41 protein-coding genes and 1 tRNA gene (2 of these 42 cut by a window edge) are annotated in these 57,671 nt (G+C 69.0%); 15 read left to right on the top strand and 27 right to left on the bottom strand.

The window, feature by feature from the left end; all coding sequences use genetic code 11:
- The 6 genes from OZ403_RS22370 to OZ403_RS22395 all read right to left on the bottom strand — a co-directional run.
- Positions 1-2,978, bottom strand: partial view of a type I polyketide synthase gene (locus OZ403_RS22370; protein ID WP_268781681.1) — the 5' portion only. The gene continues 2,584 nt to the left of window position 1, outside the view; only the first 2,978 of its 5,562 coding nucleotides appear in the window; it begins with the start codon at positions 2,976-2,978; its stop codon lies beyond the left edge, outside the window.
- Between the two features lie 10 nt (positions 2,979-2,988).
- Positions 2,989-11,910 carry a non-ribosomal peptide synthetase/type I polyketide synthase gene (locus OZ403_RS22375; protein ID WP_268781682.1) on the bottom strand — a complete coding sequence of 2,974 codons (8,922 nt, stop codon included), beginning with the start codon at positions 11,908-11,910 and terminating at the stop codon, positions 2,989-2,991.
- The gene (locus OZ403_RS22380; RefSeq protein ID WP_268781683.1) at positions 11,907-16,172 is read right to left on the bottom strand and encodes a type I polyketide synthase; all 4,266 of its coding nucleotides are present in this window, start codon (positions 16,170-16,172) and stop codon (positions 11,907-11,909) included. Before OZ403_RS22380 ends, OZ403_RS22375 begins: the two co-directional genes overlap by 4 nt.
- Positions 16,172-18,334: a beta-ketoacyl synthase N-terminal-like domain-containing protein gene (locus OZ403_RS22385; RefSeq protein ID WP_442929604.1), complete on the bottom strand. Its 2,163-nt coding sequence runs from the start codon at positions 18,332-18,334 to the stop codon at positions 16,172-16,174. The genes OZ403_RS22380 and OZ403_RS22385 overlap by 1 nt, the downstream gene beginning before the upstream one ends.
- A gap of 126 nt (positions 18,335-18,460) precedes the next feature.
- Positions 18,461-21,004, bottom strand: a complete 2,544-nt coding sequence (locus tag OZ403_RS22390) for an NAD(P)/FAD-dependent oxidoreductase (RefSeq protein WP_268781685.1) — start codon at positions 21,002-21,004, stop codon at positions 18,461-18,463.
- 52 nt (positions 21,005-21,056) lie between these two features.
- Positions 21,057-22,373, bottom strand: coding sequence for an alkaline phosphatase family protein (locus tag OZ403_RS22395; protein WP_237081394.1), 1,317 nt, complete (start codon positions 22,371-22,373; stop codon positions 21,057-21,059).
- 668 nt (positions 22,374-23,041) lie between these two features.
- Between OZ403_RS22395 and OZ403_RS22400 the strand changes: the two genes are divergently transcribed.
- From OZ403_RS22400 to OZ403_RS22420, 5 genes are all read left to right on the top strand, one after another.
- Positions 23,042-24,181, top strand: a complete 1,140-nt coding sequence (locus OZ403_RS22400; RefSeq protein ID WP_268781686.1) for an acyl-CoA dehydrogenase family protein — start codon at positions 23,042-23,044, stop codon at positions 24,179-24,181.
- The gene (locus tag OZ403_RS22405) at positions 24,178-25,692 is read left to right on the top strand and encodes an amino acid adenylation domain-containing protein (protein WP_140792820.1); all 1,515 of its coding nucleotides are present in this window, start codon (positions 24,178-24,180) and stop codon (positions 25,690-25,692) included. Before OZ403_RS22400 ends, OZ403_RS22405 begins: the two co-directional genes overlap by 4 nt.
- Positions 25,693-25,835: 143 nt before the next feature.
- Complete coding sequence (locus OZ403_RS22410; protein ID WP_268781687.1) at positions 25,836-29,525, top strand: hypothetical protein; 3,690 nt, start codon at positions 25,836-25,838, stop codon at positions 29,523-29,525.
- Entirely contained in the window at positions 29,522-30,061 is a 540-nt protein-coding gene (locus tag OZ403_RS22415; RefSeq protein ID WP_140792824.1) for a DUF1318 domain-containing protein, read from the top strand. Before OZ403_RS22410 ends, OZ403_RS22415 begins: the two co-directional genes overlap by 4 nt.
- Positions 30,055-33,519 (top strand): hypothetical protein, encoded by a 3,465-nt coding sequence (locus tag OZ403_RS22420; RefSeq protein ID WP_268781688.1) that lies wholly within the window; start codon positions 30,055-30,057, stop codon positions 33,517-33,519. The genes OZ403_RS22415 and OZ403_RS22420 overlap by 7 nt, the downstream gene beginning before the upstream one ends.
- Positions 33,520-33,579: 60 nt before the next feature.
- On the opposite strand, the gene OZ403_RS22425 is transcribed toward OZ403_RS22420, so the two are convergent.
- The 10 genes from OZ403_RS22425 to OZ403_RS22470 all read right to left on the bottom strand — a co-directional run bounded on the left by OZ403_RS22425 (position 33,580) and on the right by OZ403_RS22470 (position 41,676).
- Positions 33,580-34,389, bottom strand: coding sequence for a sigma-70 family RNA polymerase sigma factor (locus OZ403_RS22425; protein ID WP_140855528.1), 810 nt, complete (start codon positions 34,387-34,389; stop codon positions 33,580-33,582).
- Between the two features lie 83 nt (positions 34,390-34,472).
- Positions 34,473-35,549 (bottom strand): hypothetical protein, encoded by a 1,077-nt coding sequence (locus OZ403_RS22430; protein ID WP_140855530.1) that lies wholly within the window; start codon positions 35,547-35,549, stop codon positions 34,473-34,475.
- A 16-nt stretch (positions 35,550-35,565) separates the two neighbouring features.
- Positions 35,566-36,027, bottom strand: a complete 462-nt coding sequence (locus tag OZ403_RS22435) for a DsrE family protein (RefSeq protein WP_237077321.1) — start codon at positions 36,025-36,027, stop codon at positions 35,566-35,568.
- A gap of 28 nt (positions 36,028-36,055) precedes the next feature.
- Positions 36,056-37,132 (bottom strand): YeiH family protein, encoded by a 1,077-nt coding sequence (locus OZ403_RS22440; protein ID WP_268781689.1) that lies wholly within the window; start codon positions 37,130-37,132, stop codon positions 36,056-36,058.
- Positions 37,129-38,727 carry a bifunctional metallophosphatase/5'-nucleotidase gene (locus OZ403_RS22445; protein WP_268781690.1) on the bottom strand — a complete coding sequence of 533 codons (1,599 nt, stop codon included), beginning with the start codon at positions 38,725-38,727 and terminating at the stop codon, positions 37,129-37,131. The genes OZ403_RS22440 and OZ403_RS22445 overlap by 4 nt, the downstream gene beginning before the upstream one ends.
- A gap of 100 nt (positions 38,728-38,827) precedes the next feature.
- Entirely contained in the window at positions 38,828-39,181 is a 354-nt protein-coding gene (locus OZ403_RS22450; protein WP_268781691.1) for a rhodanese-like domain-containing protein, read from the bottom strand.
- A gap of 212 nt (positions 39,182-39,393) precedes the next feature.
- On the bottom strand, positions 39,394-40,155 hold the full coding sequence (locus OZ403_RS22455) for an anti-sigma factor family protein (RefSeq protein WP_268781692.1): 762 nt from the start codon (positions 40,153-40,155) through the stop codon (positions 39,394-39,396).
- Positions 40,142-40,669: an RNA polymerase sigma factor gene (locus tag OZ403_RS22460; protein ID WP_268781693.1), complete on the bottom strand. Its 528-nt coding sequence runs from the start codon at positions 40,667-40,669 to the stop codon at positions 40,142-40,144. Before OZ403_RS22460 ends, OZ403_RS22455 begins: the two co-directional genes overlap by 14 nt.
- A gap of 93 nt (positions 40,670-40,762) precedes the next feature.
- Positions 40,763-41,239 (bottom strand): DUF6691 family protein, encoded by a 477-nt coding sequence (locus tag OZ403_RS22465; protein WP_268781694.1) that lies wholly within the window; start codon positions 41,237-41,239, stop codon positions 40,763-40,765.
- 11 nt (positions 41,240-41,250) lie between these two features.
- Positions 41,251-41,676, bottom strand: a complete 426-nt coding sequence (locus OZ403_RS22470) for a YeeE/YedE family protein (protein WP_268781695.1) — start codon at positions 41,674-41,676, stop codon at positions 41,251-41,253.
- Positions 41,677-41,772: 96 nt separating this feature from the next.
- On the opposite strand from OZ403_RS22470, the gene OZ403_RS22475 reads away from it, so the two are divergent.
- The 6 genes from OZ403_RS22475 to OZ403_RS22500 all read left to right on the top strand — a co-directional run bounded on the left by OZ403_RS22475 (position 41,773) and on the right by OZ403_RS22500 (position 44,960).
- On the top strand, positions 41,773-42,474 hold the full coding sequence (locus OZ403_RS22475) for an MBL fold metallo-hydrolase (RefSeq protein ID WP_140792847.1): 702 nt from the start codon (positions 41,773-41,775) through the stop codon (positions 42,472-42,474).
- Positions 42,475-42,505: 31 nt separating this feature from the next.
- Complete coding sequence (locus OZ403_RS22480) at positions 42,506-42,832, top strand: rhodanese-like domain-containing protein (RefSeq protein ID WP_140792849.1); 327 nt, start codon at positions 42,506-42,508, stop codon at positions 42,830-42,832.
- Between the two features lie 26 nt (positions 42,833-42,858).
- Positions 42,859-43,653, top strand: a complete 795-nt coding sequence (locus tag OZ403_RS22485; RefSeq protein ID WP_268781696.1) for a sulfite exporter TauE/SafE family protein — start codon at positions 42,859-42,861, stop codon at positions 43,651-43,653.
- A 28-nt stretch (positions 43,654-43,681) separates the two neighbouring features.
- On the top strand, positions 43,682-44,305 hold the full coding sequence (locus OZ403_RS22490; RefSeq protein WP_268781697.1) for a class I SAM-dependent methyltransferase: 624 nt from the start codon (positions 43,682-43,684) through the stop codon (positions 44,303-44,305).
- A 171-nt stretch (positions 44,306-44,476) separates the two neighbouring features.
- A complete protein-coding gene (locus tag OZ403_RS22495; protein WP_268781698.1) occupies positions 44,477-44,653 on the top strand; it encodes a hypothetical protein in 177 nt (58 codons plus the stop codon).
- Between the two features lie 10 nt (positions 44,654-44,663).
- Entirely contained in the window at positions 44,664-44,960 is a 297-nt protein-coding gene (locus OZ403_RS22500) for a hypothetical protein (protein ID WP_268781699.1), read from the top strand.
- 105 nt (positions 44,961-45,065) lie between these two features.
- Here OZ403_RS22500 and OZ403_RS22505 read toward each other — a convergent pair whose 3' ends face one another.
- Together OZ403_RS22505 and OZ403_RS22510 are read right to left on the bottom strand one after the other, a co-directional pair.
- Entirely contained in the window at positions 45,066-45,653 is a 588-nt protein-coding gene (locus tag OZ403_RS22505) for an imm11 family protein (protein ID WP_268781700.1), read from the bottom strand.
- A gap of 9 nt (positions 45,654-45,662) precedes the next feature.
- Complete coding sequence (locus tag OZ403_RS22510) at positions 45,663-46,955, bottom strand: AHH domain-containing protein (RefSeq protein WP_268781701.1); 1,293 nt, start codon at positions 46,953-46,955, stop codon at positions 45,663-45,665.
- 254 nt (positions 46,956-47,209) lie between these two features.
- Here OZ403_RS22510 and OZ403_RS22515 point away from each other — a divergent pair, with 254 nt between their 5' ends.
- On the top strand, positions 47,210-47,710 hold the full coding sequence (locus OZ403_RS22515; RefSeq protein ID WP_268781702.1) for a hypothetical protein: 501 nt from the start codon (positions 47,210-47,212) through the stop codon (positions 47,708-47,710).
- A 121-nt stretch (positions 47,711-47,831) separates the two neighbouring features.
- On the opposite strand, the gene OZ403_RS22520 is transcribed toward OZ403_RS22515, so the two are convergent.
- Positions 47,832-47,906, bottom strand: a tRNA-Thr gene (locus OZ403_RS22520).
- A 336-nt stretch (positions 47,907-48,242) separates the two neighbouring features.
- On the opposite strand from OZ403_RS22520, the gene OZ403_RS22525 reads away from it, so the two are divergent.
- On the top strand, positions 48,243-49,793 hold the full coding sequence (locus tag OZ403_RS22525; RefSeq protein WP_328285459.1) for a Glu/Leu/Phe/Val family dehydrogenase: 1,551 nt from the start codon (positions 48,243-48,245) through the stop codon (positions 49,791-49,793).
- A gap of 100 nt (positions 49,794-49,893) precedes the next feature.
- Here OZ403_RS22525 and OZ403_RS22530 read toward each other — a convergent pair whose 3' ends face one another.
- Positions 49,894-50,253: a PilZ domain-containing protein gene (locus OZ403_RS22530; protein ID WP_002638616.1), complete on the bottom strand. Its 360-nt coding sequence runs from the start codon at positions 50,251-50,253 to the stop codon at positions 49,894-49,896.
- A 167-nt stretch (positions 50,254-50,420) separates the two neighbouring features.
- On the opposite strand from OZ403_RS22530, the gene OZ403_RS22535 reads away from it, so the two are divergent.
- Positions 50,421-51,056, top strand: a complete 636-nt coding sequence (locus OZ403_RS22535) for a DUF6066 family protein (protein ID WP_140792867.1) — start codon at positions 50,421-50,423, stop codon at positions 51,054-51,056.
- A 12-nt stretch (positions 51,057-51,068) separates the two neighbouring features.
- Here OZ403_RS22535 and OZ403_RS22540 read toward each other — a convergent pair whose 3' ends face one another.
- From OZ403_RS22540 to OZ403_RS22570, 7 genes are all read right to left on the bottom strand, one after another.
- Positions 51,069-52,529 carry a trypsin-like peptidase domain-containing protein gene (locus OZ403_RS22540; RefSeq protein ID WP_174258860.1) on the bottom strand — a complete coding sequence of 487 codons (1,461 nt, stop codon included), beginning with the start codon at positions 52,527-52,529 and terminating at the stop codon, positions 51,069-51,071.
- A 68-nt stretch (positions 52,530-52,597) separates the two neighbouring features.
- Positions 52,598-52,972: a nucleotide exchange factor GrpE gene (locus tag OZ403_RS22545; RefSeq protein ID WP_268781704.1), complete on the bottom strand. Its 375-nt coding sequence runs from the start codon at positions 52,970-52,972 to the stop codon at positions 52,598-52,600.
- Positions 52,956-53,228, bottom strand: a complete 273-nt coding sequence (locus OZ403_RS22550; RefSeq protein ID WP_268781705.1) for a hypothetical protein — start codon at positions 53,226-53,228, stop codon at positions 52,956-52,958. Before OZ403_RS22550 ends, OZ403_RS22545 begins: the two co-directional genes overlap by 17 nt.
- Before the next feature lie 105 nt (positions 53,229-53,333).
- Positions 53,334-53,579, bottom strand: a complete 246-nt coding sequence (locus OZ403_RS22555; protein WP_140792871.1) for an RNA polymerase sigma factor region1.1 domain-containing protein — start codon at positions 53,577-53,579, stop codon at positions 53,334-53,336.
- Positions 53,580-53,691: 112 nt separating this feature from the next.
- Positions 53,692-55,713, bottom strand: coding sequence for an ATP-dependent zinc metalloprotease FtsH (ftsH, locus tag OZ403_RS22560; RefSeq protein ID WP_140792873.1), 2,022 nt, complete (start codon positions 55,711-55,713; stop codon positions 53,692-53,694).
- 175 nt (positions 55,714-55,888) lie between these two features.
- Positions 55,889-56,815 carry a hypothetical protein gene (locus tag OZ403_RS22565; protein WP_268781706.1) on the bottom strand — a complete coding sequence of 309 codons (927 nt, stop codon included), beginning with the start codon at positions 56,813-56,815 and terminating at the stop codon, positions 55,889-55,891.
- Between the two features lies 1 nt (position 56,816).
- On the bottom strand, positions 56,817-57,224 hold the full coding sequence (locus tag OZ403_RS22570; RefSeq protein WP_140792877.1) for a (deoxy)nucleoside triphosphate pyrophosphohydrolase: 408 nt from the start codon (positions 57,222-57,224) through the stop codon (positions 56,817-56,819).
- A 267-nt stretch (positions 57,225-57,491) separates the two neighbouring features.
- On the opposite strand from OZ403_RS22570, the gene OZ403_RS22575 reads away from it, so the two are divergent.
- Positions 57,492-57,671, top strand: partial view of a helix-turn-helix domain-containing protein gene (locus tag OZ403_RS22575; protein WP_013940940.1) — the 5' portion only. The gene runs 57 nt beyond the window's last position; 180 of the gene's 237 nt are visible here — the first part of the coding sequence; it begins with the start codon at positions 57,492-57,494; its stop codon lies beyond the right edge, outside the window.

Here is a 57,671-nt window from a genome sequence, read left to right on the forward strand (position 1 = left end):
TCCTCCAGCCGCAGCGACTCCGTTCCGAGCACCTGCGCCGCCGCCGAGGCCAGCATCTCCACGTAGGCAGCGGCGGGAACCACCGCCTTGCCATACACCCGATGGTCCGCCACGAATGGCACGGTTCCCGCCGACAGCTCACTGGAGAAGACGGTCGTCCCCTCCTTCAAAGCGGCGGACTCCAGACGCGTCCCCAGCAATGGGTGAGTCGACGCACGGCGCGACGTGCGCGTCCACGGCGCGGGCACGTCCAGCCAATACCGCTGCCGCTCGAAGGGGTAGGTCGGCAGGGCCTTGCGAGTCCGCCCATAGCCCGCATCGAAGCGCTCCCAGTCCAGCCTGGCGCCGCGCACATACAGCTCGGACATCGCCCGGAGCAGGCCGGCCCAGTCGGAGCGGCGCGGGTGAAGCGTCTCCAGCCACAGCGCCTCCTCACCCGCCACCACGTCCCGCGCGAGGTTGGCCAGCGAGGGCTTGGGGCCCACCTCCACGAATACACGCACCCCGCGCTGGAGGAGCGTCCGGATGCCCTCCTCGAAGCGTACGGGCTGGAGGACATGGCGGGACCAGTAGGCCGGCTGGGTGATGGCCTCGCCTGCTTCGCGTCCGTCGAGGTTCGAGATGAGGGGAAGGCGCGGCTTCTGGAAGGCGGCGCGGCTCGCGGCCCGCTCGAACTCCGCCAGCATGGGCTGCATCAGCGGAGAGTGGAACGCGTGTGACACCTTCAGCCGCCGGCTCTCGATGCCCGCCTCCACGAGCGCCTGGTGCACGGTGTCAATGACCGTGTTGTCCCCCGAGATGACGGTGTTCCGCGGCCCATTGATGGCCGCCAGCGTGACCCGGGGATGCCCGGCGATGAGCGGCAGCACGCGCGCCGGCTCAGCGAACACGGCCAGCATCGCGCCGCGCTCGGGCAGCGCCTGCATCAGCCGCGCGCGCTCAGCCACCAGGGGCAAGCCGACCTCGGGCTCCAGGACGCCCGCGAACATGGCCGCCGCGTACTCACCCACGCTGTGGCCCAGGACCGCGTCGGCGCGCAGTCCCCACGCTCGCAGCAGGTGCGCCAAAGCCAGCTCCAGCGCCACCAGCGCGGGCTGGGTGTATCGCGTCTCGTCCAGCGCCCCTTCCGTGTCCTGGAAGAGCACCTCGGTGAGCGGCCGCTCCAGGTGCGGCTTCAGGATGTTCTCGAAGCGCAGGAGTTCCCGGCGGAACTCGGGCTGCGTGTCGAACAGCTCCCGGCCCATGCCCGCGTACTGGGAACCCTGGCCCGTGAAGAGGAACGCGACGCGCGGTGCCTCGCCGTCGCGGCGGCCTTCCACGCAGGTCTCGGGGACGGTGGGCGCTCCACGGCTGAACGCACGCAGCGCCTCGGTCAATTCCTCGGAGGTCGAAGCCGTGAAGGCCGCGCGCTCTTCCATGGCGCTGCGGCCGGTGTTCGCCGTATGGCAGACATCCGCGAGTCCTTCCGCGGGGCACAGCGGCAGCTCCTCCGCGATGGACCCGGCCAACCTGCGAAGACTGGCGTTCGAGCGCGCGGAGAGCGCCAGGACGTGACGCGGGCGTTCCACCTCCCGGACCGGAGACTTCGGCCGTGGCGCGGACTCCAGGACGACGTGCGCGTTCGTCCCCGAGAAGCCAAACGAGCTCACCGCCGCGAAGCGCGACTCCGCCCCCTGCCACGGACGGCGCGCGGTCGGCACTTCGATGGCCAACTGCTTCCAATCCACATGCGGCGTGGGAGTGCGCAGGTGGAGATGCGGCGGGACCTCCTCGTTCGCCAGGCACAGTGCGGATTTGATCAACCCCGCGATGCCGGACGCACCTTCGAGGTGCCCCATGTTCGTCTTCACCGAGCCGGCCATCAGCGGCTGCTGCCGTCCCGTCCTGGCGCAGTAGACGGACGCGAGTGCCTCCAGCTCGATGGGGTCGCCCAGCGACGTCCCCGTCCCGTGGGCCTCGACGTAGCCCACCTTCGCGGGCTCCACCTGTCCGTCCCGCAGGGCATCCCGGATGACGCGCTGCTGGGCAAGCCCGTTGGGCACCGTGAGCCCGCTGGTCCGCCCATCCTGGTTCACCGCCGAGCCGCGAATCACCGCGACGATGGGGTCCCCATCCGCGATCGCGTCCGACAGGCGCCGCAGGAAGACGAGCCCACAGCCCTCCCCTCGGCCGATGCCGTTCGCCGAGGCGTCGAAGGTCTTGCACCGGCCATCGGGCGACAGCATGTGCGTGCGCGACTCAATCAGCGTCGCGACGGGAGAGAGGACCAGGTTCACCCCGCCCGCCAGCGCGAAGTCGCTCTCCCGCTGACGCAGGCTGCGGATGGCCAGGTGCACCGCGACCAGCGACGAGGAGCACGCGGTATCGACCGTGAGGCTGGGCCCTTCGAGTCCGAAGGAGTACGACAGACGTCCCGCGGCGACGCTCGCGCCATTCCCCGCGCCGGTGTGGGCGTCGATGAGCTCCGGAGACTGGGTGGCAATCTGCGTGTAGTCCTGCCCCATCATCCCGACGAACACGCCAGTCCGCGTCCCGCTCAGGCTCGTCGGATTCCGGCCGGCGCGCTCCACGGCCTCCCAGGCGACCTCCAGTAACAGCCGGTGCTGCGGGTCCATCCGCGCCGCCTCACGCGGGGAGATGCCGAAGAAGCGCGGTTCGAACTGGTCGATGTCCCGCAGGAAGCTCCCGTGGCGCGTGTAGATGCCACCGGGATGATCCGGGTCGGGATGGAAGAAGCCGTCCGCGCTCCATCTGTCGGATGGAATCTCGGTGACGGTGTCCACGCCCTCGGAGAGCAGGCGCCAGTATTCAGCAGGGCTGGTGACGCCCCCCGGTAACCGGCAGCCAATGCCGACAATGGCAATGGCCCCGTGCCGCTCCTGCTCATGGGCATCGAGCTTCGACTGCGTCTCCTGCAACTTCAGGAGCGCGCGCTTCATCAGCTCGCCGTAGCTCGTATCGCTTCCTTGCGCTGACATCGATCCGTCCCTAGTTCATCTTCGACAGCTGCTCGGAGAGCAGGTGCGCGAGGTTGGCTTCAGCCAGCCCTTCCAGCGGGCTCTCGACCGAGGCGTCTGACTTCGACGTGGCGCGCGCTTCCTCCGTGAACTCCAAGGGGATGAACGCGTCCATGAGCTGCATCGCGAGCTTCTCTGCCGTCGGGTAGTTGAAGACGAGCGTCGCCGGCAGCGACACGCCGAGCCCGCTCTGGAGCCGGTTCTTGAGCTGGAGCGCCGCCAGCGAGTCGATGCCCAGCTCGTGGAACCCACGCGCCGGGTCGATGGACTCGCCGGAGCCCACGCCTCGCATCCACGCCACCTGCTCGCGCACGTAGTCCATCAGCAACTGCCGACGATTCTCGATGGCCGCCGCCGAGAGCGTGTCCAGGAACGACGCGCGCTCCACAGTGCGCTCGCCCCCTGCCCGCTCGCGCAACTCCGCGACGTAGGGCGTGGACCGGCCGCTTCCGAAGACAGCCCAGTCGATGGCGGCCACGCCTACCTGAGGAACACGCGACGTGAGGAGCAGCTCCAGCGCGCGCAGACCCTGCGCCTTCGGAATGACGCCGAAGCCCGGCGTCCGAGCCTCCTCGCTCACCGACACCTGGGCGCCCGCGTCACCGGCCCAGATGCCCCAGTTGATGCTCAGGGCAGGAAGACCCAGGGCACGGCGGTGGTGCGCCAGCGCATCCTCGAAGGCGTTCGCCGCGCAGTGATTCGACTGTCCCGCCGAGCCGACGAGCGACGCGACGGAGGAGAACATCACGAAGTAGTCCAGCGGCAGGCCCGCGGTCAGACGATGCAGGTTCCAGGCGCCACGCAACTTCGGCCGCAGCACGGTCTCGAAGCGCTCCCAGCGCTGCTGCCGCAGCACGCCGTCATCCAGCACACCGGCCGAGTGGAACACGCCGCCCAGAGGGGCCATGTCCCGTGCCACCTCGTTCAGCAGCGCGGCCAGCGGCTCCGCATCCGCGATGTCGACTTGCCGGTACTCGACACGGACACCCTGCTGGCGCAGGTGCTCCAGACGTTCCGCCGCGTGCGGCCCCGGAGCGCCCCGGCCTGTCAGCACCAGGTTGCGTGCCCCCCGGCTCGCCAGCAACTCCGCCGTCAGCAAGCCCAGGCGTCCGAGCCCGCCCGCCACGAGATAGCTGCGGTCCGCCCGGAAGGCCTCGACGCGCTCCGCGGACGGCTCGACCAGCTTCCGCGACTCGACCCTCCGGAGTCGCGCGACGTAGCGGCCATCGCGATAGGCCACCTGGTCCTCCGCCACCTCCGCGCGACGGCGAATCTCCTGAGCGAGCAACTCCACCTGGGCGCTCGATTCTCCCTGGGCATCGAGGTCGACACACCGGCAGTCCAACTCCGACGCCTCGATGGCCAGAGGCCGCGCCATGCCCCACAGCAACGACTGGGCGAGCCCGGGCAACGGGGCGCCCGGCTTCACGGGCTGCGCGCCACGCGACACCAGCCACACCGTGCCGGAGTACCCACGGTCCAGCAGGAACTGGAGCAGGCCCAGCGCGCCACCACCCGTCACCCGAGCCGCCTGCCCCAGCGCATCCGCATCCAGCGTCTCCGCCTCCGCGGTGTGGGAGTCCCACATCAGGATGACGTCGGACAGTGCCGCCGGAAGCGGCAGTTCGCGCAAGGCCTCCACGAGCGCTTCGGGCGAGTCAGGGACTTCAAAGGTGGTCTCATCGATACGGCGCGGCTGTGTGCCACGGATGGCGACGAAGCAGGCGCGGCCATCGCGCGTCAGCACCTGTGCGAGCTGCTGCCCCGTGCCGTCGCGCTCCGAGAGAATAAGGCACGCGCCGCTCGCGGGCACCAGCGTCTCCGGACGACTCCCCTCCAATGCGAGCGGCTCCCACCGCCGCTCGTAGAGCCACTCATCCAGCGAGGTGGAGAGCGCGGCACGCAGCGCCTCCTGGCTCGTGCGCTGAAGCTCCAGGCCGCGTACCCAGGCGCGCAGCGCTCCATCTCTTCCGAAGATGCGGACATCCGCACGCAGCCGCTTCCCAGCCTCATCCACCGGCCGCACCACGGCATGGCTCCACACGCCGTCTTCGATGCTGCCCAGCACGTGAAGCCGCTCGATGTGCACCGGCACGTACAGCTCGGTGCCATCCATGTCCGGATAGGCGCCGCCCACCACCTGAAGGCAGGCATCCATCAGGGCGGGATGCGCGAGGTAGCCACCGCCGCTCCCGAGGCCCGCCGGGCGCTCGATGCGCGCCAGGACCTGCTCGCCTTCCCGGCGCAGCTCGGTGATGCCCTGGAACTCCGGCCCGAAGTCGACGCCCGCGTTCCGTGCCCGCTGGTAGTAGTCCTCGACGGGAAGCGGGGTCTGCAGGTCCTTCAACACGCTGTCGAGGTCGTGCGCCTCGGTGCCCGATGCATCATCACCGAGGACGGCGAGCATTCCCGTCGCATGCAGGCTCCACGCGCGCTCCGAGCCCTCAACCGTCCGGCTGAAGATGCGCACAGCGGCCTTGCCCTCTCCGTCGCGGCGCACGGCGCACTGCACCTTCCGCTCGGCATCCTTCGGGAAGGTCATCGCGTTGAGGATGGCCAGGTCCGTGAGCTCCAACGCGGTCGTGCCCAACAGCCGGGCCCCGGCGGCCAGCGCCATCTCGACGTAGCCCGTCGCGGGCAGTGTGGGCGTTCCGAAGACGCGGTGCTGACCCAGGAACGCCTGCGAGGCAGGCCCCAGCGTAGCCTCGAACAACAGCTCACCGGCATCCAGGACGGCCAGGGGAACGCGCTCGCCAATCAGCGGGTGCTCGGCGCGGGAAACGCTCCGCCCGTTGGGACGCTGGAGGCCCGCGCCCTCCTCCCAGTAGCGTTGACGCTGGAAGGCATAGGTGGGGACTTCCACCTTGCGCCGTGGGTAGCCGGCATCCACTGCCGCCCAATCCACCGGAACGCCGCGCACGTACAGTGCCGCCAGACTCTCCAGCATCTGCCGCCAGCCGCCGTCATCGGCGCGCAGGCTCGGCAGCCAGGTGCCCACGCCCTCGGGCACCGAGCGCGCCGCCATGCCGAGCAGGGTCGCCTTCGGGCCGACCTCGACGAAGACGCTCATGCCGTCGCGGTACAACGCCTCCACGCCCCGGCCGAACTGCACCGGGTTGCGAAGCTGGCTGCACCAGTAGTCCGGCGTGCAGAGCCCGTCGGTGATGAGCTCGCCCGTCATCCCGGAGACCATCGGAATCGACGGCGGCGAATAACGCAGCGTCGCGGCGACGGCCCGGAACTCCGGGAGGATGGCCTCCATCATCACCGAGTGGGCCGCGCGCGGGATGTTCAGCCGCTTGACCTTGTAGCCCTTCGCGTCCAGCGCCCGGCCTATCTCCACAATCTCCGCGGGGATGCCGGAGATGACGATGTTGTCCGGCCCGTTGACGGCCGCGATGGAGCTGGCCCAACCACCCTGGGCGAGGAACTGGCGCAGCTCCGGCTCCGCGGCGGAGACCGCGATGTTGCTTCCCTCCGGAAGCTGCTGAATCAACCGGCCGCGGTGAACGGCCAGCTTCAGGCCATCCTCCACGCTGAACACGCCCGCGATGCAGGCCGCCGCCAGCTCGCCCGTGCTGTGTCCCAGCACTACGTCCGGCTGGATGCCCCACGACATCCACAGCTCGGCCAGCGCGTACTCCAACACGAAGACCACCGGCTGGGCGTAGTCGAGCTGGTCGATGGGCGATGGCGTCCCCGGCTCCGCGTAGAGGACGGAGATCAGCGAACGGTCCCAATACTCACGGAGCATCTGGTCGAACGAGTCGATGCGCCGGCGGAAGCCCGGGTGCGTCTGGTACAGCTCACGCGCGGCTCCGACGTACTGCGAGCCCTGACCGGAGAACAGGAACGCGACCTTCACCGCCTGCTTCGCGTCAGCCTCTCCCTGAACGAACCCCGGGTGCTCTTCCTTCCGCTCCGCAGCGCTCAGGACGGCGGCCACCTGCGCGGCGTCCGCGCCCACCACCGCGATCCGGTGGTCGAAGGCAACACGGCCGGTGTTCGCGGAGAAGCACACGTCCGCGAGCGATGCGCCCGGCGCCTCGAGCACCGCCCGGTAGCGGCCCACGAGCTGCCGCAGGGCCTCCGGGCTCCGCGCCGAGAGCGCCAGGAGGTGCCGCGAGCGGTCCACTTGCTGCGCGTCCGGCGCTGGCGTCGTCTGCGGCGGCGCCTCTTCGAGGACCATGTGGGCGTTGGTGCCGCCGATGCCGAACGAACTGAGCCCCGCCCGCAGGACGCCCTGCGTCGCGGTCCACGGCCGGGCCTTGTCCACCACGTAGAAAGGCGTCTTGTGGAGCTCCAGCCGCGGGTTCGGCGACTGGTAGTGGAGCGTGGGCGGCAACGTGCGGTGCTGAAGTGCCAGCACGACCTTGATGAGCCCAGCGATGCCCGCCGCGCTGTCGAGGTGGCCGATGTTGCCCTTCACCGAGCCCAGGCCGCACGACTGCGTCTGGACCTGTCCCCCAAACGCCTCCGTCAGCGCGGAGACTTCAATGGGGTCGCCAATGGACGTTCCGGTGCCATGGGCTTCGACATAGGAGATGGTCCGCGGGTCCACCTTCGCGTGCTGATGCGCACGGCGCACTACGTCCGTCTGGCCCTCGACGCCGGGCGCCATGAAGCCCACCTTGCGGTGCCCGTCGTTGTTGATGGCGGAGCCCTTGATGACGGCGAGCACCCGGTCTCCATCCGCCAGCGCCTGGCTCAGGCGCTTGAGGACCACGATGCCAGCGCCGCTTCCCGGAATGGTTCCGTTGGCCCCGGCGTCGAAGGGACGGCAGTGGCCATCGCGCGAGAAGACGCTGCCTTCCTCGTACAAGTAGCCCACGCGGTGGGGGACCTTGATGGCCACGCCGCCCGCGAGCGCGAGGTCGCAGCTGCCCTCATTCAGCGCCGCGCACGCCGCGGACACCGCGACCAGGGACGTGGAGCACGCCGTCTGGACGTTGATGCTGGGCCCGCGCAGGTCGAGCTTGTAGGACACCTGCGTGGCCAGGAAGTCCTTGTCCTGGGCCATCAGGTCCTGGAAGAAGCCGATGGGCCGCGTCAGGTCCGGATAGGGATAGCGGTAGTGGCTGACGCTCTTCCCGGCATACACGCCCACGAGCCCGTTACGCTCCGACGGCGGATAGCCCGCGTCCTCCAGCGCCTCCCAGGCGCACTCCAGGAACACCCGCTGCTGCGGATCCAACGCGCGCGCCTCGCGGGGCGTCAGCGAGAAGAACTCCGCGTCGAAGGCGTCAAAGTCCTCCATCACCGCCGACGAGCGGACGTACCCGGGATTCTGGAACGCCTCCGGACTGACACCCGCGGCCAGCAGCTCGTCATCGGTGAAGGTGCCCACCGACTCCACGCCCTGCATCAGGTTCTGCCAGAACTGCTCGGGCGTCGACGCCCCGGGGAAGCGGCAGCTCAAGCCGATGATGGCGATGTCCCGCGCATCCTGCGTCCGCGGCGTCTCCTCGCGCGGCGCGAGTGCCACCTCGGGCTTCGCCTCACCGCCCGCCGCCGCGAGCCTGGCCGCGAGCACCTTGACGGTGGGCCTGCCGAACAGGTCCGTGACGGGAACCGTTAGCCCCAGCTTTTCCTTGAGCTCGAGGTGGAGCTTTATGAGGTGTACCGAGTTGGCGCCCAGCTCGAAGAAGTTCCGGTCCGGGTGGACGTCGGGAACACCCAGCACTTCCGCCACGGCCTTCGCGATGGACTGCTGAAGCGCCTGGGCCTCACGGCCTGGACGGACGGCGGCAGCGGGCTTGCTCTCCTCGCGCTGCGTGGGCCGGGCGACGTGGTCCGGATGAGGCAGCGCCTTGCGGTCCACCTTCGCGTTGCGGGTCAGCGGCAGCGCCTCCAACACGACGTAGGTCGATGGGACCAGGTGTTCGGGCAGCTTGCGCGACAGGAACTCGCGGACGTGCCGGGTCTCCACACCGCGCTTCGTGTCCGAGGGGACGACGTAGGCGACCAGGCGCTTTTCGTGGTGCTCGCCGACCGCCCCGACCACCGCCGCGCTGATGCTCGGCTCCTGGAGCAACGCGGCCTCGATTTCACCCGGCTCGATGCGCTGTCCACGGATGGAGAGCTGGAAGTCGACGCGGCCGAGGAACTCGATGGTGCCATCCGGCAGGTACCGGCCGAGGTCACCGGTGCGGTAGAGGCGCTCCCCCGTCCGTGGATGCACGGTGAACTTCTTCGAGCCCGCACCCTCGCCCACGTAGCCCAGCGCCACACCCACGCCCGCGCAGCACAGCTCGCCGGGCACCCAGATGGGGCGCTCGTCCAGGTGCTCGTCCAGCACGTAGTACTTCGTGTTCGAGATGGGCTTGCCGTACGGGATGCTGCGGCGCCGCTCGTCGGCTTCGACGACTGGATGGGAGATGTTCCACAGGGACGTCTCCGTCGGGCCGCCGACGCTCATCAGCTTCACGTCGCCGAACTTCGCCCGCAGCCGCGCGGGCATGGTGACGGGGAGCCAATCTCCTCCGAGCATCACCAGACGCAGCGGGCAGGTCAGCCGGGCGTTGCTGCCTTCGAGATACGTCAGCAGCATCTCCATCATCGCCGGCACGGTGCTCCAGATGGAGACGCCATGACGGGACATCAGCTCGGCCCAGTGGGAGGGGTCCCTGCGCGAGGAGGCGTCCGGCATGACCAAGGCCGCGCCCGCGCTCAGGGTGCCGAAGACGTCGTAGACGGAGAAGTCGTGGTGGAGCGCGCTGAGCGCGATGACGCGGTCATCCGGCCCGACGCCGAACTTCCGGTTCGTCCACTCCACGCCGTTGACCATCCCCGCGTGGGTGAGCATGGCCCCGTTGGGCTGTCCCGTGGAGCCGGAGGTGTAGAGGATGTGCGCCAGGTCCTCGGGCTTCTGCACGGGCGCCAGCGGCGCTTCGCTGTACTCGCTGAAGGCGTCCGGCGTGACGACGAGCACCTGCACCCCTTCGGGCCAGGACTCCTGGGCGAACTTCGGCTGCGTCACCGCCAGCTCGGCCCCGCCGTTCCGCATCATGAAGACGCGCCGCTCGTGCGGCAGCCCCGCGTCGATGGGCAGGTACGCCGCTCCCGAGCTGAGAACGCCCAGCGCGGCCACGACCTGCTCCCACCCCTTCTCCATCACAATCGCGACGATGCGGTTGGGCGCGGCGCCACGCTCGCGCAGCGCATGTCCGAGCCGGCTGGAGCGCCGGGCGAGCTCGCCATAGCTCAGGCTGACGCTCGACGAGGCCAGCGCCAGGGCGTCCGGGCGCGCCGCGGCGTGGCGGTAGAAGCCGGTGTGGAGCAACTCCCCGCTCCTCGGGCGCGCCGTGTCGTTGACGCGGGCCAGCAGCTCCACCTGCCGGACCGGACGGGTGTCCAGCCCCGGCTGGTCCCACGCCGCGTCGTCCTCCGCCAGGCGCCGCAGCAGCGCGCAGAAGCTGGAGAACATGTCTTCAATCATGCCGGACGGGAACAGCTCCTCCGCCACGTCCCAGTTCAGGAAGACGCCGCCCCGCTGGTAGACAATCTGCAGGTCGATCCACACCTGGGGCGTCTGCGTCAGCGCCTCGATGAGCTCGCCGAACTCCTCCGCCAGGAAGTCGACCCAGTGCGAGTCCTTGCTCTTGGAGTGAGACGCGAAGCTCGTCATCACCACGGGCATGATGGCGCCCGCGATACGCCCCTGGGCCCGGAACAGCTCGCGCAGCAGCTCGACGCCGCTGACCTCTCGGTGCTCCAGCGCCAGGAAGAGCTGATCCCGGATGGCCAGCGCCCGCTCCGTGAATGTGCGCTCCGGCCGGTGGTCCACCTCGATCAGCGTGAAGCTGGCGAAGGTGCCGACAATCTCATTGACCTGGGGATGAAGGGGCAGCCGGTTGAAGTGCGGGACGTTGAGCGTGAAGCGAGGGCTGCGGCTCCAGCGCGCCATGACCTCCGCGTACGCCGCCAGCAGCAGCTCCGGCTCCGTCAGCTTGCGCGCGCGGGCTCGCTGCTTGAGCGGCTGCCAGATATCCGGCCCCAGCCGTTCGAACACGCGCCCGAAGCGGGGACGCCGGAGTGAACCCGGGTCCTTGTCGAGCGGGAGGTCCGGCGCGGGCGGGAGGTTCGGAAGGCGGGAGCGCCAGTACTCGAGCGAACGCGCATAACGAGCACCGCGCGCATGCTGCACCGCCAGCGCGTAGTCACGGAAGGACAGGTCCAGTTGGGGAAGCGCGGGCGCCCCACCCAGGTGTTTGTAGAGGTGGACGAGCTCCCGGTAGAGAATCTGGAAGCTGTAACCATCGATGAAGGTCCCATCGATGCTCATGAAGAGGCGCGAACGGCCCCCATCGAGCTGGCACACTCGGAGCTCGAACAACGGCCACTGGTCAAGCGCCAGCACCTGCTGCGACAGGCGCTCGCGGATGGCCTGGAAGCGAGCCTCCGTCTCTTCCAGTTCGCGTCCGCGCAGGTCCTCCACGGGCAGGACGTAGCGCGGCACGTCGGGGAGGATGCGCTGCTGGAAGCCCGGGAGCGCCACCACCCGAAGCATCTCGTGGCGGGCGATGAGCAGGTTCCAGGCGTCCTCGAAGCGGGCCAGGTCGAGCGCGTGGCAGTCGATCTCGTTGTACGCGTGCATCGCCGCGTTCATCTCGAGCTCGGCCTGCCGGCCCACGCTGTAGGCCTGCTGGATCTCCGTCATCGGGAACGGCTCGTGCCGCTCCTCGGGCCGGGGCGTGATTTGCGGCAGCGTCTCCGCCTGGGGCACGCGCTGCTCCGACAGCAAGGTCAGCAGCGCCGCCTTGTTCGCCACGAGCTGCTCGCGCAGCGCTCCCGGAATCTCGCCTGTGGGCGAGTCGACCGCCAGGCGGTCCCCCTCCACCGACAGCTTGATGCCATGCCCGGCCAGGGCCTGAAGAAGCTCATTCAATGTCATAGCAGGACCCGCTTCGAATCATTGCGCTCCGAGGAGGCAGCGCCGAGCACACTGGCCACAGCGAGCTTTTCGAGAAGCTCAGCCGTCACCTGCTCGATGGAACGTTCATCGACGAAACTCTTGAGAGGCATGCTCACGTCGAGTTCGCCCAGCACCATGTCCCGCAACTCGAGCGCCATGATGGAGTCGAACCCCAGCGCGTCGAACGAGTCCGTGGACGAGAGCTTCGCCGTCGGAATCTTTCCGACCTCGCTGACCATCTCCTTGAGACGCGCCTCCAGGACGCCACGGCGCGCGGAGCCTTCCAGCGCGAGCAACACCTCGCGCAGCTTGCGAGGCGCCTCCACGACGTCAGGAACGTCATCGGAGACAGAAGCGGGCCGGAACAGCGACGACGCCACGATGGAGGGATGGCTGGCGGTCCATCGCGTCACATCGAAGCGCGCGATGCCCCGGGTGACGCGGTTCTCCGCGAGCACCAGCGCCATGGACGCCAGGGCTTCGTCCACGGACATGGGCGACATGCCCCGCTCCGCCAGCCGGTCGCCACGCCGAGCATCCGCGACGGCCATGCCGACCTCGCCCCAGCTCCCCCAGTTGAGACTGATGGCCGGCAGACCCCGTGCGCGACGGAAGTGCGCCAGCGCATCGAGGAATGCATTGGCCGCGGCGTAGCTGGCCTGCCCCGGCGAGCCGATCAACGACGCCGTCGACGAGAACAGGACGAAGTGCTCGAGGGTGGTGTCGGTGGCCAGCGCATGGAGGTTCCAGGCACCGTCGACCTTGGGGCCCATGACCGTTTCGAAGTCCTGGAGCTCCCACTGCAACAACGAACTGTCCGCCAGCACACCCGCGCTGTGGAAGATGCCCCCCAGCGGCGCTCCGCCTCGGCGGACGGCAGCCAGCATCTCCGCCACCGACTCCGGGCGGCTCACATCGACGCGGAAGGTCTCCACCCGCGCGCCCGCCGCACGCAACGGCGCCAGGGCCTGCCGGGCCTCGTCGGTCTCGCCCTTTCTTCCACACAGGGCAAGGTGCCGCGCGCCGCGCTCCACCAGCCAGGAGGCGAGCCGCAGTCCGATTCCACCGAGCCCACCGGTAATCAGATACGTGCGGTCATGCCGGGGACGAAACGCTCCCGCGCCTTCCGGAATCGTTTGTGTCTGCGTGAGCGAGGGCACCAGCCGCCGCTCGCCGCGCAGCACGACCTCGTCGTCGTCAGCGGCAGCAGGGACCTTGCGCGCCAACTCTGTCACCAGCGCACCGAAGGCCGCGGGTTCGATGTCGATGCGCTTGCAAGCAAGCTCCGGGTGCTCGTAGGCGACGACGCGTCCCAGGCCCCACAGTGGCGCGCCAGCGATCGCCGCCGGTCCAGCCGCTTCGCCAGCGGCTTGCGCGCCCTGGGTGACGAGGAACAACCGGGGCAGCGTGGGCACCGACTGCCGCGCCAGGGTCTGCACGAGCGACGCCGCCGCGTGGACCTCTCGCTGAACCGATGTGTGCAGCCCTTCCAGTGATTCGGGGTGCTCCGAACCCGACAGGTAGATGACGCCTCGAGGCGCCAGGCTCTCAGACAGCCACTCCCGCAGCACCGACGCCTGCTCGGGGGCCACGTTGGCCACGCGCACCGAGCCCCCGGCGGTGGACAGGGCCTGCCGAAGCGATTCCGCGGCAGCCTGCTGCATGCTCACGATGAGCCAGCGCCCCTCCGCGTCCACGGGCTCCTGCCCCACCGTCCGCGCATGCCACGTGAGTTCGCAGAAGAGGTCCCGGGGGGATGCATCCCGGACGGTCTGCACGCTGCTCGGCGCTGGAGCGACCTCTCCGTCCCACCAGTAGCGCTCACGCTGCCACGGGTACGTCGGAACCACCGTCTTGCGCGCCCCCGTGAAGAGCGCCTCGAAACGAATGGAGCCTCCGGAGGAGTACCCTCCCGCGACGACGCCCAGGACACCCGTCCAGGCCTCATCACCGGGCCTGCTCGCACGCAGGATGACGGCCTTGCTCCCACGGCTTCGTGCAGCGGCCTCCAACGCCTCCCCAACGGAAGCCTCACAAGAGACCTGGATGAAAGCCGAGGCGTTCCGCGCACACAGGTGCGCCACGGACGACGCCAGGTCGCTCACCGCAGCGCGCTGTCTCTCCCAGTACGCGTCCGGCACCGTGGCGCCCGCTTCGACCCAGGTGTCATCGACGGTGGAGAAGAACGGGCACTTCACGGGTTGAGGACGCACGGGCTGCGCTGGAGCCAGTTGCAAGGCGAGCCGCACGGCGTCTTCCACGCCGAGTGCTCCCGCGACCACTCCTGCCGAGAGCGCTCCCACGCCGGCTCCCGAAACAGCGGCGGGGGTCAGACCGCACGCGCGCCAGAGCTCCGCCAGCGCGAGCTGCAGCACGAGGAGAACGGCCACCGGGTGGCCTTCGCCCGCGTGCCCTCCCGCTACCTGCTCGATGACGGACGACCCCGCCACCTGCCGGACGACCGCGTCCACCTTCTCCGCGTGGGCTCGGAAGACGTCCCGGCCCAGCAGCTCACGCATCAGCCGGTTGACCTCGGGCTCCGTGCCCCCGAAGAGGAAGACGGGCTCGCCCTCACTTGAAACTCGAGTGACACCCGGCGCATCGCGTCCCTCCGCGACAGCGTGAAGGGCCGTGCGAAGCGCCTCGGGCGTCCTCGCCACGAGCGCCGCACGGTGCGCATGGTGTGAGCGTCCAGCGCCCGCCGTGAAGCACGCATCCTGGAGCCGCGTTCCAGGTCCTGCCTCCGACACATACCGGAGCCATGACGCCGCCAGCGTGCGCAACGCGGGCTCCGAGCGCGCGGAGAGGGGCAATACATACGGCCCGGCTTCCACGGCGGCATGGGTGGCCTCCGCGTACGCCTCGACGAGCGCATGCGCATTCACACCGCTCATCCCAAACGAGCTCACGGCGACGCGATGAGGGCCGTCCTTCTCCGCCAGGGACGTGCGCGCTCGAGGCACCGCGAGCCCTGAGCCCTCCCACGTGAACTCCGGGGTCGGGTGCTCGAAGTTGATGGAAGGAGGCACCTCGCCCGCCTGGAGCACCAGGACGGCCTTGATGAGTCCCGCGATGCCGGCCGCGGCCTCCGTGTGACCGATGTTCGGCTTGACGGATCCAATCCACAGCGGGCGCTCCGACGGCCGCGATGCGCCATAGACGCGCGACACGCCGTCCAGCTCGATGGGATCTCCCAGCCGCGTTCCCGTCCCGTGCGCTTCCAGGTAGTCCACTTGCCCGGGCTCGATGCCCGCGCGCTGCAACACGCGCCGGTACAGCGCTTCCTGCGCCCCGACATTCGGCACCGTGAGGCCACCGCTCGCGCCGTCGTGGTTCATGCCCGTGCCGCGTAAGGTCGCGAGGATGCGGTCGCCATCCCGAACGGCGTCCCGCAGCCGCTTCAGGACGACCACGCCACAGCCTTCCCCCTGGACCATGCCGTCCGCGTCCCGGTCGAACGTGCGGCAGTGGCCGCTGGGGGACAGGGCTCCCGCCTTGGACAGGAACACGCTGAGTTGCGGCGCCAGGATGAGCTTCACGCCTCCGGTGATGGCGAGCGTCGACTCCTCCGTCCGCAGGCTCTGACACGCCAGGTGCACGGCGGACAGAGATGACGAGCACGCGGTGTCCACCGCCATGCTCGGCCCTTCGAGCCCGAGGAGGTACGACAGCCGGCCCGCCACATAGCTGGCGTCCACACCCGTGGAGTAGTGGGCGCTCACCTTCTCCAGCCCGCCCCCCGTGACGAATGCGTAGTCCTTCGCGTGGACACCCGCGAAGACACCGGTCCGCGTCCCCTGGAGGCGGTGCGGGGGAATGCCAGCGTCCTCCAGAGCCTCCCAGCTCACCTCCAGGAAGAAGCGCTGCTGCGGGTCCATCCCCTCGGCTTCACGCCGGGAGATGTGGAAGAACTCCGCGTCGAACCGGTCCACCTCGTCGACGAAGCCGGCGCGGCGCATGGACAGCTTCCCGGGCCTGGAGGGGTCCGGGTCATAGAGCCCCTGGAGCGCCCGCCGGTCGCTGGGAATCTCCGTCAGCGCCTCCCCTGCCCCCCACAGCAGGTCACGGAACTTCGCGGGGCTGGTGGCGCCCCCCGGAAAGCGGCAGGCCATGCCGATGATGGCAATCGGCTCCCGCTCACCATTCGAGGCCGCGACCAGCTTCTTCTGCAGCTTCTCGATGGTCAGCAGCGCCTGCTGGAGTGGCGACAACTCCGCCACGAATCCGTCCTTTCGGTTCATCACGCGACCTCCAGGCTGAGTTCCGCCAGCGTCCGGGCGATCTGCTCGCGCGCTTCGTCCTCGGACAGCCCGGCAATGCGCTCCATCAGGCCCTGCTCCTCCTGCTCGGACGCGCTCACGTCGCCCGGGTCCGACGGCAGGCGGCCACGCCGCGCCTCCAGCAGGGACAGCAGCCGCTTCGCCAGCGGCTCCAGCCGGGGCAGCTCGAAGAAGAGCGTCGTCGACAGCCGGAGCTCGAGCGCCCGCGAGATGCGCTCCTTCAGCAACGTGGCCCCAATGGAGTTCAGGCCCAGCTCGAAGAAGGTCCGCCCCTGCACATCGAGCGTCGCGGGCTCGACCTCCAGCACGTCCGCGAGGTGCCCGCGCAGGAACGCCCGCATCTGGGCCTCCCCATGCACATCGGGAACGCGGGAAGCATCCCCGGCGGCCACCGCGGCGGCCTGAAGCAGGGTGGCGGCATCCGGCCGCGCGTCCTTGGGTGAGCGGCAGACTTCATCGGATGAAAGCCACTCGGGCCACAGGCGCTGACGCTGGAAGGGGTAGACCGGCAGGCTCACGCAGCGCCCTGCACTCTCCGGGAAGACCTCGGGCGGCACGGCCCCATCCGCGACGAAGACACGGCCGGCCTCCACCTGCTCCAGCGGCATGCCCTCTTGTGCGAGGAGCGTCGTCCCACTCGACGTCGCAAGCGAATCCAGGAGCGCCACGAGCCCAGCACGGTCGCCCGCAATCACCGCGGCACGGTGACGGTGGTGCTGACGCTTGAGCGCCGCCGTGAAGCAGATGTCCTCTAGCGTCGCCACTGAGTCCGGCGTCGCGGCGAGGAAGTCCCGAAGCTGGAGCGCTCGCTGACGAAGCGCGTCCTGAGAGAGCGCCGAGAGCACCAGGAAATGGACCGGCGCTGGCGTCCTCTCCAGCACCGCCGCCGGAGCTGCCTCCAGGACCACGAAGCCGTTGGCACCGCCCAGGGACGTGGACACGATGCCCGCTCGCAGAGGCACGCCAGGCTCCCGAGCGGCCCAGGGCTCCAGCTCCGTCTGGATGCTCAGCCCGAGCGCGTCGAACGAAACCAGCGGGTTGGGCTCATCCACGTGAATCGTCGGCGCCAACGTGCGGTGGTGCAGAGACAGGCACACCTTGATGAACTGCGCGATGCCCGCCGCGGCGCCCAGGTACCCCACGTTGTTGCTGATGGCGCCGAGCCTGCAGGGCACTGGCCGCTGCGTCCCGAGCGCCTCCCCGATCGCCTCCGCCTCGGCCGCGTCGCCCTTGAGGAACGACGAACCGTGCAGCTCGATGTAGTCGATGCTCGCCGGAGCCACCCCGCCCTGCTCACACGCCTGCCGGATGACGTCCGCCTGCGCCGAGGCGCTGGGCGCCATGATCCACTCGTTCCGGCCGTTGTGATTGACGGCGCTGCCCCGAATCACCGCGTACACGCGGTCACCGGGCTCAACCTTGGACAGGCGCTTGAGGACGACGACGCCAGCGCCCTCCCCGCGCACGTAGCCGTCCGCCCGGGCATCCAGGGTCCGGCACTGCCCTCGCTCGGAGAACACGCCGGCCTGGGACAGCATGATGCTGCTGTCCGGCGACAGCATCAGCTCGACGCCCCCGGCGAGGGCCATCTCCACCTCGCCCAGCATCAAGCTCCGGCACGCCTCATGGAGGGCCACCGTCGAGGAGGCACACCCCACGCTCGACACGGTGCTGGGCCCTCGGAAATCAAACGCGTAGGAGAGCCGGTTGGCCGCGAAGGACGCCGTCGTTCCCAGGACGGAATAGCCATCCAGCGCGGACCAGTCCCGCGCCAGCATCCGCTGGAAGTCGCTGAAGTTGACGCCCATGAAGACGCCCGTGCGGCTTCCCCGAACGGCGTCGAAGGGCAGGCCCGCATCCTCTAGCGCATGCCATGCACACTCGAAGAGGAGACGGTGCTGCGGGTCCATCTGCCGCAGCTCCCGCTTCGACAGCCGGAACGCCGCGGGGTCGGCCAGCTCCACGCCTTCAATCAGTCCGGCCTTGCGGTTGCGAATCGTCCCGGGGCGATCAGGCGCCGCGTCGAAGAGCGCGGCCGAAGGCCAGCGCCCGGACGGGATGTCCCCCGTTGCATCAATCCCATCACATAGCATTTGCCAGAGCGTACGCGGGCAGTCCGACATGGGGAGACGCAGCCCCAGTCCAATCACAGCAATGGGTTCACACCACATCAGAGCACGGCTCCGCTGGCGACTCGAAAGCCGCTCAGACTCATCACCTGTTTGAACTTCATTCTCAACCAACAAGAATCAATAAAGACATACATCCGGAACATCTCTCACTGCGGCCGGCGCGGAATCTCGCGGCCCAAGGCCTCCGTCCTCCACCACGGACAGATCGCCGAAATCGAAAAGGGCGTGCTTGTACAGCTTGAGGCGCGGACTCAATCCTTCGGGCCCCACCCGAACCGCGATGAACTTCGCGCGATCGGTCTGCATCATCCGCTCGAAGTCCCGGACGGATTGCTTCGAGGACTCGGGATACCCGAACCGGGAGATGGCTTCCAGAACCGCAGAGGTCTGGATCCCGCTGTAGATGAGGTTGACTCGCTTGGGCTGGGATTGGGACTCGGAGGCCTCGATGGCGACCTGGGTCATCTTGTCCGCGGAGTGCTCCCAGAGCAGCGCGTTCAGCTGGCGAACCCGCTCCAGCTCCGGGGCGGACACACCCATGTCCTGGAGGAGGCGCCACAGCTCCGAGCCAGACTGAAATGGAGCTTGCTTCTCGTCGAAGCGCACCAGGTACATCTTGGATTCGAGCGTTCCGTCCTCCAGGAAGCTCAGTCCCAGGAACAGGGGGTAGTACTCGGTCCGCAGCGCGGAAGCGAAGGTCTTCACCCGCTCCGCGAAGGGCCCTACCCGGAAGCGCTCCGGCAGGCGGCTCATCGCCTCATCGAAGCCGGAGTGCCCGCGCATGGGGTCGAAGTGCCAGCTGGCGGCAATGGAATACCGGGTGGGGCCTCCGGGCTTGAACTCCGCGCGCACCAGGCCCAGGTCCGATGACCGGAATGTCTCGCAGATGGCCACGGACCGCTCGACGCCCTCGTTGGAGATGCCGAGCTGACGCGTGTACTCCCGGAAGGCCTGCGTGACCGTCCCATTGTCGCTGTAGAGCATGAGGCCCAGGCCGGGCTCGTCCACGTTGTAGGAGAACTCAATCAACGCCTTCTTCGCGATGCCCAGGCCCTGCACCGGGAGCCAGTACTCCAGGAACCGCCGCACCTCGGAGGCCTCGCTCAGCAGGCCTTGGGCGCGCAGGGCATCCCGGACGAACCACCCCAGCGTCTTGTCCGGCTGCCACATCACTTCCGTGTCGAAGTGGCAGATGCGATCACGCGGTCCAACCCGCTGAGGAGCCACCAGGTTGGCCAGCACCCGTCCCGCGTAGCGCGCTCCCAGCGCCACCCGGCTGGCGGGCCACAGTGCCTCGGTGCCCAAGCCCTTCACGGACTTCTGCTGCCAGGCGCGCTTCGCGAGCCGCAAGGCGATGTCCGGGCGCAGGAGGAACTCCGCTCCCGCCTGGACGTGCATCAGCTTGAGGAACTCCTGGTAGATCTCCGGATGCTCGTGGTTCAGCGCGTAGAGTTCCTCCACGTACCACTGCGCCAGCTTGATGAGCCGTGTCCGCTCGCCGGGGACGTGGGGGTGCCGCATGGCCTCCGCCGTCACGAAGAACCAGAGTCCCTGGATCCACTGCGCGCCCGTGCGCAGGTACGACGCCGTCCAGGCCTGGGTCACCGCCTCCAGGCTGTCGAGCTGATGCAGCGCCTCGTTGAGGAGGTTCGCCTCCAGCATCGCCACCGACATGCCCTGGCCGAAGACGGGGTCGAAGTAGCACCACGCATCCCCCAGGACGAGCAACCCCGCGGGGAAGTCCCGGATGCGCTCGAAGTGGCGCCATTTCACGTCCGGCACCCGGTACATCTGGACGTCCGAGACGGGCTTCGCGTCCTTGATGGCTTCGTAGATGTCCGGCTCGCGGAGGCCGCGGGCGAACTCCACGAACCCGTCCTCGTCGCGGGGTGGGTGGTGTCCTTCGTAGCCGAACAAGGACACGATCCAGCGATTGCCCTCCACGCCCTGCATCGCCCCGCCGCGTGGCGCGTCGGGCGGCAGCGGGGTGATCCACAGCCCTCGCCAGTCCCTGGCGGTCTCCGGCTGCTCGAAGAGACGTGACACGTAGCAGAGGTTGATGGGCAGCCGGCTCTCCTCCGGCGGGCTGAACCCCAACTCCGACAACCACTTTCCCAGCTGCGAACCGCGCCCGCTCGCGTCGACGACGATGTTGGCGAGCCGGTTCGTCACCGCGCCGCCGTCCCCATGGCGGTCATGTGTCTGGACACCGAGAATCCGCCTTCCATCCGGCGTGGCCAGCAGCGCCCGCACGGCGGTCGACTCCAGGATCTCCACGTTGGAATAGGCGCGAAGCCGCTCTCTCAGGTAGCGCTCCAGGGAGAAGCGTGTCTGCGGGTACAGGGTGATGCCGCTGCGGTGGCGCGGCATCCAGTCTCCAAACTGCAGCCACCGGAGGTCCTGGGTGAAGTCGAAGGGCTCGATGCCGTCTGCCTTCATCTGCTCGACGAGGCCGGGGAAGTACTGCTCCAGCAGGTCCACACCCTTTCGCAGCAGGACGTGGATGTGATTGCCCTGGGGCGCGCCCTGGCGCGGGCCGTCCTGGAGCACGTCCCGTTCAATGACGGTGACGCGCTCGAAATGGTCCGCCAGCACGCGCGCGGCGCTGAGCCCACCAATGCTGGCGCCAATGACAATGGCGCTCCCAGGAAGCTTGTTCATGCCGTGTCCCGCCTCTTGCAGCGTCAACGCTCGGGTTGCTCGCGGAAGCCGTTCAGGCCGCCGCCTGCTGTCCGGTCAGGTGCGCCAGGATGAGGTCGTGGACTTGCGTGGCGTGGAGTGTATCTGCCTCGATCAGTTCGCCATGTCGTGTCATCAGCACCGGCCCATCCTCCGGGCCGGTGGGCAGGCCATGCGCCCCTTTGAGGAGGGAGCCGTCCATCGAGACGACCTCCAGTCGCGCTCGCACGCCCAGCATCTCCTTCACGACACTGCCCCCCAGTTCCAGCATTCGCAGACCGAGCTTCGGGTCCACGAACATCTCCAGCGGGTCGTAGCCCGGCTTGCGGTAGATATCGACGGTCCGCGCGTAGTCCGGCGCACGCGCATCATCGAGCCAGTAGAAGTATGTGAACCAGGCATCCGGTTCAGCCAGGGCCACCAGTTCGCCGGAGCGTGGGTGGTCCAGATGGTGGGTGCGCTTACCCTCGGCATCGAGCACCTGGGCCACCCCGGGCTCCGCCTCGACCAGCGCCTTGACCTCGTCCAGGAGCGCCGGGTTCCGGACGTAGATGTGCGCGATCTGCATGTCCGCGACGGCGAACGCCTCACTGCCGCTGGGATAGACGACGTCACGGCCGCCCTCCTCCCGAATCGCCAGCCACCCTCGGCGGCGGAAGAGGCGGTTCAGGTGGACGGCCCGGGACACGGGGACCGCGCCGAACTCCGAGAGGATGATGACGCGCACGCCGCGCGACTCATAGAAGCCAATCAGCTTCCCGACGACGTCGTCGAGCTCGCGAAGGCTCTTGTGGATCTCCTTCGCGTCCGGTCCAAACGTGTGCGGCGTGTAGTCCAGGTGCGGCAGGAAGACGAGCGAGAGCGTGGGGCTGTGCCGCTGCTCCAGCCACATGGCGACGTCGGCGATCCACTCCGAGGAGCGGATGCTGTAGCGGGGCCCCCAGTAGTCATACGCGGGGAAGTTCCCCAACGCCTCGACGAGCGGCTTGCGCAGGTGGAGCGGCTCCGTGAACACGTCTGGCAGCACCCGCCCGTCCGCGGTGAAGGACGGCTGCGGCGTGATGGCGTAGTCCGCCTTCGAATACATGTTCATGAACCAGCACACGCGGGCACAGGTGAAGCTGGGGTCGAGCTTGCGGGCGGCATCCCAGAGCTGCGGCGTCTGCACGAGCCCGTCGGACTGGGGCCAGAAGCGGACCTCTCCCAGCTCCCGGTTGAGCCATCCATCTCCGACGATTCCGTGCTCGCTGGGGTATCTTCCGGTCAGGAACGTCGCCTGCATGGTGCAGTTCAGCGCCGGCAGGACGGGCTGGAGCGGCACCATGCGCCCCCGCTCCACGAATGCCTGCATGTTTGGCGTCGAGGGGCCGACAAACCTCGCGCTCAATCCAGGCAAGTCCAAAACGACGCAACGTTCCATGCCCGAAGCAAACTGCCCACGAGCAAACCAGTCAATCACCGACCAGGTTGTCCCATACCCTGGTCTGAGATGAGTGTTTAGCCACTTCAACCAGGTCAGCCGCGTGTAGAATTTTACCGCGGCCATAGGCTGGAAAGCACTGACGCGAGCGCTCGCGCCTGGAATGAGTGACACCGCACCCAGTGCACTGGGTAGTGAAACGAAACGGAATACATGGTCTGGAGGGGCGGGTCATGGGCCTCATTTCAGCCCGTTTCCCTGCTGACCGACGGTGCGCGGCCGGCCCTCGAGACCAGGTCCTCCGCGGCAGCGGCAAATCGCGTCCCGGCCCATTTGTAACTCATTGAGTCCACCTCGGGCCAGACCCAGCAGATAGGAATTGCCAAACCCCGCACTTCAATCCCATCCAGCGCCACCTCAAAAGACACACTTTCCGGCCACCATCCCGGAGGTTCTTGACGGCTCGTTCCCACGCACGCGAGACTTCGCCTGACGCCTCTCACGTCTCACCATCCATCTCCGAGGGCCATGCCGCGCAAGCGCAAGGCGTTCGAAGCGCGCCCCCTCGTTGCTGTCACCCGTTGGAACACCAGGAAAACATGGACTTCAGTTGGACTCACGAGCAGGTGGAGCTCTATGACCGTGCCCTCGCCTTCGCGCGAGCGCAGTTGCCCGAGGCCGCAAAGCCCAGCAAGGAAGTGCTGCCACGCGACTTGTGGCAGCGCTGTGGTGAATTCGGCTTCCTGGGGCTGCCCGTGCCAGCGGCGCATGGCGGACTGGGGCTGGACACGCTGACCACGGCGCGGGTGATGGAAGCGCTGGGGCGCGGCTGCGTGGACACCGGACTGGTGTTCTCCGTGGGAGCTCACCTCTTCGCCTGCGTGATGCCCATCCTGGAGAGCGGGGATGACGCGCAGAAGTCCCGGTACCTGCCCCGCCTCTGCTCAGGGGAATGGGTGGGCGCCAACGCCATCTCCGAAGCGGAAGCGGGATCGGATGTGTTTGCCCTGAAGACGCGCGCGGTGCGGGACGGCGACAGCTACGTGCTCGACGGTGGCAAGAGCTACGTCACCAATGGCCCTTCCGCGGACGTCTTCCTCGTCTATGCCGCCACGCAGCCTGCCCATGGGTACATGGGCCTGAGCGCCTTCCTCGTCGAGAAGGACACGCCGGGACTGTCCGTCGGGCGCGCCTTCGAGAAGATGGGGCTGTCCACGTCGCCCATCGCCCCCATCTACCTGGAGGGGTGCCGTGTCCCGGAGTCCGCGCGGCTGGGTGCGGAGGGACAGGGCGCGGCGCTCTTCAAGCGCTCCATGCAGTGGGAGCGCGCATGCCTCTTCGCCGCCTACGTGGGCGTCATGGAGCGCGTGCTCGAACAGACGGCGGACTTCGCCCGGACCCGCAAGCAGTTCAAGAAGGCCCTGGGGAAGAACCAGGCCATCTCCCACAAGCTGGCGGACATGAAGCAGCGGCTGGAGGCATCCCGGCTGCTGCTGTACCAGGCCTGCTGGAAGATGGACCGAGGCCTGGACGCCGTCATGGAAGTGTCCCTGGCCAAGCTGGCCATCAGCGAGGCCGCCATCCAGAGCGGCCTGGACGCCATCCAGATTCACGGCGGCATGGGCTACGTGGCCGAAACGGGCATCGAGCGCGTGCTGCGTGACGCCATTCCCAGCGCCATCTTCTCCGGCACCTCCGAAATCCAACGCGACATCATCGCCAACCAGCTCGGCCTATGACACTCGACCAAATCGTCATCCGTGCAGCGGCGAAGGCTCCCGAGTCCATCGCCATCAAGGGTCCCGACGGGACACTCACCTACGGCCAGTTGGACGCGCTCGCCAACCGCATCGCCCGCGCGCTCCAGGAGCTGGGCGTGAAGCAGGGAGACCGCGTAGGGCTGTGGACGGAGAAGTCCGTGCGCGCCGTCGCCGCGATGCAGGGCATTGCCCGGCTGGGCGCCGCCTACGTCCCCCTGGACCCACTGAACCCCGCGACGCGGACGCGGCTCATCCTCGACGACTGCGGCATCGACGTGATGGTGACCACCACCACGCGCGCCTCCGAGCTCCACAACGCGGGCATGAGCCGGCTGCGCTACCTGCTGGTGGACGACAAGGGGCCAGAGATCTGCTGGAACCGGCTGTGCGGTTTTTCGTCCGAGCCGCTGCCGCCGCACGGCTCGGGCGACCACGACCTGGCGTACATCCTCTACACGTCCGGCTCCACGGGAACGCCCAAGGGCGTGTGCATCAGCCAGCGGAACGCGATGGCCTTCATCGAGTGGTGCCATGCGCTGCTGGGCACCACGCCGGAGGACCGCTTCAGCAACCACGCGCCGTTCTTCTTCGACCTCTCGGTGCTGGACCTGTACGCGGCCTTCATGGGTGGCGCGTCCGTCACGCTCATCCCGGAGGCGCTGGCCTTCGCGCCAGAGAAGCTGGTGGAGCTGGTCCTCCGCGAGCGGTTCACCTGTTGGTACTCGGTGCCTTCGGCGCTAATGCTGATGATGCAGGAAGGCGGTCTGCTGAAGCATGGGGCGCTGCCCTTCCGCGCCGTGCTCTTCGCGGGCGAGCCGTTCCCCATCCGGCACCTGCGCCCGCTTCGTGAGCACCTGCGGCAGGCGCGGTTCTTCAACCTCTATGGACCCACGGAGACCAACGTCTGCACCTTCCATGAGGTGACGGACATTTCGCCCCACCGCACCGAGCCGGTGCCCATTGGCCGAGCGAGCTGTGGCAACCGCGTGTGGTTGGCCCGGCCGCCGCCGGACTCAGAGGAAGCGCGGGAGGAAGGCGACGGCGTGGGCGAGCTGATGGTGGAGGGCCCCACGGTGATGCTGGGCTACTGGGGCCAGCCGCGCCACGGGAGCGGGCCGTATGCCACGGGGGACCGCTGCCGCGAGCTGCCGGACGGCACGTTCGAATACCTGGGCCGCCGCGACAACATGCTGAAGGTGCGCGGGCGCCGCATCGAAGCGGGCGAAATCGAAGCGGCGCTGCTCACGCACCCGGACATCCGCGAGGCGGGCGTGATCGCCACCGGCTCCGGCCTGGAAGCGCGGCTGGTGGCCTTCGTGGTCAGCGGCGCCAGCAAGCCCCCTTCCCTGCTCAAGGTGAAGAAGCACTGCGCGGAGCGGTTGCCTCGCTACATGATTGTCGACGAGGTCCGCGTGCTGCCCGAGCTGCCCCGGACTCCCAACGGCAAGCTCAACCGGCGCGCACTGAGGGAACTGACGCAGGCGCCTTGAGTTGGTGACGGGCCGCCAGGGAGCCTGGCGACCGTCCCCACACCGCCCGTGCAACCGCCCCGCGCCTGCCGGCCTGCCCGCAACGTCTCCTCGACTTCGTCCAGACCCCCGACCATGATGGCCGCGCGCGTCAACCGGGCCACATGGATTCCACCACAGCTGAACGGCCTCGCCGGCGGTGGGCTCGAATCATCGCGGGCGGGGTTTTTACAATCCTGGTCGTGCTCCCCGCGCTGGCGCTGGTCGCTGCCGTGGTGGTGTTGCGCAACCTCGACAGTCCCTGGCTGAAGCAGCCCATTGTCTCCGAGGTGGAGGCGGCCACCGGGCTCCAGGTGGACTACCAGGTCGCTCAGGTCGAGCTCCTCTCAGGGTTGAAGCTGGAAGGGCTGGTGGTGCGGACACCCGCTCCGTTCCACAGCGCCGCGCCCGAGCTGCTGCGCGTCGGAACGTTGGAGGCGCACTGGTCGCCCGGTGCGCTGGTGACCGGCCCCATCCGGATTGAGCGGGTGGTGGTGCGAGACGTGGCGCTCGCCCTGGTCGCTGACGATTCAGGCGCCACCTCCCTCACGGGATTGACGGGACCTGAAGCCCCAGAGCCGCCGCCCGTTGAAGCGCCGGTGGGTGCCTCCCGGCAGGTCGCCGACCTCCTGGGAGCGCCGCTTCCTGTCGGGCACGTCGATGTGTCGGGCGTGTCGCTGAGCTACGTCCGCGTCCAGCGTGGCGAAGTCGCCGAGCGCTGGTCCCTGGGCGGGCTCGCGGCGCGGGTCGAAGCGAAGCAACACGACGGGGAATGGAAGGTCTTCGCGAACCTGGGCCAGGCGGGTGCCCCGCTGCCGCTGGAGCTGCGCCACGAAGGCTCCGCCACGCCCGTGGCCCTCGCGGAGCTGGCGTTCGCCCTTTCGATGGAGGCTGGCGCTTCGGCCGCTCGCGCGCAGGTGGACCTCGATGTCACCCGGCAGACCTTCGACCCACGCTTCTCGGTCCGGTCGCTGCTTCACGGCGCGGTGGCCGCGCGGTTCGATGTCGAGAAGCGCCACATCGCCGTGGCGCTGGAGCGCACCCAGCTGACAGACAGCGCGGAGCTCGAGGCCCAGGCCGTGCTCCCGGATGCCGCGGACGCGCCCCCGGTCGTGACACGCGCCCTGGCGGACATCGACCTTGGAAGGCTGCTGGCGGCAATCCCTTCCGAATGGCGTCCGTTCACGCTCGAGCGCGGCAAGGTGAAGCTGGACGCACAAGACGTCACCCTGAGCGCGATGCCTCAACTGGGGCCTCGCGGCAAACTGGGCCTGGACGTGGACGTCGCGTCGCTCCGGATGACCGGTGAGCCAGTCCAGCTGGCGCTCGGCGGAGGACGCGTCACCCTGGTGGCGACACCTGATCCGCGGCAGGGGCTCTCCGCGCAGCTGACGTTCGGAATCGATGGGCTCGACGTGGGAGGCCCCACTGCCCTGCGGATTCCAAAGGCCCACGGTGAAGTGAAGGGACATCAGCTCCGCCCTGAGCCCGCATCCCCGCTCCAGGTCGCCGGGAACGCGAGCCTGTCGGGCATGGTGGAGTCCCTGGACCTCCGGACTCCTGACCTCCGCGCGAAGGCCGAACGGATGGGCTTCCAGCTCAGCGCGCCGCTGGCGGCAGCGCCTCCCTTCGCACTGAGCGCGAACGTGCCCGTCGGGGCGCTCCATGTGTCGTCGCCGGATGGGCACACTTTGCTGAAGGGCCCCGTTCGCGTGAAGCTCGATGCGTCGGACGCGTTCCCGCAGCTCGACAAGCCCCAGCTCAGCCGAGGCCGCGCGCAGTTCGTGCTCGACGTCGGCGACATGCAGGCGTCCCTGGATGCCACCAAGGGCACTGACGCGGTGTCTTACACCCTGGCCGCTCGGACACCGGACCTCGCCGCCGCCCGCCCCTTCATTCCCGAATCGGTCGCGGCGCGCATTCCGTGGCGGCACCTGGGCGTGAGCCTGGACTCCAAGGGCAGCGTGAAGGCGCTCTTCTCCTCCGCGCCACGGCTGGAGCACCGCACGGAGCTGAAGCTGCAACGGCCCGCGTGGGACAACGTGACGGCCAGCAACGTCGCCGTCGTGATGCGCTCGCGGGGTGACGCCTGGCGCCACCAGGGCGACGTGGACCTGCGAATCGAAGGGCTCCGGGCTGGGGAGAAGGACATGGGGCTCCAGCATCAGTCGCTGACCCTGGACCTCAACCGCCGGAAGCCCGCGTTCCGGTTGGGCATCACCAGTCACGAAGGGCCGAAGGTCATGCTGGACGCCGCGGCGGCGTTCGACCGGAAGGCCCGTGCCCTTCGCATCGACGTGAAGGGCGACATTCCCCCACTGGGAATCCTGGCGCCCTTGCTGGCCATGGCGCAGGTGCCCCCGGAGCTGGATGCCGGGCGGCTCGCGGTGGGCGTCGAGCTGCACGGCACGCTTCGCGGCGTGCTCACGGGTGTCACAGCCGATGGCACGCCGCGACTCGCCCCGGACCCGGCGCGTACCGCCAGCTTCGATGGAACGGCGGTGGTGCGCGCGCGGGGCCTGCGCTGGAGGCAGGACGCCCTGTCGCTCAACGTTCCCGCGCTGCATTGGCAGCTGGCGTCTCGCGTCGAAGGTCCCAAGCGAACCGTTCACAGTGACCTGCGCGTGGAGAAGCTCACGGTCGGAATGAGCGATCGGCGGCTGTCCTTCTCGGAGCTGACCAGCGACACCACCGCCAGCTTCACCGAGGCGCTGGAAGCGGACGACATCGAGCTGAAGCAGCACGTGAAGCTTCGCGCGCTCGAACAGAACCCGGCGCTGCCCTATCCGGTCCAGGACGTGGAAGCGACGTTCTCCGCGCGGCGCAAGCCCACGGGCGTCATCCACGTTCCCCAGCTCCAACTGACCAACGCGGGGACCCGCACCCATTTGAAGGTCCGGGGGCGGCTCGACCTCAGCGAGGACCGGCGCCGCCTGGGACTCCGGGGCGAGCTGTCGCAGGACATGGCCAGGCTCGCGCGACCCGGGATTCTGGAGGGAAGCGGCAAGGTCACCGTCGACTTCCGCGTGGGCTCACCCGACCTCGTCGTCTTCCGGACCATCTCCAACCTGCTCCTCCAGGACTTGAACCTGCGCCTGCCCGAGCAGGGGTTCGAGATTGAAGGGATGGACGGCAACGTCCCGCTCACCGAGAACCTCGAGTACAGCGAGGGACAGCTGCGGCTGCTGAGCGACATCGACGTGAACCCGTACCCGATGCTTCGTTTCGCCGACCAGCATCCCCTGCTCTCCCGCAGCGGGTATGTGTCCGCCAAACGCATCAGCACGCCGCTCGTCGCCGTCGCGCCCCTGGCGGGGAACCTGTCCATCGACCAGCACGTCGTCTCCATGACGCAGCTGGAGATGGGGGTTCGCGGTGGGCGCATCACCGGACAGTGGCTCCTGGACTGGCAAGGCAAGCACTCCACCCTGGAGGCCCGCGTGCGAGCCACCGGGGTCCAGTCGTCCCGAGGCGAGCCCTTCGACGGCAATGCCGCCGTGGTCATCTCCGCGAAGGACCGCAGCATCAATGGCCGCGCGGAGATTCTGCGCATTGGCAACCGCCACCTGCTGGACCTGCTCGACATCGAAGACCCCCGCCATGTCAACCCCGCCACCAACCGGGTCCGCTATGCCTTGCGGCTGGGCTACCCGGAGCACGTGCGGGTGAGCTTCAACCACGGCTTCGGCAGCCTGCGCATCACCATGGGCGGCCTGGCGAAGCTGCTCAGCATCGACGAAATCCGGGGCATCCCCATGGGCCCCATCGTCGACCAGCTCATCAAATCCATGACTCCTCCGGAGACCACGCCATGAAACACCGTGGGTTGCTGCTGTGGGCCGCCCTCGCCACGTCCGGGTGCATCAGCGCGCCGGAGATTGTCATGGTGGACCGCGCGACGGCGCTCGAGGAACAGGCCTCGGGCTCGTTCAAGGACGTGGAGCAGCGGCTGGCTCGCGCGGGCATGAACCCCACGCCGGTGCCATTCACACCCAATCAGTTGGAAGAGCTGGGCATCCAGCCCACGCCGCTGGTGGAGAACATCGGCAGGACGCCCGCGGACCGCGTTGACGACCTGCTGCGTCGCCACTGCGTGGGCGAAGGGCGGGACGGGCTGCTGGCGACGACCCGGCGCCGCTGCCAGGCCGGGCGCATGACAGCCGACGACATGGCCCTGGTCGAGCGGGTGAATCGCTCCCGTCAGTTGCTCTGGAAGTGGATGCGGTCGGCCCGCCCCGACGTCCCGGAAGAGACGCTGCGCCGGAACTGGCACAAGGTGCACGCGGAGGGTGTCGTCTGCGGCGGTTGGGTCGAGGCCGAGGATGGGACCTGGGGAGAGAAGCAGTGCTGACGCGGCGGAGACGGGGCGTCGTGGCCCTGGTGACGCTGATCGCGGGGAGCGTCTGGGCGCAGGACGATGAGAACGATGGAGGACTGCGCACGCCCACCCGGCTCACCGTGGGCGTGGGCGACCAGTTCCTGGGGCAGCTGACGCCTGACGGGAACACGTTGATCTTCGCGTCCAACCGCAGCATCGCGACCGAAATCTTCACGCAGGACCTGGAGCGCGGCCGCGAGCGCCGGCTGTTCGACGAAGGCGCGGATGTCACCTGGCCGCGCATCAGTCCCGACGGCAAGCACCTGCTCTACATCTCGTTCCGCAACCAGGCCGGTGGCCAGCTGTGCGTGCGCGAGCTGCCCACCGCGAAAGAGCGCCGGTGCCTCGAAGGAGACGCCAACGCCCTCCAGGCGGAGTGGATGGACGCCTCGCACATCGCGCTGGTGAGCCGGGCCACCATCCAGGGCGACCTTCACCTGTCGCGAGTCGAGCTGGGCGGCAAGTGGCGTGTGACGCCCCTGCTCGAGCGGAACCTGACCAGCCCGACCCTTTCCCCCGATGGGCGCTGGCTGGTGTACGTCCCCATCGAGCGCTCCGTGCGGCAGGTGGGCCCCGGCTTCGCCGCGCGCGCCGCGCCCCATCTGGAGGCGTTGCGCCTGGATGCCCCAGGCGCGAAGCCCGTCCCGCTGTCGCTCGACATCCCGGGGCAGACGGGACAGCCGGCGTTCTCCCGGGATGGGCGCTACCTGTACGTGGTGCAGTTCTTCACGGACTCGAATGCGGATGGCGTCATCGATGCCAGCGACAGCGGCGTGCTGTTCCGGGTGCCATTCGCGACGGAGCGTGACGACGCCGCCGAGCAAGCCGCCGCCGCCAATCCGGACCAGCTCACCAGCAAGTCCTGGAACTGCCAGTACCCGGCGCCCGCGACCACGTCTCTGGCGGCGACCTGTTCACGCTCGCAGTCCCTGGACGTGTACCAGATGCCGCTGGATGGCCAGGTCCCCAGTGCATGGGATGCGCGCCGGCTCAGCGAAGAGCTGAGGATGGTGGGCCGACGCGCCGATGAGCTGCTCCTCTATCGCCACCGGCTGCTGCTCGAGACGCGCCCCAGGCTTCGCCGCCTGCTGATGATGCGCATGAGCATGCTGCACCTGGCCTCCGAGGACTTCAGCGCGGCGGAGTTCTACGCCCGCCACCTGGGCACGGTGAGCGACCCCGCCACCGCGGGCCTGGAGGAACCGCTCCGCATCCTCATCGACCACCGGCGCGCCATGAAGGAGCGCGAGCGGGGCCGCATGGTGGAGGAGCAGAGCGTCGCGGAGCAGAAGCGCATGGCCGCGCTGGATCCCGCGAACGCGCTCAGCCCCGCTGCCGCTGTCTTCCAGCACGTGGTGCGCAGTGAGCTGGCGGATGACGCAGGTGACTTCACGCGGGCCCGAAAGGAGCTGGAGGCGGCCGAAATCGCCGACACCACGCCGCGCGCGGTGCTGGAGGCATACCACGCGCGAGCGGACGTGCTGTACCGTGAGCTCGATGAGCGCGAGCCCCTGATTGAAGCGGGCCGGCGGCTCTCCGAGCACCGCATCTTCCCGGCCGACGACCAGCTCGACTTCGCTCGCGCCGCGGTCCGCGCCCTGTACCGGGGACGCCCCTACGACGAGGCGGACGCGGCGATGGCGCAGGCACTCACGACAGCGCCCGCCGGTTCGGCCTACGCGTACGCGCTGGAGCTGGGCCGCCACATCAATGCGCTCCGAAGCGACCGGCCTCCTCGTGCCGTGCGGGAGGCCCTGCTCGGCTTCTACCAGCAGCAGAAGGACCCGCTGCGCAGACGGGTCCTGGTTCAGGACGCCGTGGAGCGGGCGGCGGGGCTCGGCGCCGACAGCATCATGGAATCGCTGGCGATGGTCTACGTCGACGACACGCCCCCGGGTAGCGAGGAACGACGCCGCGCCGAGCGGCTCTTTCGCCGCGCACTGATGGGCCGCGCCTACCGGCGGCTGGCGCGGCAACGCCAGGACATGGCGCGTGCGGACTTCGACCTGGTGACGCAGCGGACGGGTTCGCTGGAGAGCGCCGTCGAAGCCATGAACCTGCGCTTGCGAGCCGGCGTCAGTCCGGACGTGGTGGAGAAGGAAGTCACCACCACCGCTCCGAACATGGCGAAGCCGCTCGCGCACTTCGTGAAGGCCTACGTCACCGCGCGCCAGCTCTCCAAGTTGGAGGGGGATGCCCATGCGCAGGCCGTGACCTCGGCGGTGAGGGAGCTGCGTGCCGCGTGGCCGGAGCTGAAGAACCAGCGCGTGGTGCAGGCGCTCCTGGGTGCCATCCATCACGAGGACTTCCTGCGCAACCGCGACCCCGCCGCCGCCGAGCGCGCCAACCGCTACTACATGGTGGCCCTGGACTTGATGCGGAACAACGTCCGCTACCGGGCCATGATTCTCGGCGCGCTGGGACTGCTGCACACACAGGTGGGCAACTTCCACATCGCCCTGGGCTACCTCGAGCAGCGGGACAAGCTGCCGTACGTGGACAACTGGGCCGGGCTGGCCGTGTCCATGGCGCGGGCCCACGCGCTGCTCCACGTCGACCGTGAAGCCGACGCGGCCCAAGCGGCGGACAAGGCCCTGGCCATGGTGGAGACCACGCAGCGGCTGTCCAGGTTCCTCCCGCTGGCCCTGGACCGTGCCGCGCTCTACAACCTCGCCGCGGGCCGCTTCGAACGGGCGCTGACGCTCTATGACCGGGAGCTGCCGCTCGTGGAAGCGAGCCCCCAGGACGAAGAGGGCCTGCGCAACCGGATGGTGGTGCGGCTGGCGCGCGGCGCCGCGGCGCTGGGTGCTGGTCAGCCGCAGCGGACTCTGGAGGACCTGGAGCAGGTCGAGCGAGACCTGGCGACGCCCGATGTTCGGAGCGCGTTGAAGTGGGCCCACTCCACGCCGGAGCATGTCCTGCGCTCCTATCGCCTCATCGCCTCGGGCCTGCGCGCGAACGCGGAGACCCGGCTGGGACGCCTGGACGCCGCGGCGCGGGCGCTCGAAACGCGGCGCAAGCTGTACCTGGATCAGTTCGACCAGTTGGACCGCGATGAGGACATCCGCGCCGTGACGCTGGCGGAGCTGCGGCTGGCGGAGAACGCGGTGGACCAGCAGGACCCGGCACGGGCGGCGCGTTGGCTGGGCGAGGCGTTGAAGCACTCCGACTCGCTGGTCGCGCGGACGCACGCGAACGTCGATCCGGGGCAACTGGACGTGCTCTGGTTCGCGGCACAGTTGAATGTGAAGGGCGACGGAGGCTTGCCCTTCGACGTGTCCCAGCGACTGGGCAAGGCGCGCCGCTCCCTGGTCGAGCGGCGTGACCCGGCCTGGCGCTCGTACCTGGCGTGGTTCGAGATCTATCAGGCGCTCGAAGCGCCCGCGGCCGAGGAGAAGCGCGAAGCCCTGGTGCGTCCCGCCGAGCTTTAGGAGCCCCGCTCGACTGGCAAGGCGCGTCCCAGGAAGCCCAGAGGTTCCAGGCGGGCGAGCTCAGGAGGGCAGCGCGCGTGACAGCGCCTGCCGTACCGCCGCGCGCACGGGCGCGGGGACCTCATCCCCGGGGATGCGCCGGCACAGGGACACCGTGCGCTTGAGCGCGTCACACGCCTCGCTGCAGCGGGGGCAGCGGGACAGATGGTCCTCCAGGCGCACACAGGCGGCCTGGTCCACCTCCTCCACGGCGAACTCCGACAGCTCCTGCGCCAACTCCGGACACCCCGCGCCCTGTCCGTGGGCGCCCTCCCCCAGGAGGGTGGCGAGGTGCTCGCGCATCTGGAGCCGAGCGCGGTGCAGCCGGCTCTTGAGCGCCCGCACCTCGATGCCCACCACGCCAGCCGCCTCCTCGGCCGTGAGCCCCTCCACGTCCCGGAGGATGAGCACCTCTCGATGCGCCTCCGGCAGCGCGAGGATGGCCGCCTGCAACACTTCGCCCATCTGCCGCGCGTGGGAGACCATGTCCGGCGTCGCCTCCTCCGCCGCGACGTGCGTGGCCGCGGGCGAGTCGAGCGGCTGGAAGTCCTCGGGCGCGCCGACGCGGCGGCGGCGCAGGCGGAAGCAGTGCGTGCGGGCCACCTGGTACAACCATGTGGACAACGCCGCGTCTCCCCGGAACGCGTGGATGCCCCGGAAGGCGGTGAACAGCGTCTCCTGGAGGACCTCCATGGCGTCCTCCTCCGAGCCGCACATGCGCAGGCCAAAGCGGTACACCTGCTTCTCGTGACGGGCGAGGACTTCGTCCAGGGCCTTGTCGTCACCAGCGCGCACGGCCTCCATCAACTGCTCATCGGTTCGCGTCGACATCCGCCCTTCGCCTCCTCATCGGAAGAACGCCCGGTCACCAGGATGCCTTCCTGGATGGCGCCAGGAGGTTACATGGCGGAGACCTAGCGCCGGTGCTGAAGCGACAGGCCGAGTTGACCGCTGGCCGCGCCATGGCCGGGAGGCCGCCAGCTCCCTCCCAGCGTGGCTCGAAGCGCCTGCCGGTGGAGATACCAGCTGAGCCCGGCATCCAGCCGCGCGCCGCCCGGGGCGTCCGCCAGGGCGCCGCCCGTGACTCGCGCCACCAGCGCCCACGGCTCGAGCACCGTGGCCCCTGGGCCTGGCAGGTTGAAGCCCGCGCGGACGTGGGCGAGCAGCGCGTGTCCCTGGGGGGAGGCCACCTGGTGGAGCTCGGCGGAGAGCACCAGCGGACGCAGGCGCAGGAGCGCGTCCACGCCCCAGGAGCGTGCGTCGCCCCCGGGCTCCGTGCTCCCTTGCAGGGCCAGGGTGAAGCCCTGTCTGAGGCCGAAGTCATTCATGGGCAGGCTGAGGGAATACGACTCCGCCTCGGGCGCGCCCAGGGTGAGGGCGGCGCGGGCCACGAGAAGGGGCGGTCGCCACGCCCCCTCCGGCCCGGGGCGGTACACCACCAGGCCCGAATCATAACGCACGCTCCAGCCCTCCCCCCGGAACAGGCCCCCCACGTCCACCCCTGGCGCGCGCCCAGACTCCGTCCCGGTGAGGTGCTCGCGCAGGGGGCCTTGCGTGATGGCCTTGTCCAGCGAGTCCACCTCGAAGCCACTGGTGAGGCTCTCCCGGCCCACCTGCGGACGGAACAGCCCCACGCTCAGCCAGGCACGCTGGGGCAGCACGGTGAAGGTGGCGCTGGCCTCGTGGAGGGCCAGCGGCGGCCCCTGGAGCGGACCGGGTAGGAGGACGAGCCGGTCGAACGACACCTCCAGTCCGCCCCGCACCCACGGCGACCCGGTCAGGTGGAGCCCCACCCTCCCACGTCGCAGGCTCACGGCGGCGGCGCCCGGGGCGCTCAGCCCCTGGTCGATTCGGACCTGGAGCGCCTCCCTGATTTCCAGCCGCGGCCCCTCGTCCACCACCTCCTCGGCCCGGCCCGGCCGCGCCATGCCGGCCAGGGCCAACAGGCAGAGGGACAGCACGGTCCGCGTCCTGCGCGTCGCGCGCTCCATGGGGGGCCACGACTCGCTAGTAGCGGATGACCTGGTAGCCCTCGGCCACCAGGCGCGACAGCTCCGCCACACCGTCGTCCACCACGTCGGCCTGGGGCTGGAGCTTCTTCGGGTCGATGCCAAACTTCTGCAGCGCGGTGCCGCACGCCACCAGCCGCACGCCAGCGGCCTTCGCCGCCTGTGCCGCCTCGCGGACCTCCGCCGGCACGGCCTTCACCGTCGGGTCCAGCGCCACCACCGCGCGGCCGTAGGTGAGCCACACCACGTCCGAGAGGTAGCCCGACTCCTTGGCGTTCTTCACGTGCCGGAGGGAGCTGGAGAGGGTGAGTAGGTCTTCCAGGCCCGTGGTGGCCACGAAGACGAGCTTGCCCTGGCGAGCGGGCACCTCCTTCTTCGCGGGCTGGGACGGCGGCGCGGCGAGAGAGGCCAGGGGCGCGGTGACGAGCGCGATGACGAGCAACGGCAGGAAGCGATTCATCTGGACGGACTCCGAAGGGGTTCGAGGACTACTGGATGGACAGCACATGGATGAGCCCCCAGGCGGACAGCGCCAGGGCGGCGAAGCCAACGAGGCCCGCGTAGACGACCCGCATGCCCGCGCGGCGGACCATGCTCAGGTGGGTGCCAAGCCCCATGGCCGCCATGGCCATCACCATGAGGAAGACGCTGGCGGTGGAGAGCCACGCCTTGGCGGCGGCGGGCACCACGCCCACCGTGCCCAGCACGCCCACCGCGAGGAAGCCGATGACGAACCACGGGATGGGTGGCTCCTTCAGCGAGTAGCGCACCTGCCCGCCCGCGCCGGAGACCAGCCCCAGCACCACGAGCGCGGGAGCCAGCAGCACCACGCGGGTGAGCTTGACCAGCGTGCCCAGGTCCCCGGCGGAGGTGCCCCAGGTGAAGGCCGCGGCCATGACCTGCGCCACCTCATGCAACGTGGCGCCCGACAGGATGGCGAGCTGCGCGGTGCTCAGCCCCAGCAGCGGCCCCACGAAGACGTAGAAGAGGACGCCCACCGTGCCCAGGATTCCGCACAGCCCCACCGCCAGCGTGGTGTCCTCCTCCTCCGCGCGGGTGACGGAGCTGGCGGCCACCACCGCGCTGGCGCCACAAATGGAAGTCCCCACCGCCAGCAGCGTGCCCAGCTTCTCCGGCACGCCGAAGCGCGTCGTCACCCAGCGGATGCCCAGAATGCCGCCGACGATGACGACCAGGGCCAGCAGCAGCACGCGTGGGCCCACCTTCGCCACCAGCCCGAAGTCGAGCCGCGCTCCCATCAGCACGATGCCCAACCGCAGCACCGTGCGCGCCGAGTAGCGCGTACCCTCCATCAGGCCGGGGGCCAGCCCCAGGGCCGTGCGCAGTGAGATGCCAATCAGCAGGGCCACCGTGAGGGGCCCCACCACCTTGAGGCCGGGGAGCGTGGCCAGCCCGTAGCTGACCACCGCCAGTCCAGCGGCGAGCCCGAGCCCCGGCAGCCGCCGGCGCCAGGGGCCTCCGGGCGGAGGCGCGGCGGAAATCGAGTCGGAAGCGGCGAGAGGTGCGGTCATTTCGGGGGGGCGGTGGGGGGAAGTCTCGCTCACGGTTGAACCTGCTGGGTGCGGAGCACGGCCGGCAGGTCCTCGCCCACCGCGCGGCCCTCCAGCGACTCGCTCAGTCGCGGCTTGCCGGCGAGGAAGCGGCGCACCGCCTCGTGCGCGTCCACGTCGAGCACTTGCGGCTCCTGGACACCGGGGATGCGGCAGAGCATGTCCGGCGAGTCCCCTTCCCGCTCGCAGGCCGTCACGGTGTAGAGGCGCTCGTCCACCACCGGCTCGCCAGCGACCTCCAGGGCGAGGAGGCGCTGTCCCTTGGGGGCCTCCGAGCGGAAGCGCACCGTCATCCCCGAGGGGCGCGGCAGCCACCCGCCGAAGCGCTTCTCCGGGTCCTTCGCGAAGACGTTCTCCAGTTCCTGCTCCCAGAAGGCGCGAAGCTGACGGCCACTCACCTTGCCCCTCTTCAGCTTGTTGGTGATGGGAAAGAAGTTCCACAGGTCCGCCTCGCGCACGGGCCCGGGCAGCAGCGGCGTGCCGAAACGAAACCCATTGGAGAGGCCAATCTCCGTCCCGCCGACGGCGCGGATGGCGTCAGCCAGCACGTTGTCCAGCGGGTTCTCCACCACCGCGTAGCGTGCGAGCGTCACGTCGGTGTGCCCCACCGGCGAGGACAGCTTCTCATCATAAGGCGCGAGCGCGGCGTCCACGAGCCGCGCCACCTTCGGGTCCTCGGGGAAGCGCGACGCGGTCAGCTCGATGAGTTCCCAGCGGCGGTCCACCACCTTCCCGTCCTCCAGCCACAAGTCCATCCGGCCGAGGAAGGAGCCAAAGGCGCCGGGCTCCACCACCCAGCTCCCCGCCTGCTCGATGGGCTCATAGGTGCGCTCGTGCGTGTCACTGGAGAGGTGGGCGTCCACACCGGGCACCCTGGCGGCCAGCCCCACGGCCTTGGCGAGCCCCACGTGCGTCATCAGGAGCACCACCTGTGCGCCCTCGCGCTCGCGCACCTCGCGCACCAGCTCCGGCAGCGCCTCCGGGCCGTCGTAGCGCAGCCCCTTGCTGTACCCCGGGGGCTGACGGCGCGGGACGTCCGGGTCCGTGAAGCCCACCACGGCTACCTTCACCCCGCCCACCTCCTTCACCAGGTACGGCGGGAAGAGCCGTTCACCGCTGGCCGCATCACGCAGGTTGGCAGCGAAGAGCGGATGCTTCAGCTCACGGGCGCGCTGACGCAGCACCGCGGGGCCGTACACCACCTCCCAGTTGCCGGGCACCGCGCCGTCCAGCCCGAGCGCATTGAGCGGTTCGATGAGGGCGCCACCCTCGGTGAGGGCCGCCGCGCCCGAGCCTTGAATCGTGTCGCCGGCGTCGAGCACCAGCACGTCACCACCTCGCTCGGCCCGAATCTTTTGGATGGCGGCGGCGACGCGGGCGAAGCCGCCCGCCATCTCGATGCGCTCCTTCCCATCGCGCCAGAAGAGCTCCGGGTGGGCGCGCATTTGCGCATGCAGGTCCGCCACGTAGAGGACTGTGAGCTGCTGGCGCTGAGACGTGGGAGCGCTGGCGGTGACGGGGGGCCGGGATGAAGCACAGCCGGAGGCCAGGGCGACCAGCGCGCCGAGCGCGAACAGGAGACGGGACATCGTGGAGCACCTTGCGAGGGGTGAAAGGAGACAGCGGAGGTGACACGAGGTGCGCCGCGCGAAGTTCCCGGACGGCGGCTCACCTCGAACGCCTCGCGCATCACGGCCACGTCGACATGGGGCCGAGATTGAAGACGTCCTGGAACCCCTGCTCCTTCAACAGGCGCTCGGCACGGCCGCTGCGCGCGCCACTGCGGCAGTAGACAACCACGGGCGTCTGCGGCGAGCCAAGCTCTCCAAACCGCCGTACCAGTTCATCCACCGGGATGTTCACCGCGCCTGGCAGGTGACCGGAGGCGAACTCCTCGGGCGTGCGGACATCCACCAGCGTGGCGCCCGCCTCCACCCTGCGGCGGGCCTCGGACCCCGCCGCGGCGTCACCTGGACGCGGGCGCGTACAGGCGGCGAAGAAGAGACCCATGAACACGGCGGCGACGACGAAAATGACCTTCATGGCGCGGCTCCAAGCGACACCGGTGGCCACTGGCCCCCGGGAAGTGCGTACAGCCTGATGAGAGCCGTGGCGACGGCCAAAGGATTCAGCGCCCTTCCCGCCCGGCAGCCCGGCCGCGACAAGGGCACGCGGACGCGCGCACTCCCGCCTCCCCCAACGGCCGTCGGAGACGGTTCGGCCGCCGCTTCCGGGCTGGCCCCGCCCCAGCCGCCTCAGGGAGAGAGGCGGGCCAGCGCGGCCAAGAGCACCGCGGGCTCCAGTTCAGAGACGGCCAGCGCGGCCCGCTCGCCCCCCCCAGGCAGCACGCAGATGCGCTCTCCCACGGGCCCTTGCGTGCACCGAGGCCCGTCACCAGCGAAGCGGGCTGCCTCCTGCGCCGCCGTCGAGCCCGGCAGGGGAAGGAAGAGCGTCATCGCCTTGCCCCCTTCGTGCCGGTACAGCAACGAGGCGGAGAGCTTTCCATGCAACCGGCAGCGACGGGCCCCCAGCAGCGTCGCGCCTGGCACCACCGGCACCTCCACCGGATAGCCCACCTCCCGCTCCACCCACGCCTTCACCTCGGCCGGGTCCGAGGACTCGAACTCACAGGGGGCGATCCGGGAGAAGGCCTTGAGGTGGTGCCGCTCGAGGTCCATCGCCAGCGCCTCGTTCATGCCACTGGGCCATGATGTCCAGAGGACCCCCACCGACGCGAGCACCGCGGCCAGGCCCGCCGCCAGCCTCCGCCTGGGGAAGAACGGCCGGGGGCGCGGCACCAGCCGCGTGACACGCTCCGCCAGTTCGGGCGGTACTCGCTGCTCCGCGGCGCCCTCCGCCCTCAGCGCCTGCCGCAGCGACGCATAGCGGGCAGCCTCCCGGGCACAGCCCGCGCATCGGGACAGGTGGTGCGCCACCGCCTGCTGCTCATGCGCCTGGACCTCACCGTCGAACCACGCGGAGAGACGCTCCTGCCACTGGGGGCTACAGGCTTCCATGAACCTTCTCCTTCTCGAGGAAGTCGAGCATCGCCAGCCGCGCCCTCGCCAGCCGCGAGCGCACGGTGCCCACCGGGCAGCCCTGCACCTGAGCAATCTCCTCGTAGCTCAGCTCCTCGACTTCCCGCAGCCACAACGTGTCGCGCCACTCCGGCGCCAGGGAGTCGAGCGCCGCCTGCATCCCCGCACTCAAGGTGCGGGCGTGCAGCTCCGCCTCCAGGTCCGCGGAAGGCTCCGGAGGAAGCGCCCGGCCCAGCCCGCCCTCCAGCACCTCCAGGTGAGGCCGCAGACCCCGGCGGGAGTTGAGGTACACGGTGCGCTGTATGGTGAGCAGCCAGGCCTTGAGGCGCTCGGTCTCTCTCAGCGCGCCGCGCTGCTCCAGGGCGCGCGCCAGCGTCTCCTGTACCAGGTCATCCGCCTCCGCGGCGCTGCCCGTCAGCCGACGCCCCACCCGTCTCAAGACGGGCAGGTGCTCCAGGGCACGTTCGATGAAGGCGCGAGCGCTCACGGGCATGAGGACACGACGGGGCGGGTAAAAGGTTCCCGGTAAAGGACGAGGGTGCTCGGGAAGCTGGAGCGCCCTTGTCTCCTCGTGGCGGGCACAGGGTCACGGAGCGGGCGTCGCGCCCACGCTCGGCGTCCCAGGACGCTGTGAGCCCGCGCCTACACCGATTCGAGCTTGCAGCACCTGCGCCAGGTAGAAGCCCGCGAACATGGCGGGCACGAAGACAAGCAACGGGAAGGCCCCGGTCGCCAGCGAGGTGAGCGCGGGACCGGGGCAGTAGCCGCCCAGCCCCCAACCCACGCCAAAGAGGGCCGCGCCCACGAGGAGCTTCGAGTCCGGCTTGCTGGCTGGGAGCGAAGGGAACTTCGCGGCGAACAGCGGCTGCGCGCGCTGGTGGATGAGGGGCCGCAGCGCCGCGTGAACTGCGATGGCGCCGCCCATCACGAACGCGAGCCGGTAGTCCCAGTCGCCTGCGATGTCGAGGAAGCCGAGGACGTTGGCCGGGTCCGTCATGCCGGCGAGGCCCAGGCCGAGGGCGAAGATGAGGCCGCTGAGGAACGCACTGAGGGAGGGACGCATGGGGGCTTTCTCTAGAGGACGTGGCGGACCAGGAAGACGGTGAGGACGCCGGTGGCCATGAAGGTGAGCGTGGCGGCGATGGAGCGGACCGAGCCCCGGCTGATGCCGCAGACGCCGTGCCCGCTGGTGCAGCCGTTGCCCAGCCGCGATCCGAACCCCACCAGCAGTCCGGCCCCCGCCAGCAGCCAGAGGCCGCCCGCGCTCGGGGCCGAGGGCCCCGGGAAGGAGCCAGGGCGCAACCAGGAGAGCAGCAGGCCCCCGGCGAGCAGCCCGGCGAAGAAGAGCACGCGCCAGGCGACGTCACCGCGCACGGGGGCCAGCAGCGAGCCCACCACGCCGCTGATGCCGGCGACCCGGCCGTTGGCCAGGAGCAACAGGGAGGCGCTCAACCCGATGAGGGCCCCGCCCAGGAGAGGAAGGAGGATGGAGGAAGTCATGTCTCAGTAGGAGCCAGGTTTCGGTGAAAAGGATTCACCGACGTCGGCCGAATCCTTTGTTCGCGCCCCGGGCTCTCATGGGCAGGAGGCTTCGACATGATTTTCCGGCAGCTTTTCGATTCCGAGTCCTCGACGTACACCTACCTCATCGGCGACGAGGCCACCCGCCAGGCCGTCCTCATCGACCCCGTGTTGGAGCAGGTCGACCGCGATCTGCAACTGGTGGCCGAGCTGGACCTCACCCTCACCCACGTCTTCGACACCCACGTCCACGCCGATCACATCACCGCGTCGGGCGCGCTACGGGAGCGCACGCAGGCCACGGTGGTGGGGAGCGTGAACGGCGCCAGTTGCGCCAACGTCCAGGTCCGCCACGGGGACGAGGTGCGCGTCGGGAAGCTCGTCTTCCAGGTGCTCGCCACCCCGGGGCACACGGACGACAGCATCAGCTACCTGCTCGGCGACCGCGTCTTCACCGGGGATGCGCTGCTCGTGCGCGGCAACGGCCGCACCGACTTCCAGAACGGGAACGCGAGCCAGCTCTACGACAGCCTCACGCGCGTCCTCTTCGCCCTCCCCGATGAGACACTCGTCTACCCCGCCCACGACTACAAGGGCCGCACGGTGACGAGCATCGCCGAGGAGAAGCGGCACAACCCCCGCGTGGCCGGCAAGAGCCGGGAGGAGTTCATCCACATCATGGAGAACCTCAACCTGCCCAAGCCCAAGCTGATTGACGCCGCCGTCCCGGCCAACCGCGCCTGTGGACACACGGCGCCCTCACCCCAGGGGGCCTGAGCTCCCTGGCCTCTTCGCAGGAGTCCCGACCATGACACCCCGCCCCTATCAGGACATCACGCCCTCGCAGCTCGACACGCTCGGTCCCGAGGTGCGGCGCATCGACGTGCGCGAGCCGGACGAGTACACCGGCCCCCTGGGCCACCTGCCCGGAGCCGAGCTCATCCCCCTGGGCACGCTCGAGGCCGCCTCCACCGCGTGGCCCCGCGAGGCGCCGCTGCTGCTCATCTGCCGCTCGGGCGGGCGCTCCGCGCAAGCGGCGCGGCTGCTCGCCCACGGCGGCTTCAAACACCTCTTCAACCTGGCGGGCGGGATGCTCGCCGTGCGCGAGCCGCTCGCGCCGCGGCCCCAAGGCTGAGCGCGCGTCGCGACAGGACGGACACCATGCCCCTTCTCGGCTTCTCCCTCGCGGCGCTCATGGGCCTGTCGCTCGGCCTGCTCGGCGGCGGTGGCTCCATCATCACCGTCCCCATCCTCGTGTACGTCCTGGGCTTCGGGGCCAAGGAGTCCATCGCCATGGGGCTGGCCGTGGTGGGCGTCACCAGCCTCTTCGGCGCGGCGAGCCACTGGCGCAGGGGCAACGTCCAGTGGAAGGCGGCCCTCGTCTTCGGGGCGGTGGCCATGGCGGGCACCTACGCCGGGGCGCGCCTGTCCGCGCTCATCTCCGGGACGACGCAGCTCCTGCTCTTCGCCACGGTGATGCTCGTCTCCGCCGTCCTCATGTTTCGCAATGGCCGGAAGGACTCCGCGCAGGCGCCCGAGCCCCGGAAGGCGTCCTTCCCCTTCATGGCCCTGGCCGCGCTCGGGGTGGGGGGCCTCACCGGTCTGGTCGGCGTGGGCGGCGGCTTCCTCATCGTCCCGGCGCTGGTGCTGCTGGTGGGCCTGCCCATGAAGCAGGCGGTGGGCACCAGCCTGCTCGTCATCGCCCTCAACTCCCTCGTGGGCTTCGCCGGCTACCTCGGCCACGTCGAGGTGCCCTGGGTCTCCCTTGGCATCTTCACGGCCATCGCCGTGGTGGGCATCCTGATGGGCACCTGGGCGTCCCACTTCGTCTCCCAGGCGACGCTCAAGACAGCCTTCTCCGGCTTCCTCGTCGTGATGGGCGTCTTCATCTTCTTCAAGAACCGGGAAGCGTTGGGGCTGGGGGGCGGCGCCTCCACGACGCAGAATGCCCACTGACGTCACGCAGGACTCCAGGAGGAGCACCATGGCCGAGCAGCCCCCCGACGCCGCCGCTCAATGGGACGCACGCTTCAGTCACCCGGCGTATGTCTATGGCACCCAGCCCAACGACTTCCTCGTGGAGATGGCGCCGCGCCTGCCTCCCGGCGGGCGCGTGCTGAGCCTCGGTGAGGGCGAGGGCCGCAACGCCGTCTACCTCGCCTCCCTGGGCCACGCCGTCACCGCCGTGGACGCGTCGAGCGTGGGCCTCCAGAAGGCGAAGCGGCTGGCCGACGAGCGCGGCGTCAATATCGAGACGCGCGTCAGCGACCTGGCGCACTTCACCTTCGCACCGGAGGCGTGGGACGCGGCCATCGTCATTTTCTGTCACCTGCCCCCCGCACTGCGGCGGCAGGTGCATGGCGCGCTGGTGAAGAGCCTCCGCCCCGGTGGCATGGTCCTCCTCGAAGCGTACACGCCCGCTCAGCTGGGCTTCCGCACGGGCGGACCGCCTGTCGAGGAGCTCCTCTACACGGCGGAGGCCCTGCGCGAGGACTTCGCGGGGCTGGAGCTGCCCGTGCTCCGTGAGCTGACGCGCGAGGTCCGCGAGGGGACCCTGCACACCGGAAGGGCCGCCGTGGTGCAGCTCGTCGGGCGCAAGGCGACGTGAGCCCGGACCTGCGCGGGCGGAGGACACCTGCTCCGGCGCCGTGTCCGCCCTCGCCACCGACAGAGCCCAAGCCGGTGCGTCGCGGTGACGAGGGAACAGCCCGCCGTACGTCGTAGGACGACTCAGGGACCGCCATGCCCCCCCGGTGGCGCCGAAAATCTGCCGACGGGTGTGTCTCGCCGCTCCATCTGGGCGCGCAAGGACGTCCGGCTCGTGTTCGGCGCGGTTGGGACGCTGCTGCTCCTGTCCATCTGCTTCGACAACCCCAACCGCCTGGCGACGTTTCTGGGACTGCTGGTCGGCGGGCTCGCCTTCGCATCGCAGAACGCGGTGCTGTCCGTGCAATGAGTCGTTTGGCGTGTTGTACGCGATTTCACCAGACAGGAGGACGGGCACGAGAGAGAGGCCTTTCACAGTCCAAACGTGTGCGGAAATCGCAGACGGCCTCGGGAACGATGCCGAATACCCCTTGGCGCTGGCATACGCCGCACTCGCAGTCCGGCGTCTCGCACAGCGCATGGGGCCGAGCCTCCTCGGGGATGCCGCCCAGCGAGTCCTCCTCGCCGGCTTCGATTCCGGCGATTTCCTGTGCATCGGCGCCGTCCAGAAGGACGGCCTCGTCTACTCTCGTAGCAGCGCGGTGATGGCTTCGTGAGCGCTGTCGTGTGGCCCTCCGAGTCGGGGCCACACGCGACACCGGAGGCAAGCCCTAGATCTTGAAGTTCGGAATCGTCGCCAGCTCGGCACTCAGCACCGACCGTCAATGAAGGTCGGGAGCCTCTGTCACGCGCTCGAACGACACGCCCAGGTTCCCGACCCGTTCGAGCGCGTTCTTGATGTCCTCCGAGACAATGAAGGCGATCTTGAACTTCTTCAGCCGAAAGACGTGCGCGCCCTCAGTCTTCGAGGGGTCGATTCGCAGTCCGTAGATCCAGTTGTACTCTCCTTCATATCCAGGGGCAGGGTCGTCCTCGTCATAGTGATGCACCTCCCGGCATCGTGCCTCGTCTATGGCGTCAACCACCTTGGTTGCATTGACGACGAAGTACCGTTCGGGCTCTCCCTCCACCGTCACCGGAAACAGTTGGACGTCATCGGGAGCCAGTGTTCTGAAGACGTTCGCGAGTGCTTCGCTGCCGATGGGAGTTCCCTCTACCCCTGCGAACACGAACCCGCGCTTCTTCCCGGGATGTGAAATGTGGGCCTTGATGGGTCCAGAGTCTGGGAGGACGCGACCATCCGCGAACATCCAAGGCTCGTCAAACGCCTCACCAGAATCCCGTATCGGCGTCTCAAGAAGCCACTGGGGCACATCGCCAAGTCTCACCCAATAGAAGTTCCGTTCCAACCTACCCTCCTACTTCACGATGAAGCTGCGCAATTCCGAGCCCGGTGTGAGCAACTCATCTGCAATCTTCGCGAGTGCCTTCATCAAACTGGCCCGGCAACTCTCCGTCGTTCGGCAGCGCGCAACAGAACGATTGAGGCGCTGAAGCACCTCATTGTGATAGAATTCGGGGTGAGGCCCTTCGTGCCCATTGAGCCGGACCTTGTTTGCAGCGTCCTCAAGAGTCATCCCGGCCTTCTTGAAGACCTCCTCGCACCTCGGCGTCCATGGCCCCCCGGTAGTGTCGGCAATGGGGTTCTTGTTCGTGCAGATGTGATGAACGGGCCCGACCTTGTCGCCCGGGAAGCGCCCGTCCGAGTACATCGCCAGGGCCGCAGCGGCTCCGGGCGCCAGGGCAACGTTCCGCACACCAGCAGCGGGAAGCGCGATGGACGTGACACCGCCGCCCATCGCCGCTCCGAGCTGAAATCCCGACTCGGCCTGCGCTCGAAGCGCGGCTTGAGGAAAGCCAGGGAGCTTCGGCCCCTGGGCTGCCATCGCGTTCTTTCCTCCAAGCGCCGCCATGACGACGAGCACCAGGACGCGCGTGCCGTTCGTGCCGAGCACCCGCCCAAACCGATGCCCGATGTCCTGTAGCTCGAAGACGCTCATCGCCCTCCCCGCATCATCCCACAACCGGACGAATCCGCGCCCAATCTCCCAGACGGACACCACGCCCAGGTACGCCACCATCGCCGCCGTCAGTGCTACCGCGATGACCTTGGTGACGGGCTCGGGAAGCGCCACCGTGAGGAGCAGGGTCAGCGCGGCCGACGTCACCAGGGCCTTGAGCGCCGCTGGGTTCAGCACCTTGCCGACCTCGGCCTCGACGCCCTCCCAAACGGTGTCGAGCGCGAAGGACAGTGCCATCAGCGTCCGGTCCTTCCGGGAGAACGTCAGCCCCGTTCCACCCACCAGGGTCAAGCAGTCGTCCGCATCGGGACAGATGCGCGCGTACAAAGACTCAGGTGAACTCCCCGACCCCGAATCCGCGAGGCCCTTCGAGGACGCCAGCAGGGTCCTGGAGCGCACCCATTCTCGCTCATCCGCCACTTCAGCTGCTCGGAACGCAACATCCATGCGCATGTCGAGAATGAGCCGCGTGAGGGCAGACTTGAATTCGTCCTCGCTCACTTCGACTGGGTCAACATCTACCGACTCGTGGACGACTCGCTGACCATTTCCAGCATCGATATTGACGATGCGAGTGGTCGCACATCCCGCCGAAAGAAGCAGCAAAGACACTACGGAAACCAATCTCATAGCATCCCCCGAGGACGCCCCTGGGAATCAGGAGGCGCTGCAGCCTGACTTTGGGGTCTGACAACTTCAGCAGAGCTCGCGCCGTGAAAGCGCTCCCGGTGGGTCCGGTGTCTGGCCATTGTCGCGGACGGTAGCGCTTTCGTGGACGAAGGCGTGTTGACGAGCCTCTGGCTGGAGATCTACCGGCACGATGGGCTGCAGCAAGCCTTCGTCCAGCTAGATCCGGCCCTCATTGCGCGCTGAGTGCGGACGACATGGCTCCCGACAAGTTCGCGCTCTTGGGCTGCGTCGTCCTGCTCATCACGTCCACGGGATGCCCTGGCTCCGCGACGGGTGGTGTCGCCGTGCGCCCCGAAGACAGTCCAGGACCTCAAGAGTGCCCAGAAGACACACGAAAGGTGATGAGCTACCTGCATCTGTTCGTCGGTGAATCCGCATGGGCGCAGCTCGACGCGAACCAGACCCGGGCACATCCCATCACCCTATACGACGGCCCGATTGAGAGCGTGCTTGAGGAGGACATGGGGCTCCTTGAAGCACCAGCTCGACTCCATGGCCGGGTCTGGGCCAGCGGACCACAGGCCGTCATCCGCTACCATGCCGCCCAGCCCATGAAAGGCGGCGATCAAATTCCGATCTGCGCGGTGGCTCGCCTCGGGTTCGGGCTACACCGGAAGCGACCCGAGTCCAAGCCAGGGACGGCCATCCTCGACTCTCCCCTGGCAGGGGCCTACATCGTGGACGAGTTCCGGTGAGGAAGCAGGACCGCTGAAATTGTCGCGGCCCCTCGGCCTGGTTGGAACAACGCCCGAGCGCTGATCGCGGCGGAAAAGAAAAAGGGCTGGTTGCTTGAAGCAACCAGCCCTTCTTTCTTCGTGGAGCCGACACCCAGGCTTGAACTGGGGACCTACTGATTACGAATCAGTTGCTCTACCGCTGAGCTATGTCGGCGCGACAGGTGCGCGGGGAGTACCATGGCGGCTCATGTCCGGCAAGCAGAAATGAAGGCAGGATCCCACCATCCCCGCCAGCACGCCCGTTTCCGCGCGCCCGCATCGTTGGTTTTCCAACCATCCCCACGATTGACCACCCTGACACGGATGACACACCGCGTCTGTCGCAGGTGACACATCGCGTTGGCATAAGTGCCCGTTATCGCTCCAGATTCTCGGGAGAGGACGGGTGCATGGCGCGGTTGAACTCTCGGAGCGCCTATGTACATAAGGGCCCCGCTACCCCCACGTGCCTCGCCCACGAGCGGCGACGCGACAAGGAGCATCTTCCGTCATGGCCAGCGAAGAGAATTTCATGCGTGCCCCGGCCCCTACGCCCAAGCGCACCGTCTACACCGAGGCGATGGAGATCTTCCATCGTGCCGCGGACCTCATCGCGCTGGACAAGCGCGTCCGCCTCGAGTTGGAGGAGCCGGACTACGAGCACATCTTCTATGTCACGGCGAAGCTGAAGGACCGCCTCGTCCCGCTCTCCGAGGAGAAGGCGCGCACGTTCTCCAACCTTCCCGAGACGCAGGTCCGGAACAAGGAGGGCCTGGAGCTGCTGGCCAACGGCAACATCATCCTCAACGGCCGCGCCCTGCTGGGCTCGGACGTGGACATCCGCCAGGGCCACCTGCGCCTGCCCGACGGCAAGGTGTACCAGCTGGTCCCCGGTGAGTCGCAGCGCTTCAAGGCCTACCGCGTGCAGCACAACCAGGCGCGCGGCCCCTACAAGGGCGGCCTGCGCTACCACCGCGAAGTGTCCCTGGACCTCTTCAAGGCCCTGGCCGCGGAGATGACCTGGAAGACGGCCATCGCCGAGGTTCCGTTCGGCGGCGGCAAGGGCGGCATCCAGATTGACCCGCGCGAGTACGGCCGCGAGGAGATCGAGGCCATCACCCTGCGCTTCATGTACCGGCTCAAGAGCATGATTGGCCCGGACATCGACATCCCGGCGCCGGACGTGGGCACCAACCCCGGCATCATGGCCCTGCTCTACCGCCAGTACTCGGACGGTGAGCGCGAGCGCCACAACCTGCGCGGCATCGTCACCGGCAAGGACGTGCGCATCGGTGGCTCCGAGGGCCGCAACAAGGCCACCGGCCAGGGCGTCGCCTTCTGCATCGAGGACTACTACGCCGACCGCGGCGAGTCCGTGAAGGGCAAGACGTTCATCCTCCAGGGCTTCGGCAACGTGGGCAGCCACGCCGCCAACATCCTGTCGCAGATGGGCGCCCGCCTGCTCGCGGTGAACGACGCCGACGGCACCATCTTCAATGGTGACGGCATCGACGTCGCCGCGCTCTCCGCGTACGTGCAGGACTCGAAGAACCTCAAGCGCAGCGTGCTCGGCTTCCCGGGCGCCCAGCGCATCGAGAAGAAGGACCTTTGGGACGTCCAGGCGGACATCCTGGTCCCCGCGGCCCTGGGCGGCGAAATCACCGCCGAGGTGGCCGAGCGCCTGCGCGTCAAGCTGGTGGCCGAGGGCGCCAACGGCCCCACCACCCCGGAGGCCGACCGCATCCTGGAGAAGCGCGGCATCGAGCTCATCCCGGACATCATCGCCAACGCCGGCGGCGTGACGGTGAGCTACTACGAGTGGATCCAGAACAAGCGCATGGAGCGCTGGAGCGAGGCCGAGGTCGACCAGCGGCTCGAGCGCGCCATGAAGCGCAACTACCGCATCATCCGCGACATCTCGCGCAACCAGCCGCGCAAGACGGAGATGCACGACAGCCGCCAGTACTGCATCGGTGAGGCGGTGGACACCCGCTGCGCCGCCATGATTCTGGCGCTCAAGCGCATCGAGGCCCACTACCTCCTCGAGGGCTTCTCGCAGTAGTCGAAGCCACGGGCACCCGCCCACCGCTGGAAACACGAAGGGCACGGTCCTCCATCTGGAAGGCCGTGCCCTTTCGTTTGTTCCGGGCCCCGGGCGAACGTCAGTGCATCACCCGCTCGCGGTCCACCAGCAGGAGGGGCGCGTCGTCCTGCGTCTCATAGGCCACGATGCGCAGCCCCACGCCGCGGCTGCTGCCCTCGCGCCCGTCCTTGCGCCCGAAGGCCAGGGCCACCTGGTAGCGGACCTCGCACAGGCACGTCATCTCCGTCCCGTCCTCGCCAGCGAACGTCACCTTCAGCTTCTCGCCCAGGCCCACCTGGTCCCGCACCTCCACGAACATGCCCCGCGTGCTGATGTTGCGGCCCACACCCCGAAGCATCCCATCCTGGGTGGTGAGGTAGACGGTGAAGACCTTGTCGAAACGCAGGTGGGAACGGCGCTCGTGAGGACGCTCAAACATGGGGGTAGCTCCCGGAACAGGTGGTGACAGGCGCAACCTACACGGTAGCTATATGTAGGCAACTTCTTCACCTACATCCACCCCTGCACACCCATGTAACGAGTGCCGGACGCTTTCCGAAATGGCACGATTCCAGGCTGAACCCCTGTTCCCCGGAGACCCCGCCCGTGAATCGCATCCTCCTCGCCGCCGCCCTCTTCCTCGTGCCCGCGCTTGCCCTGGCGGACGCGGACCCTCGCTTCGCCAAGCTGCGTGACGAAGCCGAGCCGCTGGGCGGGCTGGGGACCTTCCTGGATAAGTTCGTGGGCGCGTGCGACGGCCCCTTCGTGGACTCGCAGTGCAAGGCCAACGCGGAGGCGTTCCGGAAGAAGTACCAGGGCAAGCGGCTGTACATGATCGTCACCGAGGACGACGCCACCATGCTCACCCCGGGGCCCTATTCGCTGGGCACGGGCGAGTACAGCATCAACATCACCCCGTTCTTCCCCGGCGGCAGCTCGGCGCTCACCCACGGTGCGCCCAAGAAGACGGACGGCAACGGCAACCCCATCCTCCCCTACCTCACCGTCACCGGTGACATGCCGGCGGGGTGGAACCTGCAGATGTTCAACCGCCTCTTCTCCGCGCGCTCGGTGCGGGCGCAGATTGTCTTCACCCCGCAGAGCGTGTGGACCCTGCCCAAGAAGGGCGGCGGGAAGAGCCACGGCGTGACGGCGCGCATCGAGGCCATCTTCATCACCGAGGCCCGCAGCGGCCAGACGATGGGCCTGTGGCTCAACGGCAAGGACGCCAAGAAGCGCTAGCCGGGCGTCACCTCACCGGGCGATGGCGATGTACTGGAGCGCCTCGCCCCGCTTCACCCGCAGGAGGATGCTGGCCCCGGCGCTCCCCTTCCCCAGCGCCGCGCGCACCCCGGCCACGTCCTTCACCCGGCGGCGGTTCACTTCCGTCACCACGTCTCCCGCCCGCAGGCCGGCCGAGTCCGCCGGGCTGCGCGGCGTGACGCCCGACACCAGCACCCCGGACCAGGCCGTCTCCCCCAGGGGCGCGGCCACCTCCGGCGTGAGGTCGCGGATCACCAGCCCCATCTCCTCCTCGCTGGCCGTCCGCTGGATGAGCCCCTCGGTGGCCTCCTGCGCGGGGCGCGCCACCAGCCGCACCGTCACTTCCTGCGTCTCGGTGCCACGCGTCAGCGACAGGCGCGCCTCGGTGCCCGGCGCCAGCAGCGCCACCTTGCGCAAGAGCTGCAGGTAGGAGCCGATGGGCCGCCCGTTCACCGCCACCAGCCGGTCTCCGGGGCGGATGCCCACGGCCGCGGCGGGGCTGCCCTTGTAGACGTCCTTCACCAGCGGGGCCCGGCGGTCACCGCCACCATTGCTCCCGTCGTCGTTGATGACGACGCCCAGCCACCCACGCTCCAGCTTGCCGTTCTCCCGGAGGTTGGGCAGCAGCTCCTTCACCAGGTTGCTGGGGACCGCGAAACCAATGCCCTGCCCCTGACTGATGATGGCGGTGTTCACCCCCACCACCTCCCCCTTCATGTTGAAGAGCGGCCCACCGGAGTTGCCGGGGTTGATGAGCGCGTCCGTCTGGATGAAGTCGTCGAACTGGCCCACGCCCAGTACGCGCTCCTTGGCGGAGATCATCCCGTGGGACACGGAGTGGTCCAGGCCAAAGGGGTTGCCAATGGCCACCACCCAGTCGCCCACCGCCATCCGGTCCGAGTCCCCCAGGTAGACGGCGGGCAGCTTGCCCAGGTCCACGCCGCTGAGCCGCAGCAGCGCCACGTCCGTGGAGGCATCACGGCCCACCACGGAGGCGGCGAACTCGCGGCCATCCGCCAGGCGAACGGCGATCTGCTGCGCGCTGGCCACCACGTGGTTGTTGGTGACAACGAGCCCGTCGGGCGTCAGCACGAAGCCGGAGCCGGTGGACTTCTTCATCCCCTCCAAGCCACCAGCCCGGGGCCCCACGGTGGTGATGTTGACGACGCCCGCCTCCACCGCGCGGATCAGCGGCGCCAGCGAGGACGGGGGCACGAAGTGGGGGATGCCCGGGTCTCCCTCGGCGCGCTCAAGCCACAGGCCCAGGCTGCCCGTCTGCCCCTCGACACCCGCGGCCTGTGCGGCGAACCACGCGGCATGCTCCCGGGCCCGCGCGGGAAGCCACGCGTCGAGTGGACCCTCGGCGGCCGCCGCAACCGGGACGAGCGCCAGCACCAAACACAGGGAGAAGAATCGGGAGAGCACGGAGAGGCAGCTTACACGGCGGACCATGGTCGAGCGGGCTCAACAACCTGGCCCGGCGCCCCCTTCCCCTGACGGGGGCGCCCTGGACGGCGGCGTCAGGCCTGGACGGGGGCGACGTACTTCGCCACCTTCACCCGGGCCGGACGGATGATGCGGTCCTTCAGCCGGTAGCCCGCACGCAGCTCGGCGACGATGCGCTGGTCATCGTCCGGAGTGGCGGTGATCTCCATGTCCACCGCCTCGGCCGTGTTCGGGTCGAAGGTCTGCCCGACGACATGAAGGCGCTCGATGCCCGTGGACTGCGCCTTGCGCAGGAGCCCGTCACGAATCATCCGGACGCCCTCGGCCAGCGGCGTGGCGTCCTGGGCGCTGACGGACAGGCAACGGTCCAGTTCGTCGATGGCCTCCAGCAGCGTGACGGCCACGTTGCCGCGCTCCACGTCCAGCATGCGCTCACGCTCCCGCGTCACGCGCTGCTTGAACTCCTCGCGGTCCTTCTCCGCGGGCCTGCACCGCGCGGACGGCGGTGTCGAACTTCTTGCGGAGCGTCTCCAGCTCCGCCACCAGCCGCTCCCGCTCCGCGTCCTGCCCGGGAGCCGCATGCTCCTCCCGAGCCTGCTGCTGGGAGGAAGACTCCTCGGCGGCGGAAACAGGCCCCTCGCCGTTGGCGGAGGGGGGCTGCTGGGGGGATTCGGGGGCTGCGTCGGTGCGGGTGTTGCCGGCCATGTCGAACCTGAGGCGATGGTGGGTGCGCAGTCTCGCGCGAGAGGTAGGGAGCCACTGCTGCCCGGAACCTAACCGCGAGAAGGCCCCTGTCAACGCGGGAGCGAGCTAGTGCTCCTGCGGCGCGGCGGGAGACTCGGCCATGAAGCCGTGGTCCACCTGCCCTGTCACCTCGTCGATGATTTCCACCTGGGCGGCCCGCAGCGAGTAGTAGAGGAGCCACCGCTCCGCCGCCGTCAGGGATCCCGCCGGCAGGGCCTCCTCAATCTCCTGAACCGTGAGCCGTCCCTCCTTGAGCCCCTTCGCGAAGAGGGCCTTGCGGGCGATGTAGCTCTTACCGATCCTGTTCTCCACGGCGACGCCTCCTTTCCTCTGAAGATAATTTCGCCCACCGCTCGCCGCAGGGCGTCGTGGTGGCGGTGGGCTTCGGGACGGCAGGAGGGCAGGCGCCCAGCCAGTCGAAGTCTCAGGAGTCGAGCGCGTCCGAGTGCTGCGTGGGCGGCGTCTGGTCGTCACTGCCCCCGACGTCCACCGGGTGCGCGGAGATGACCTGACGCGCCTCCGGGTGCAGCAGGCCGCGCTGCGCCAACACCTTGGGCCCCAGAATCGTCACCATGGTCTCCTCCTCCACCACCTCCACGGCCAGGAGCCGGGCCGCCAACGCCTGGGCCCTGTCCTTGTGAGTGGTCAGCACCTGACGGGCCCTGTCGAGCGCTTCACTGACGAGCTTGCGCACCTCCTCGTCAATCATCCGCGCCGTCTGCTCGGAGTAGCTGCGCGTCTCCGGCACGCCCGCCGAGCGGAGGAAGCCCGGGCCATGCTCCGCGCTCAGGGCCACCGGCCCCAGCGTGCTCATGCCGTAGTCCCGCACCATCATCCGGGCCATTTCCGTGGCCTGGCGGATGTCGTTGGACGCGCCGGTGGAGATTTCCCCGATGAAGATCTCCTCCGCGGCCCGGCCGCCCATCATCCCCGCCATCTTGTCGCGCAGCTCGTCCAGCGACATGAGATAGCGGTCCTCCAGCGGCAGCGACATCGTGTAGCCCAGCGCCGCCAGACCGCGCGGGATGATGGACACCTTCGTCACCCGCTCCGCGTGAGGCAGCATCCACCCCACCACCGCGTGGCCCGCCTCGTGGTGCGCGACAATCTCCTTTTCACGCTCGTTCATCCGGCGGTTCTTCTTCTCCAGGCCGGCGACGACACGCTCGATGGCTTCCTCGAAGTCCGCCCGCATCACCGCGTCGCGGTTGCGGCGCGCGGCCAGGAGCGCGGCCTCGTTCACCACGTTGGCCAGGTCCGCGCCCGCGAAGCCCGGGGTGCGCGAGGCAATGGCATTGAGGTCCACGTCCGGTCCCAACTTCACGCCCTTGGCGTGAATCTCCAGCACGCGCTCGCGGCCCCGCTTGTCCGGCCGGTCCACCAGCACCTGCCGGTCGAAGCGGCCCGGACGCATCAGCGCGCTGTCCAGGATCTCCGGACGGTTGGTGGCAGCCAGGATGATGAGACCCGCGCGGCTGTCGAAGCCGTCCATCTCCGCGAGCAGCTGGTTGAGCGTCTGCTCACGCTCGTCATGTCCACCGGCCACGCCCGAGTTGCGGCTCTTGCCAATGGCATCCAGCTCGTCGATGAAGATGATGCACGGCGCCTTCGCCGTGGCCTGGGCGAACAAGTCGCGGACTCGCGCGGCGCCCACGCCGACGAACATCTCCACGAACTCGGACCCCGATAGGCTGAAGAAGGGAACGCCCGCTTCACCGGCCACGGCCCGTGCCAGCAGCGTCTTGCCCGTACCCGGAGGGCCCACCAGCAGCACACCCTTGGGGATGCGCCCGCCCAGGCGGCGGAACTTCTCGGGCGTCTTGAGGAACTCGACGATTTCGCGCAGCTCGTCGACCGCCTCATCCACGCCGGCCACGTCATTGAAGCCCACGCCGGTGTCGGCCTCTGCCTGCACCTTGGCGCGCGTCTTCCCGAAGCTCATGACGCTCTGCGGGCCCTGCCCCATGCCGCCGGCCACCCGGCGCATCATGAAGCTCCAGAAGAGGAAGAAGAGGCCCAAGGGCAGCAGCCATATCCACAGCGCCTCGCCCAGCCCTGACTGCGGCACGGCCTCGAACTGGATGCCCTTCTGCTCCAGCAGCGGCACCAGCCCCTCGTCACCGGCGACGCGGTAGGCCATCCACGGCAGGGCGCTCGGCTCGCCGCGCAGCGTGCGCTCCCCGTCTGCCGGGGGAGGCGGCTGCGCCGTGTCCTTGAGGAAGCCCTTTACCCACTCGTTCGAAATCTGGACCCGGCTGAAGTTCCCGGCTTCCACCCCGTCGCGGAACTGGCTGTAGCTCACGCGCCGGACGCCCGCGTCCTGGAAGACGTTGCGGAACAGCAGGAAGCCCAGGACGAGCAACAGGATGTAGCCCAACGGTGAGCCGAACTTGAACCCCTTCCCCGTTGGCGTTGGCTTGTCTGTCTTCTTTCCGCGTGGGCCCATCCCAGGCGGCAAATCCTGTGGCTTCATCGTCGGCACGCTCGACCCTCCCCCTCCCCCGCACACGCGGACACCGCGACCGCGAGGCGTCTTCCCTAGCGGGCCAAAGATGTTCACCGTTGCCATACCGTCAACCCGCCAGGCGGGCTTCACGGCATGTGTGGGCCCTTGCGGCGAATCAGCGACACCCGATCAACCACAAGGGTTGGCCAGTGAACTCCGTGCCCAACAAATAGCCGTTGCCGTCTTGCAGGAAGGTGATGGCTTCTGCCTGGGCCTGGCTCCCGCTCGGAACCTCGACGAGCTGTCCTTGCAACAGGTCCTCCAGCCGCGCGGCGTCGGGGCGGCGCAGCTCGTACGCGCGCGAGTAGGTGCGCAGCAACAGCCGCTCACCGGACGGATGCAGGGAGGCCGAGGTGGTGGCCCGGTCCATCCCAAGTGGCGCCGTCAGCGTCCCCAGTTTCCGGGCCTGGATGGAGGTGTCCGCGCTCAGACCATCCAGCGCGAAGACATCTCCCAGGGTGTCCAGCGTCTTGGTGATGACAGCCAACCGGCCGGAGCGTGCATCGATAATGACCGACTCCGCGTCGCGGGGCCCGTCCGGGTACATGAAGGGCAGCACCTCCACCGGCACCGTGGCGTCTTCGAGCGCCTCCGGTTCTGGCAGCCGGTAGAGCCGCACCTGCTCCCGGCGCGCGAAGTTGTCGCCGATGTCCGCCAGGTAGACGCAGCTGCGCGACGTACCCTGGGCGCAGGGCCCCACCGTGACGTCCTCGATGTCGCGCGGGGTGGCACCGATGAGCACCAACCGGGCGAGGATGGCGCCCTTCGCGTCCATCGCGAACAGCTCGAAGCCGTTGCCGGAGTCGTTGTGCGCCCAGAAGGCGCCCGGGTGGCGCTGGCTGGCGGCCAGGCCGGAGAGCTCGGGCAGCACGTCGGGCACGGTGCCGGACTGCTGAGGCTCGCCGTAAAGCGTGCACCCCGGCACGCCCTGGGCCGGGACCTGGTTCGTCGCCTCGGGTGGAGGCGGCGCGGGCGGCGGCTTGGAGCGGGAGCACGCGCCCAGCACTCCGGCCAGCAACGCCAGGAGGAGACGGCGCGGCACGTCAGCTGTCCAGGTCGAGCAGCTTCGCCAGCGTCTTGGCATCCGCGTCCGGGAAGCGGTACGCGGACATCTCTTCCAGCGTCACCCAGCGGTGGTCATGCACGCGCAGGTGTTGAATCTTCTCCGTCGGCCGCGAGAGCCGGCAGTGGAAGACGCGGAAGTCGATATCGTAGTTGGGGTACTCGTGGTGGGTGTGCATGGCCTGACCCAGCACGTCCACCTCCACGCCCAACTCTTCCTGGATTTCCCGGGCAAGGGCCTCGGCGTCCTCTTCGCCCTCCTCCACGCGCCCGCCGGGGAACTCCCACAGCAGGGGCAGCGACGCGGTGGGGGGGCGCTGGGTGATGAGGTAGCGCCCCTGCTCGTTCTGGAGCATTGCACCGACGACACGGACCTGACGGCGGGCCATTCGCTTCTCCTCTTTCTGGCGGGACACCGGGGGGAGGGGCGAACTAACACAGCCCTCGCCCGGCGCCAATGCCGCAACCCCAGTCGCCCAGCCTGCGCACGTCCGTGCAGCCCGGCCACCCTCCCCCTGGGCCGCACAGTCGCCGCGGACGCCCGGGGGGCTTGCCCCGGCCGCCCGCCCCCCGGGCAGTGTTCGGGTCCGTGCGCCAGCGCACCGGCATGTGGTGAATTGGATGACGGGAACGCGAGAAGGCGTCATGCTCGCCCCATGACGACGAGTCGTAGGGAAAGGGCCGAGGTGCTCGGAGCGGCACTGAAAGCCGCCCGCCAGCAGGCGGGGCTCGGCATGGAGGAGGTCGCCGAGCAACTGGAAATCCCCGTGGAAGTGCTCGCTCGGGTGGAACGAGGGGTCATGGTGCCGACCATTCCCACCCTGACGCGCCTGTGT

It is taken from the genome of Myxococcus sp. NMCA1 (assembly GCF_026810205.1).
In the GTDB taxonomy this organism is placed as follows: domain Bacteria; phylum Myxococcota; class Myxococcia; order Myxococcales; family Myxococcaceae; genus Myxococcus; species Myxococcus xanthus_A.

What these genes read in the sequence shown, in the direction of transcription:
- OZ403_RS22375 (WP_268781682.1), bottom strand. Translation starts at nt 11,910, where the DNA reads ATGACATTGAATGAGCTTCTTCAGGCCCTGGCCGGGCATGGCATCAAG.
- OZ403_RS22380 (WP_268781683.1), bottom strand. Translation starts at nt 16,172, where the DNA reads ATGAACCGAAAGGACGGATTCGTGGCGGAGTTGTCGCCACTCCAGCAG.
- OZ403_RS22385 (WP_442929604.1), bottom strand. Translation starts at nt 18,334, where the DNA reads ATGTCGGACTGCCCGCGTACGCTCTGGCAAATGCTATGTGATGGGATT.
- OZ403_RS22390 (WP_268781685.1), bottom strand. Translation starts at nt 21,004, where the DNA reads ATGAACAAGCTTCCTGGGAGCGCCATTGTCATTGGCGCCAGCATTGGT.
- OZ403_RS22395 (WP_237081394.1), bottom strand. Translation starts at nt 22,373, where the DNA reads ATGCAGGCATTCGTGGAGCGGGGGCGCATGGTGCCGCTCCAGCCCGTC.
- OZ403_RS22400 (WP_268781686.1), top strand. Translation starts at nt 23,042, where the DNA reads ATGGACTTCAGTTGGACTCACGAGCAGGTGGAGCTCTATGACCGTGCC.
- OZ403_RS22405 (WP_140792820.1), top strand. Translation starts at nt 24,178, where the DNA reads ATGACACTCGACCAAATCGTCATCCGTGCAGCGGCGAAGGCTCCCGAG.
- OZ403_RS22410 (WP_268781687.1), top strand. Translation starts at nt 25,836, where the DNA reads ATGGATTCCACCACAGCTGAACGGCCTCGCCGGCGGTGGGCTCGAATC.
- OZ403_RS22415 (WP_140792824.1), top strand. Translation starts at nt 29,522, where the DNA reads ATGAAACACCGTGGGTTGCTGCTGTGGGCCGCCCTCGCCACGTCCGGG.
- OZ403_RS22425 (WP_140855528.1), bottom strand. Translation starts at nt 34,389, where the DNA reads ATGTCGACGCGAACCGATGAGCAGTTGATGGAGGCCGTGCGCGCTGGT.
- OZ403_RS22430 (WP_140855530.1), bottom strand. Translation starts at nt 35,549, where the DNA reads ATGGAGCGCGCGACGCGCAGGACGCGGACCGTGCTGTCCCTCTGCCTG.
- OZ403_RS22435 (WP_237077321.1), bottom strand. Translation starts at nt 36,027, where the DNA reads ATGAATCGCTTCCTGCCGTTGCTCGTCATCGCGCTCGTCACCGCGCCC.
- OZ403_RS22445 (WP_268781690.1), bottom strand. Translation starts at nt 38,727, where the DNA reads ATGTCCCGTCTCCTGTTCGCGCTCGGCGCGCTGGTCGCCCTGGCCTCC.
- OZ403_RS22450 (WP_268781691.1), bottom strand. Translation starts at nt 39,181, where the DNA reads ATGAAGGTCATTTTCGTCGTCGCCGCCGTGTTCATGGGTCTCTTCTTC.
- OZ403_RS22455 (WP_268781692.1), bottom strand. Translation starts at nt 40,155, where the DNA reads ATGGAAGCCTGTAGCCCCCAGTGGCAGGAGCGTCTCTCCGCGTGGTTC.
- OZ403_RS22460 (WP_268781693.1), bottom strand. Translation starts at nt 40,669, where the DNA reads ATGCCCGTGAGCGCTCGCGCCTTCATCGAACGTGCCCTGGAGCACCTG.
- OZ403_RS22465 (WP_268781694.1), bottom strand. Translation starts at nt 41,239, where the DNA reads ATGCGTCCCTCCCTCAGTGCGTTCCTCAGCGGCCTCATCTTCGCCCTC.
- OZ403_RS22470 (WP_268781695.1), bottom strand. Translation starts at nt 41,676, where the DNA reads ATGACTTCCTCCATCCTCCTTCCTCTCCTGGGCGGGGCCCTCATCGGG.
- OZ403_RS22475 (WP_140792847.1), top strand. Translation starts at nt 41,773, where the DNA reads ATGATTTTCCGGCAGCTTTTCGATTCCGAGTCCTCGACGTACACCTAC.
- OZ403_RS22480 (WP_140792849.1), top strand. Translation starts at nt 42,506, where the DNA reads ATGACACCCCGCCCCTATCAGGACATCACGCCCTCGCAGCTCGACACG.
- OZ403_RS22485 (WP_268781696.1), top strand. Translation starts at nt 42,859, where the DNA reads ATGCCCCTTCTCGGCTTCTCCCTCGCGGCGCTCATGGGCCTGTCGCTC.
- OZ403_RS22490 (WP_268781697.1), top strand. Translation starts at nt 43,682, where the DNA reads ATGGCCGAGCAGCCCCCCGACGCCGCCGCTCAATGGGACGCACGCTTC.
- OZ403_RS22510 (WP_268781701.1), bottom strand. Translation starts at nt 46,955, where the DNA reads ATGAGATTGGTTTCCGTAGTGTCTTTGCTGCTTCTTTCGGCGGGATGT.
- OZ403_RS22515 (WP_268781702.1), top strand. Translation starts at nt 47,210, where the DNA reads ATGGCTCCCGACAAGTTCGCGCTCTTGGGCTGCGTCGTCCTGCTCATC.
- OZ403_RS22525 (WP_328285459.1), top strand. Translation starts at nt 48,243, where the DNA reads ATGGCCAGCGAAGAGAATTTCATGCGTGCCCCGGCCCCTACGCCCAAG.
- OZ403_RS22530 (WP_002638616.1), bottom strand. Translation starts at nt 50,253, where the DNA reads ATGTTTGAGCGTCCTCACGAGCGCCGTTCCCACCTGCGTTTCGACAAG.
- OZ403_RS22540 (WP_174258860.1), bottom strand. Translation starts at nt 52,529, where the DNA reads ATGGTCCGCCGTGTAAGCTGCCTCTCCGTGCTCTCCCGATTCTTCTCC.
- OZ403_RS22550 (WP_268781705.1), bottom strand. Translation starts at nt 53,228, where the DNA reads ATGGCCGGCAACACCCGCACCGACGCAGCCCCCGAATCCCCCCAGCAG.
- ftsH (WP_140792873.1), bottom strand. Translation starts at nt 55,713, where the DNA reads ATGGGCCCACGCGGAAAGAAGACAGACAAGCCAACGCCAACGGGGAAG.
- OZ403_RS22570 (WP_140792877.1), bottom strand. Translation starts at nt 57,224, where the DNA reads ATGGCCCGCCGTCAGGTCCGTGTCGTCGGTGCAATGCTCCAGAACGAG.